The 57055-nt window shown below is 64.0% G+C and carries 52 protein-coding genes and 2 pseudogenes (1 of these 54 cut by a window edge); 29 read left to right on the top strand and 25 right to left on the bottom strand.

All coding sequences use genetic code 11. The annotated features are described in order from the left end of the window. Positions 1-453 (bottom strand): VOC family protein (locus YH64_RS20440; RefSeq protein ID WP_143215462.1); only part of this gene is annotated, 453 nt, incomplete at its 3' end. A 204-nt stretch (positions 454-657) separates the two neighbouring features. Here YH64_RS20440 and YH64_RS20445 point away from each other — a divergent pair. Next, a complete protein-coding gene (locus YH64_RS20445) occupies positions 658-1680 on the top strand; it encodes a MerR family transcriptional regulator (protein WP_046806389.1) in 1023 nt (340 codons plus the stop codon). 24 nt (positions 1681-1704) lie between these two features. Here the strand turns inward: YH64_RS20445 and YH64_RS20450 are convergent, their stop codons facing one another. Further along, entirely contained in the window at positions 1705-2961 is a 1257-nt protein-coding gene (locus YH64_RS20450) for a hypothetical protein (protein ID WP_046806388.1), read from the bottom strand. 343 nt (positions 2962-3304) lie between these two features. On the opposite strand from YH64_RS20450, the gene YH64_RS20455 reads away from it, so the two are divergent. From YH64_RS20455 to YH64_RS20470, 4 genes are all read left to right on the top strand, one after another. Continuing rightward, positions 3305-4450 carry a muconate/chloromuconate family cycloisomerase gene (locus YH64_RS20455; RefSeq protein WP_046806387.1) on the top strand — a complete coding sequence of 382 codons (1146 nt, stop codon included), beginning with the start codon at positions 3305-3307 and terminating at the stop codon, positions 4448-4450. 83 nt (positions 4451-4533) lie between these two features. Further along, a complete protein-coding gene (gene catA / locus YH64_RS20460; RefSeq protein WP_046806386.1) occupies positions 4534-5469 on the top strand; it encodes a catechol 1,2-dioxygenase in 936 nt (311 codons plus the stop codon). Positions 5470-5628: 159 nt separating this feature from the next. Continuing rightward, on the top strand, positions 5629-6927 hold the full coding sequence (locus YH64_RS20465) for an MFS transporter (RefSeq protein ID WP_046806385.1): 1299 nt from the start codon (positions 5629-5631) through the stop codon (positions 6925-6927). A gap of 15 nt (positions 6928-6942) precedes the next feature. Beyond that, positions 6943-7722, top strand: coding sequence for a 1,6-dihydroxycyclohexa-2,4-diene-1-carboxylate dehydrogenase (locus YH64_RS20470; protein WP_046806384.1), 780 nt, complete (start codon positions 6943-6945; stop codon positions 7720-7722). Here YH64_RS20470 and YH64_RS20475 read toward each other — a convergent pair. Beyond that, on the bottom strand, positions 7714-8919 hold the full coding sequence (locus YH64_RS20475) for an MFS transporter (protein ID WP_046806383.1): 1206 nt from the start codon (positions 8917-8919) through the stop codon (positions 7714-7716). The two genes, YH64_RS20470 and YH64_RS20475, sit on opposite strands and share 9 nt — an antisense overlap. A 305-nt stretch (positions 8920-9224) precedes the next feature. Between YH64_RS20475 and ribA the strand changes: the two genes are divergently transcribed. Continuing rightward, positions 9225-9809: a GTP cyclohydrolase II gene (gene ribA / locus YH64_RS30595; RefSeq protein ID WP_046806382.1), complete on the top strand. Its 585-nt coding sequence runs from the start codon at positions 9225-9227 to the stop codon at positions 9807-9809. A gap of 85 nt (positions 9810-9894) precedes the next feature. Continuing rightward, positions 9895-10461 (top strand): dihydrofolate reductase family protein, encoded by a 567-nt coding sequence (locus tag YH64_RS20485; RefSeq protein ID WP_046806381.1) that lies wholly within the window; start codon positions 9895-9897, stop codon positions 10459-10461. On the opposite strand, the gene YH64_RS20490 is transcribed toward YH64_RS20485, so the two are convergent. The 3 genes from YH64_RS20490 to YH64_RS20500 all read right to left on the bottom strand — a co-directional run bounded on the left by YH64_RS20490 (position 10408) and on the right by YH64_RS20500 (position 12919). Next, positions 10408-10932, bottom strand: a complete 525-nt coding sequence (locus YH64_RS20490; protein ID WP_046806380.1) for a hypothetical protein — start codon at positions 10930-10932, stop codon at positions 10408-10410. The two genes, YH64_RS20485 and YH64_RS20490, sit on opposite strands and share 54 nt — an antisense overlap. Positions 10933-10981: 49 nt before the next feature. Then, positions 10982-11755, bottom strand: a complete 774-nt coding sequence (locus YH64_RS20495; protein WP_255444606.1) for an alpha/beta hydrolase — start codon at positions 11753-11755, stop codon at positions 10982-10984. A 306-nt stretch (positions 11756-12061) separates the two neighbouring features. Beyond that, complete coding sequence (locus YH64_RS20500) at positions 12062-12919, bottom strand: YihY/virulence factor BrkB family protein (RefSeq protein ID WP_143215464.1); 858 nt, start codon at positions 12917-12919, stop codon at positions 12062-12064. 51 nt (positions 12920-12970) lie between these two features. Here YH64_RS20500 and YH64_RS20505 point away from each other — a divergent pair, with 51 nt between their 5' ends. Continuing rightward, a complete protein-coding gene (locus tag YH64_RS20505; RefSeq protein WP_255444607.1) occupies positions 12971-13318 on the top strand; it encodes a hypothetical protein in 348 nt (115 codons plus the stop codon). 9 nt (positions 13319-13327) lie between these two features. Here YH64_RS20505 and YH64_RS20510 read toward each other — a convergent pair whose 3' ends face one another. The 7 genes from YH64_RS20510 to YH64_RS20540 all read right to left on the bottom strand — a co-directional run bounded on the left by YH64_RS20510 (position 13328) and on the right by YH64_RS20540 (position 20591). Further along, complete coding sequence (locus tag YH64_RS20510; RefSeq protein WP_046806376.1) at positions 13328-14098, bottom strand: enoyl-CoA hydratase/isomerase family protein; 771 nt, start codon at positions 14096-14098, stop codon at positions 13328-13330. 10 nt (positions 14099-14108) lie between these two features. Then, positions 14109-15257 carry a membrane protein gene (locus YH64_RS20515; RefSeq protein ID WP_046806375.1) on the bottom strand — a complete coding sequence of 383 codons (1149 nt, stop codon included), beginning with the start codon at positions 15255-15257 and terminating at the stop codon, positions 14109-14111. Further along, on the bottom strand, positions 15254-16450 hold the full coding sequence (locus YH64_RS20520; RefSeq protein WP_046806374.1) for a CaiB/BaiF CoA-transferase family protein: 1197 nt from the start codon (positions 16448-16450) through the stop codon (positions 15254-15256). The genes YH64_RS20515 and YH64_RS20520 overlap by 4 nt, the downstream gene beginning before the upstream one ends. A gap of 30 nt (positions 16451-16480) precedes the next feature. Further along, entirely contained in the window at positions 16481-17242 is a 762-nt protein-coding gene (locus tag YH64_RS20525; protein ID WP_046806373.1) for an SDR family NAD(P)-dependent oxidoreductase, read from the bottom strand. After that, on the bottom strand, positions 17239-18417 hold the full coding sequence (locus tag YH64_RS20530; protein ID WP_046806372.1) for an aldose 1-epimerase family protein: 1179 nt from the start codon (positions 18415-18417) through the stop codon (positions 17239-17241). Before YH64_RS20530 ends, YH64_RS20525 begins: the two co-directional genes overlap by 4 nt. A 137-nt stretch (positions 18418-18554) precedes the next feature. Further along, a complete protein-coding gene (locus YH64_RS20535) occupies positions 18555-19469 on the bottom strand; it encodes a sugar phosphate isomerase/epimerase (RefSeq protein ID WP_046806371.1) in 915 nt (304 codons plus the stop codon). A gap of 30 nt (positions 19470-19499) precedes the next feature. Next, positions 19500-20591 (bottom strand): Gfo/Idh/MocA family protein, encoded by a 1092-nt coding sequence (locus YH64_RS20540; protein ID WP_046806370.1) that lies wholly within the window; start codon positions 20589-20591, stop codon positions 19500-19502. A gap of 226 nt (positions 20592-20817) precedes the next feature. Between YH64_RS20540 and YH64_RS20545 the strand changes: the two genes are divergently transcribed. Beyond that, positions 20818-21915 carry a LacI family DNA-binding transcriptional regulator gene (locus tag YH64_RS20545; protein ID WP_046806369.1) on the top strand — a complete coding sequence of 366 codons (1098 nt, stop codon included), beginning with the start codon at positions 20818-20820 and terminating at the stop codon, positions 21913-21915. A 7-nt stretch (positions 21916-21922) separates the two neighbouring features. Here YH64_RS20545 and YH64_RS20550 read toward each other — a convergent pair whose 3' ends face one another. After that, positions 21923-22708: an NADPH-dependent F420 reductase gene (locus YH64_RS20550; RefSeq protein ID WP_255444608.1), complete on the bottom strand. Its 786-nt coding sequence runs from the start codon at positions 22706-22708 to the stop codon at positions 21923-21925. A 66-nt stretch (positions 22709-22774) separates the two neighbouring features. Here YH64_RS20550 and YH64_RS20555 point away from each other — a divergent pair, with 66 nt between their 5' ends. Beyond that, positions 22775-23155: a helix-turn-helix domain-containing protein gene (locus YH64_RS20555; RefSeq protein ID WP_082134582.1), complete on the top strand. Its 381-nt coding sequence runs from the start codon at positions 22775-22777 to the stop codon at positions 23153-23155. Between the two features lie 91 nt (positions 23156-23246). On the opposite strand, the pseudogene YH64_RS20560 reads toward YH64_RS20555, so the two are convergent. Both YH64_RS20560 and YH64_RS20565 read right to left on the bottom strand, forming a co-directional pair. Further along, positions 23247-24119 (bottom strand): annotated as a pseudogene (locus YH64_RS20560) (nickel/cobalt efflux transporter); the annotation flags it as partial. A 10-nt stretch (positions 24120-24129) separates the two neighbouring features. Further along, complete coding sequence (locus YH64_RS20565; RefSeq protein WP_046806367.1) at positions 24130-24408, bottom strand: metal-sensing transcriptional repressor; 279 nt, start codon at positions 24406-24408, stop codon at positions 24130-24132. A 131-nt stretch (positions 24409-24539) separates the two neighbouring features. Between YH64_RS20565 and YH64_RS20570 the strand changes: the two genes are divergently transcribed. The 3 genes from YH64_RS20570 to YH64_RS20580 are packed head-to-tail and all read left to right on the top strand — an operon-like array spanning position 24540 to position 27103. Continuing rightward, positions 24540-25508, top strand: a complete 969-nt coding sequence (locus YH64_RS20570; RefSeq protein ID WP_046806366.1) for a chromate resistance protein ChrB domain-containing protein — start codon at positions 24540-24542, stop codon at positions 25506-25508. Positions 25509-25532: 24 nt separating this feature from the next. Beyond that, positions 25533-26732 carry a chromate transporter gene (locus YH64_RS20575; protein ID WP_046806365.1) on the top strand — a complete coding sequence of 400 codons (1200 nt, stop codon included), beginning with the start codon at positions 25533-25535 and terminating at the stop codon, positions 26730-26732. Positions 26733-26752: 20 nt separating this feature from the next. Further along, positions 26753-27103 carry a rhodanese-like domain-containing protein gene (locus YH64_RS20580; protein WP_046806364.1) on the top strand — a complete coding sequence of 117 codons (351 nt, stop codon included), beginning with the start codon at positions 26753-26755 and terminating at the stop codon, positions 27101-27103. Positions 27104-27134: 31 nt separating this feature from the next. Here the strand turns inward: YH64_RS20580 and YH64_RS20585 are convergent, their stop codons facing one another. After that, positions 27135-28199, bottom strand: coding sequence for an FAD-binding oxidoreductase (locus tag YH64_RS20585; protein WP_046806363.1), 1065 nt, complete (start codon positions 28197-28199; stop codon positions 27135-27137). Positions 28200-28380: 181 nt separating this feature from the next. After that, on the bottom strand, positions 28381-29628 hold the full coding sequence (locus YH64_RS20590) for an MFS transporter (RefSeq protein WP_046806362.1): 1248 nt from the start codon (positions 29626-29628) through the stop codon (positions 28381-28383). Between the two features lie 93 nt (positions 29629-29721). On the opposite strand from YH64_RS20590, the gene YH64_RS20595 reads away from it, so the two are divergent. Further along, on the top strand, positions 29722-30678 hold the full coding sequence (locus tag YH64_RS20595) for an AraC family transcriptional regulator (protein ID WP_046806361.1): 957 nt from the start codon (positions 29722-29724) through the stop codon (positions 30676-30678). 96 nt (positions 30679-30774) lie between these two features. Here the strand turns inward: YH64_RS20595 and YH64_RS20600 are convergent, their stop codons facing one another. Continuing rightward, complete coding sequence (locus YH64_RS20600) at positions 30775-32253, bottom strand: FAD-dependent oxidoreductase (RefSeq protein WP_046806360.1); 1479 nt, start codon at positions 32251-32253, stop codon at positions 30775-30777. Between the two features lie 47 nt (positions 32254-32300). Between YH64_RS20600 and YH64_RS20605 the strand changes: the two genes are divergently transcribed. After that, a complete protein-coding gene (locus YH64_RS20605) occupies positions 32301-32783 on the top strand; it encodes a MarR family winged helix-turn-helix transcriptional regulator (RefSeq protein ID WP_046806359.1) in 483 nt (160 codons plus the stop codon). Positions 32784-32806: 23 nt separating this feature from the next. On the opposite strand, the gene YH64_RS20610 is transcribed toward YH64_RS20605, so the two are convergent. Beyond that, on the bottom strand, positions 32807-33550 hold the full coding sequence (locus YH64_RS20610) for an SDR family NAD(P)-dependent oxidoreductase (protein WP_046806358.1): 744 nt from the start codon (positions 33548-33550) through the stop codon (positions 32807-32809). Between the two features lie 135 nt (positions 33551-33685). Next, positions 33686-34600 carry a LysR family transcriptional regulator gene (locus YH64_RS20615; protein WP_046806400.1) on the bottom strand — a complete coding sequence of 305 codons (915 nt, stop codon included), beginning with the start codon at positions 34598-34600 and terminating at the stop codon, positions 33686-33688. 192 nt (positions 34601-34792) lie between these two features. Between YH64_RS20615 and YH64_RS20620 the strand changes: the two genes are divergently transcribed. From YH64_RS20620 to YH64_RS20650, 7 genes are all read left to right on the top strand, one after another. After that, positions 34793-35794 (top strand): tripartite tricarboxylate transporter substrate binding protein, encoded by a 1002-nt coding sequence (locus tag YH64_RS20620; RefSeq protein WP_052946081.1) that lies wholly within the window; start codon positions 34793-34795, stop codon positions 35792-35794. 66 nt (positions 35795-35860) lie between these two features. Next, positions 35861-38011, top strand: coding sequence for an acetate--CoA ligase family protein (locus YH64_RS20625; RefSeq protein ID WP_143215465.1), 2151 nt, complete (start codon positions 35861-35863; stop codon positions 38009-38011). Positions 38012-38024: 13 nt separating this feature from the next. After that, positions 38025-38909, top strand: coding sequence for a MaoC/PaaZ C-terminal domain-containing protein (locus YH64_RS20630; protein ID WP_046806398.1), 885 nt, complete (start codon positions 38025-38027; stop codon positions 38907-38909). Between the two features lie 54 nt (positions 38910-38963). Next, on the top strand, positions 38964-39713 hold the full coding sequence (gene fabG / locus YH64_RS20635) for a 3-oxoacyl-ACP reductase FabG (RefSeq protein ID WP_046806356.1): 750 nt from the start codon (positions 38964-38966) through the stop codon (positions 39711-39713). After that, on the top strand, positions 39706-40527 hold the full coding sequence (locus YH64_RS20640; RefSeq protein ID WP_240433882.1) for an enoyl-CoA hydratase/isomerase family protein: 822 nt from the start codon (positions 39706-39708) through the stop codon (positions 40525-40527). The genes fabG and YH64_RS20640 overlap by 8 nt, the downstream gene beginning before the upstream one ends. A gap of 87 nt (positions 40528-40614) precedes the next feature. Further along, positions 40615-41811, top strand: a complete 1197-nt coding sequence (locus tag YH64_RS20645; RefSeq protein WP_046806355.1) for an acetyl-CoA C-acetyltransferase — start codon at positions 40615-40617, stop codon at positions 41809-41811. A 4-nt stretch (positions 41812-41815) separates the two neighbouring features. Further along, positions 41816-43042 (top strand): CoA transferase, encoded by a 1227-nt coding sequence (locus YH64_RS20650; protein WP_046806354.1) that lies wholly within the window; start codon positions 41816-41818, stop codon positions 43040-43042. Between the two features lie 38 nt (positions 43043-43080). Here the strand turns inward: YH64_RS20650 and YH64_RS20655 are convergent. Further along, positions 43081-43191: pseudogene (locus tag YH64_RS20655) on the bottom strand (DUF1232 domain-containing protein); the annotation flags it as partial. 151 nt (positions 43192-43342) lie between these two features. On the opposite strand from YH64_RS20655, the gene YH64_RS20660 reads away from it, so the two are divergent. Next, positions 43343-44920, top strand: a complete 1578-nt coding sequence (locus YH64_RS20660; RefSeq protein ID WP_046806353.1) for a PAS domain-containing sensor histidine kinase — start codon at positions 43343-43345, stop codon at positions 44918-44920. On the opposite strand, the gene YH64_RS20665 is transcribed toward YH64_RS20660, so the two are convergent. Beyond that, positions 44906-46129, bottom strand: coding sequence for an MFS transporter (locus tag YH64_RS20665; RefSeq protein ID WP_046806352.1), 1224 nt, complete (start codon positions 46127-46129; stop codon positions 44906-44908). The genes YH64_RS20660 and YH64_RS20665 overlap by 15 nt on opposite strands. 149 nt (positions 46130-46278) lie before the next feature. Between YH64_RS20665 and YH64_RS20670 the strand changes: the two genes are divergently transcribed. Further along, entirely contained in the window at positions 46279-47259 is a 981-nt protein-coding gene (locus tag YH64_RS20670; protein WP_143215466.1) for a GlxA family transcriptional regulator, read from the top strand. On the opposite strand, the gene YH64_RS20675 is transcribed toward YH64_RS20670, so the two are convergent. Both YH64_RS20675 and YH64_RS20680 read right to left on the bottom strand, forming a co-directional pair. After that, positions 47243-49996, bottom strand: a complete 2754-nt coding sequence (locus YH64_RS20675; RefSeq protein ID WP_046806350.1) for an autotransporter outer membrane beta-barrel domain-containing protein — start codon at positions 49994-49996, stop codon at positions 47243-47245. The genes YH64_RS20670 and YH64_RS20675 overlap by 17 nt on opposite strands. 75 nt (positions 49997-50071) lie before the next feature. Next, the gene (locus tag YH64_RS20680) at positions 50072-51310 is read right to left on the bottom strand and encodes a GGDEF domain-containing protein (RefSeq protein WP_046806349.1); all 1239 of its coding nucleotides are present in this window, start codon (positions 51308-51310) and stop codon (positions 50072-50074) included. 226 nt (positions 51311-51536) lie between these two features. On the opposite strand from YH64_RS20680, the gene YH64_RS20685 reads away from it, so the two are divergent. The 5 genes from YH64_RS20685 to YH64_RS20705 all read left to right on the top strand — a co-directional run. Beyond that, positions 51537-52685, top strand: coding sequence for a formylglycine-generating enzyme family protein (locus tag YH64_RS20685; protein ID WP_046806348.1), 1149 nt, complete (start codon positions 51537-51539; stop codon positions 52683-52685). Positions 52686-52814: 129 nt separating this feature from the next. After that, positions 52815-53843 (top strand): HAD family phosphatase, encoded by a 1029-nt coding sequence (locus tag YH64_RS20690; RefSeq protein WP_046806347.1) that lies wholly within the window; start codon positions 52815-52817, stop codon positions 53841-53843. A gap of 271 nt (positions 53844-54114) precedes the next feature. Further along, positions 54115-54885, top strand: coding sequence for a transporter (locus YH64_RS20695; RefSeq protein ID WP_255444612.1), 771 nt, complete (start codon positions 54115-54117; stop codon positions 54883-54885). Positions 54886-55068: 183 nt separating this feature from the next. After that, positions 55069-56427 (top strand): DUF1254 domain-containing protein, encoded by a 1359-nt coding sequence (locus tag YH64_RS20700; RefSeq protein WP_185975407.1) that lies wholly within the window; start codon positions 55069-55071, stop codon positions 56425-56427. A 255-nt stretch (positions 56428-56682) separates the two neighbouring features. Then, a protein-coding gene (locus YH64_RS20705) for a diguanylate cyclase (RefSeq protein WP_255444613.1) crosses the window boundary here: on the top strand, positions 56683-57055 show its 5' portion. Its footprint extends 1220 nt past the window's final position; only the first 373 of its 1593 coding nucleotides appear in the window; the start codon lies at positions 56683-56685; the stop codon falls past the right edge of the window.

Consider the following 57055-nt stretch of genomic DNA (forward strand, 5'->3'; position numbering starts at 1 on the left):
CGCTGCAACAGATAGCGCAACGGTCGCCACGGGCCGGTCGCCTATCCATTCGGAAAAACGCAGCAGATAGCCGTCGGGGTCCTGCACCAGAAATTGCTGGACCCCGATCTCGATCTGCCCGTTTCGATACCAACGTTGCTGCATCGCCCGGTACATCGGCCAGTCCGCCGCCAGCAGCCGTTCGTATAACGGCCCGACGGACTTCACCTTGATCTCAAAATTCACACCCCGCCCCAAAGGCGCTTGCAGCGGGGCGGTGATCCATCCATCGTCTCCCCGGATCTCGTCCAGCATGAACTGCGCGCCGTCCCGATCCAGAAATACAAAACCCTCTTCCTCGCGCTGGTAGACGACCTCGAATCCACACAGGTCGATCCAGAAGCGCCGGCTTTGCCCCATGTCCCGAACCATCAGCTCCGGGACCAAGCGCGCTCGGTACGATTTATCTTCCATCGTCTCTCCTTGTGTCTCTATTCGTTGGGCCGCCATGATATCGCCCGGCGGCGTTGCGCGGTCAGCCCGCGTGTGACGTTTCCGGCACGTTTAGGCGGCCGGCAGCACATACAGCACCCGTGTCGCAACAGGACTTGCGGCGCTGCTTGACCCTCACGTAACGTGATGGCCCAGAGTTTGGCCTGCGCATTCGAAGGAGGGAACATGCAGCTGACCGTAGGAGAACTGGCAAAGCGTAGCGGGCTGACCGTGCGCACGCTTCACCACTATCACGCGATTGGTTTGCTGACGCCTTCAGCGCGCGCCGACAACGGCTATCGCCTGTACGGTCGCGACGAAATTGCCCGTCTGCATCAGATTCAGGCATTGCGTCGCTTCGGATTGGCGTTGGCGGAAATCGGCGCCTACCTGGACCAGCCCGGCGTTCCCTTGGCGGACGTGATCTCTCGGCAGATTGCCATGCTGGACCGTCAGATGCAGCAGGCCGCGCGCTTGCGCGAACGCTTGGCGCAACTGCACGGGCAGTTGACGGATGGCACGGAGCCCGAGCTGGCCGATTGGCTAAAAACTCTGGAAATGATGACTATGTACGATAAATATTTTTCGCCCGAAGAACTGGCGCGCCTGCCCCTCTACACGCATGGGCCGGACGGCGACCCGGACTGGCTTGCGTTGGTTCAGCAAGTGCGCCAGCAGATGGAGCAGGGCGTGGCGCCCGAGGACGCTAAGCCACGCGAGCTTGCCCGGCGCTGGATGGAACTGCTGCTGCGCGATACCAACGGCGATCCGCGCTTGTTGGTGAAGCTCAATCGCATGCACGAGCAGGAACCCGGCATGCAGACGCACGTCGGCATTTCCAAAGCCATGCGCGACTATGTGCTGCGCGCCTTCTCGGAAAGCAAACTGCTGATCTACGAAAAACACCTGACGCCGGACGAAGCCCGGTTCATGCGCGAACATTACGGCGACCGGATTTCGGAATGGCCGTCGCTGATCGCGGAGGTCCGAAACGCCATTGATGCGGGCGTGGCGCCCGATTCGGAAACCGGCCAGGCCCTGGCGCGGCAGTGGCTGGAACTGTTCAGTTCGTACGCGGGCAAGGATCCGGCCACACACGCCAAGTTCCGGCAGGCGTTGATGACCGAGCCCGAGTTGACCGCCGGCACCTGGGCCGACGGGGCGACGCTGACGTTCATGCGGCAGGCGATGGGGGCGCTGGCCAAGTAAGCCAACCCCCCAGCCGTACCGGCGCTAGCCCGGCGGGCGCGGCGTTACCAGCTTGATCTCGTCGATCTGGCTGGCATAGCTGGCGCCTTGCAGCAGCAGCACCGTTTGCGGGTTGCCCTGGCGCCGGTCGATCCATTGCGATTGGGTCCCCGGCGTCTTTTTGCGGAACTGGATGTCGTAATCGGCGGCGGCGTTGTCGTAAGGCAGGCGCACATCGATCCAGCTTTCGCCCAGCAGGCGGTTGACCGTGCGACGGCTATCGCCGATTTTCAGGCCGACGATGCTGCCCGTGAACGGCGCGCGCACGGTGATGGTGTCCACCTTGCCGGCAAAGTCGAACACCAGCTCCATGCCCCGATCCGGAAAGTCCAGCTTGGTTTTGCCGGACTTGCCCGCGGGCACCGGCATGGCCGTGGTGCCAAAGGCCGTTTGCACCTGGCTGATCGAATCGCCCAGCCACACGCCCAGGCCGGTCGTCACCAGCGTGTCGTCGCCCGCGCCTGCCGGTTTGTCGCCAAAGCGTTCGCGATAGGCGGCGGTTTGCACGGCCAGGTTGGCGCGGTCGCGCAGAACGTCGCCGGCCAGCCAGTTGCTCATGAAGTCGCGCATCGGCTCGCCTTGGCAGTCAAAGCGGTCCGACGCGTTGCGCGCCGCCAGTTGCTGCGCTTTTTCGACGTAGGCCTTGTCTTTATCGGTCAGCAGCGCGGGGATCTCGTCCAGCACGAAGCGTTTGCCGGGGTTGTTGCACTTTTCGGCATACAGGTTGTAAAGCGTGGCGTTGGCGTGGATACGCGCCAGCGACGTGGCGATGTCATCGCGCAGCAGCACCTGGCTGACCGTGGCCGAGCGTTGCTCGGTGCGTGCGCGCACGTCCTTGTCCAGCTCGCTTGCCAGGGATTTCGGACGCGGCTCGCTGGGGCCGAACAGCCGGCTTTGCAGGTTGTCAATCGACTGGCCGACGTTGACGTTGTACAGGCCGGCGCTTTGGCCGATCTGGAAAATGCACAGCAGACCCGCCGCCACGCACAGCACCGTGCGCGGCCACCCGCGCGCGGGCTCGCCGTACGAGCCGTCGTTCTTGAGCATCTTTGCCGCCATCACCAAACCGGCAATAGCCAGGATCAGGCCCAGGATATTGAAACGGGTGTCCTGCACCACCATGCCGTTCACCGAAGCCTGCTGGGTCGTACCCATGAATAGCCAGAAAGGCAGCATGCCCAGAAGCAGCGCGAAGAACGGGCGGCGCAGTCGATGCCAAAGGCCGGGGGTGTTCTGACTCATATCGCAGGGTCTCTCTGTCTTGGTTTCGAGGACCCGCATTATTAACTGGATCGGCGTCACCGTTTTTTCCTTTCAAAGGGCAGCGGTGTGGGCGTGCATATCAGAAAGGTATGAGACGCCTGGGTATGGCGCGCGTGCGTTTCGCGTCGGAGTCATTGTTTTTCACTGATGGTAAACCCGTATGGATCCCAGAATTCCGTAGCTGTGAAGCAGCCGGTTCACCCAAGAAATTCCGACATATATACCGCCAGGGTATCAATTTGGACATTCAAAGTATTGGACGATAAAAGTGCGTTGGACCTATAAATCCACATCCCGACCCTTAACCATTCCTGTGCCGAACATGCCCGTAGCAACTATCGAACGCATCGAAACGTCTCTTGTCGACCTCCCGACCATTCGGCCTCACAAGCTGTCCGTGGCCACGATGCACGGGCAGACGCTGATGCTTGTTCGCGTGGTGTGCAGCGATGGCGTCGTGGGTATCGGTGAAGGCACCACCATTGCCGGCATGGCGTACGGGCCGGAAAGCCCCGAGGCCATGAAGCTGGCCATCGACGCCTATTTCGCGCCCGCCATGATCGGCCAGGACGCCACCCGCATTCAGGCGCTGATGGCGCACGTGGGCAAGCTGGTCAAGGTGAACCACTTTGCCAAGAGCGCGCTGGAAACGGCGTTGCTGGATGCGCAAGGCAAGCGCCTGGGTGTGCCCGTCAGCGAACTGCTGGGCGGGCGCCGCCGTGACCGCCTGCCGGTGGCCTGGACGCTGGCCTCGGGCGATACCGCCCGCGACATCGCCGAAGCCGAGCAAATGCTGGATACGCGGCGACATCGGATTTTCAAGTTGAAGATTGGCGGCCGGGACCCGAAGGTCGACATCCAGCACGTGGCCAATATCAAAAGCGCGCTGGGCGACCGGGCGTCGGTGCGGGTGGACGTCAACATGGCGTGGAGCGAGACGCAGGCCGCCTGGGCCATCCCGGCGCTTGCGCAAGTGGGCTGTGAACTGGTCGAGCAGCCCGTTGCCAGCGCCGTGTCGTTGGCACGTTTGATGCGCCGCTTTCCCGTCGCCTTGATGGCCGACGAAGTGCTGCAAGGCCCCGAAAGCGCTTTCGAGATCGCGCGCGGGCACGGCGCGGATGTGTTCGCTATCAAGATCGAACAGAACGGCGGCCTGTTTGCCGCCCAGCGCGTGGCCGCGATTGCCGATGCGGCGGGTATAGAACTGTACGGCGGCACGATGCTGGAAGGCGCCGTCAGCACCATTGCCGCCGCGCATCTGTTCGCCACCTTTGCGCAACTGCAATGGGGCACGGAATTGTTCGGCCCCTTGCTCATCACCGAAGAGATTCTGACGCAGCCGCTGGATTACAGCGACTTCGAACTGACCGTGCCCACGGGCCCCGGCCTGGGCATTGAACTGGACGAAGCCCGCATCAAACGCTTTACGCGTGACGGGCTGATCAAGGTGACGGCCAAACGGCATTGATCGCGGGCGTTGTGCCCCGCGTGCAGCGAAACGCTAGCGATACCCCAGCGATACCCCAGCGATACCCAAACGGAGACAAAATCATGAGCCTCAACATTTTTAACAGCAAGGAAGTGCAGGACCTGCTGACCGCCGCCTCGAACGTGGAAGGCGGCGAGGGCACGCCGCGTTTCAAGCAGATCGTGCACCGCCTGTTAAGCGATCTTTTCAAGGCCATTGACGACCTGGACATCACGCCGGACGAGGTCTGGGCGGGCGTGAACTACCTGAACAAGCTGGGCAGCGACGGCGAAGCCGCGTTGCTGGCGGCCGGCTTGGGCCTGGAAAAGTACCTGGACATCCGCATGGACGAAGAGGACAAGCGGGCGGGCCTGGACGGCGGCACGCCGCGCACCATTGAAGGCCCGTTGTACGTAGCCGGTGCGCCGCTGCGCGACGGTGTGTCGCGCATAGATCTGGACCCGGACGACGCCGCCGGCCCGCTGGTGATTCGCGGCGTGGTTACCGATACCAATGGCGCGCCGCTGGCCAATGCGGTCGTCGAATGCTGGCACGCAAACTCCAACGGCTTTTACTCGCACTTCGACCCCACCGGCGCGCAAACCGATTTCAACCTGCGCGGCGCCGTCAAGACCGGCCCCAATGGCGAATACGAATTCCGCACGCTGATGCCCGTCGGCTACGGCTGTCCGCCGCAGGGCGCCACCCAGCAACTGCTGGACTCGCTGGGCCGCCACGGCAACCGCCCCGCGCACGTGCACTTCTTCGTCAGCGCCGACCAGCACCGCAAGCTGACCACGCAATTCAACATCGAAGGCGACCCGCTCATCTGGGACGACTTTGCCTATGCCACGCGTGAAGGCCTGATTCCGCCGGTGGTTGAAAAAACGGGCGGCGACAAGCTGGGTTTGAAGGCCGATACCTACAAGGAAATCGAATTCAACTTTGCGTTGACCAGCCTGTTGCAAGGCAAGGACAACCAGATCGTGAACCGCCTGCGCGCCAGCGCCCAGGCGTAATCGCCCACGGCCTCGCGCGGCGATGCGCGGGGCCTTTATTTCCGCATTGCAGTGCAGTCTTGACCACATACCAATAACGCATAACGCACCAAGCGAAATCACGAGGGGACTTTCATGTCAGCAACGCTATCCATACCCAGCCTGATCGATAAGAATCGAATGAGCGCCTTCCAATGGCGCGTTTTGATTCTGTGTTTTTTGATTGCCCTGTTCGACGGCTTCGATACGCAGGCCATGGCCTTTACCGGCCCCGCGATTCTGGTGGCCTTCAAGCTTCAGTCGGGCGAACTGGCGCCCATTCTTACTGCCGGCATCGTGGGCATGACCGTGGGCGCCATGCTGTTGGGCCTGGTGGGCGACCGCATCGGCCGACGGCCCGCCGCCTTGATGGGTGTTGCCGTGTTTGGTGTGGCGACGCTGATGACGGCCGGTGCCACCGATACCTGGCAGATCCTGGCGCTGCGCTTCATTGCCGGCCTGGGCATGGGCGGCTGCACGCCTATCGTGTTGGCGTTGGCTGCCGAGTATGCCCCCGCGCGCTTGCGCGGCACCGTCATCACCGGCGTGCTGCTGGGCCTGCCCGCCGGCGCCATGCTGGGCGGCCTGCTGGCCGCGCGCATGCTGCCCGTGATTGGCTGGCAAGGCATCTTCATCGTGGGCGGCGTTGCGCCGTTGTTGTTGCTGCTTGCGTTGTTCGTGCTGCTGCCCGAATCGCTGCAATTCAAGGCCATGCGCGGCGATGCCTCCGGCCAAAGCTATGTGGCCCGCATCCTTGCCAGGATCTCGGGCCAGCCGCTGCCTGCCGGCACGCGCTTTACCGTGCCGGAAGACGCCACGATCCGCGCCAGCGTCAAGGCGTTGTTCGCCGATGGCTATGCGCGCAAGACCATCGCAATCTGGTCCATCTATCTGCTTAATTGGGTGGCGTGGTTCATGCTGCTGTCGTGGTTGCCCACCGTGCTCAAGGCCGCCGGGCTGCCCGCCGACCAGGCGCCCATGGGCACGTTCACCGTGAACCTGGTGTTCATCGTCTGCGCGATCCCCCTGTCTTACCTGATGCCGCGCGTGCCGACGCGTTCGTTGCTCATCGCCATGTTCGCGCTGGGTATCGCGGTGTCGTTGGGCCTGGGCTACGCGGGCACCGACTGGACGATGGTCTTCATTCTGGTGGGGGCAGCCGGCCTGGGTATCGGCGGCCAGCAACTGGCGCTGAACTACCTGGTGATTGGCGCTTATCCCACCGCGCTGCGCGCCACCGCCACGGGCTGGTCCATCGGCGTGGGGCGTGCCGGCGCCATCATCGGCTCGGCCATCGGCGGCAGCTTCCTGGGCTGGTTCGGCCCGTCGGGCTTCTTCCTGGCGCTGGCCGTTCCGCTGGCGGGCGCCTTGCTGGCCGTGCTGCTTGTCGACACGAAAACGTCGCGGCCCGTGCCGGGCGAACTGTCGCGCGCCCACTAAATAGAAAGGCGTTCCATGAACCGTTTTGAAGATCAGATTGCATTGGTGACGGGCGCCGCCCAGGGGGTGGGGCGCGCGACGGCGCGGCGGCTCGCCGCCGAGGGCGCCAGCGTGGTCCTTGTTGACCGTGCCGCCGACCTGGGCGCGGCCGTGGCCCGCGAGATCCGCGAGGCGGGCGGCCGCGCGTCCTTCATCAGCGCCGACCTGGAGACCCATGCCGGTGCGCAGGCGATGGTGGAGTACACGCTGGACACCCACGGCCGCATCGACGTGTCGGTGCACAACGTGGGCGGCACCATCTGGATGAAACCCTTCTGGGAATACACCCCGGACGAGATGCAGCGCGAGGTCAACCGCTCGCTGTGGCCGACGCTATGGTCGTGCCGCGAAGTCATTCCGGTGATGCGCAAGCAAGGTCGCGGCGCCATCGTCAACGTGGGCTCGAACGCCACGCGCGGCATCTACCGCGTGCCGTACTCGGCGTCCAAGGGCGGCGTGCACGCCGCCACCATTTGCATGGCGCTGGAGCTTGCCGAAAGCGGCGTCCGCGTCAATTGCGTGTCGCCCGGCGCGCTGGACAACGGCGTGCGCGCCATCCCGCGCAACACCGAGCCGCCGTCGGAACAAGACCAGGCCTGGCAGCGCGAGATGTATACGGATTGCCTGGCGACCACGCCGATGCACCGCATGGGCAGCATGGAAGAGGTCGCCGCCGCCATCTGCTTCATGGCGGCGCCGGAAGCGTCGTACATCACGGGGCAGGTGATGTACGTGGCGGGCGGGCATTTAGGGTAGGGCAGCGGGTTTGCGCCGCAGCATGACCGGTATGAAGCACGCCAGACCCAATAGCGGGCCAGGCAGCAGATACCAGGCCACGCTTGCGCCCAGCATCGGAAAACCATGCGTCACCAAGGTGATTGAAAATACGGTAATCAAAAACCCGATGCTGTTCTGTATTGCCAGCGCCCCGCCCACCAGTTCCGGCGGGCAGGCGCGCGCGGATATCGCGGAGAACTGCGGCGAGTCAGACACGACCGTCAGGCCCCACAACAGCAGTATCGGAATACAAAGCCCCATGCCGAAGGGCCTGGCAAACGGATAGGCAAGACACATCAAGCCGGATACGCCCAACGATGCCGCCGCCACGATCGGGCTGCCCACGCGTTGGCTTAATCGGCCGCCGATGATGCTGCCCAATGCGCCGATGCCGATAATGGAAAACGACAAGGCCGGCGCCAGTGCAGGGCTTGTATCGGCGGCGACTTCCGTCGTGCTTATCAAGTCGTGCACGAAAAAGGGAACCAAGGTCCAAAACGCGTACAGCTCCCACATGTGCCCGAAGTAGCCCAGCGCCGACGCACGAAACTGCCTGCCCTTGAAAGCGGTGAGCGCCATGCCCCATCCCACCCGCGACGCTTGCGCGCGGGGCAGATACGGCCCGTCCCCCAAGGCCTGAACCAACGCGCCGCCGGCAATGGCCAGCAGACTGGAAGCCAGCACCACCTCGTGCCAGGACAGGGCGCCGCCGCCGGCCCGCACGGCGTGGGGCAGGGCGGTGCCCAGCGTCAGCATGCCCACCAGTAAACCCAATGTGGATCCGGCGGCGGTCTGGGTCCAGCCGATCACCATTTTCATGCCCAGGGGGTAGATTCCCGCCAGGCAGATACCGACGGCAAAGCGTAGCGCCAGCCCTTCCGTGAAATCCGACGCGAACCAGGCGAAGCAGGCGTTCAATATGGCGCCCAGATAACAGGCGCCGGCGAACAGTCTGCTGGCCGGGTAGCGGTCCGCCACGCCGCTGGCGGCCAGGACCAATGTGCCCAGAATGAAACCGATCTGCGTTGCGCCCGTCAGTTGGCCGAACTGGGCAGTGCTAAGCGCCCATTCGGCCGAAAGGCTGTCCGCCGCGCTATTCGGGCTGAACCACAACGATGTACCGCATAGTTCGGCCACGACGATCAACGCGAGAGGGTAGCGAAGCAACACGTTCATGCAAGCTCCAGCTTTGGGCCTGGGGTCGGTTCGTGTCGGGGTTCGGGTCCGGGTTCGGGTCCGGGGTCGACATCCCCGTCGGCGTTACGCTAAGAATCTACGCCGATCCCGCCTTGAACGTGAATAAAAAGCCCCCGATCGCCCCGCCGCCCGGCTTTGCGCGCCAGCTTCCGGGGGATGACGTCGGGTATACAATCGTCGGCAACCCTTTAACACGCGAGTTCCCCGTAGTGAGCGACACATCAAATACCCCCACCGCTGCCTTGCTGGATGGGGCCACAGTGCGGACAGAGGTGTGCTTGCCGATGCGGCTGCTGGACGGGCGGGACGTCGAGGCGCAGGTTTACACCTTTCATGGTCTTGCCGACGGCAAAGAGCACATCGCCCTGAAGTTCGGCAAGCCGGGCGCGGCGCCCCTGGTGCGCCTGCATTCCGAGTGCCTGACCGGCGACGTGTTCGGTTCCCTGCGCTGTGATTGCGGCCCGCAACTGCACGAAGCGCTGCGCCTGCTGAACAACGAAGGCGGTTACCTGCTGTACCTGCGCCAGGAAGGGCGCGGCATCGGCCTGTATTCCAAGCTTGATGCGTATCGCCTGCAAGAGCAGGGGCGCGATACCTACGCCGCCGACCGCGAGCTGGGCCACGGCACGGATGCCCGCGATTACACGGCGGCCGCGCAGATGCTGCGCGCCTTGGGACTCCAGCGTATCGAGCTGCTTAGCAACAATCCCGACAAGTCGTCGCAGCTGGAGCAGCACGGCATCCAGGTGGCAAGCCGGCTGACGGGCGTACACGCCAACCCGCATAACGTCGGCTACCTGCGCGCCAAGGCCACGCAGACGCATCACGTGCTGGCAACGATTCTTCCGAACTTTCCGGTCGGCGCCTAACGTCAGAATCAAAGCATCGACCCCAGGGCTGGCGTAGGCAATGGGGAGCAGAGCGTGACGGTGCCTATTTTGGGAAACCGACATCATGGGAATGCTGACTTTCGCTTTCAACGTCACTCTTGACGGCTGCGTAGACCACCGGGAAGGCATCGTTAACGAGGAAACGCATGCCTTCTTCACCCGGCTGATGGACGAGTGCGGGGCGATGCTGTGGGGCCGCGTCACCTACGAGATGATGGAAGCCTACTGGCCGGCGGTCGCCCGGGGCGACGTGGACGCATCACCGGCCATGCGCGAGTGGGCCGTCAAGCTACAGGCCAAGCCGAAATACGTGGCGTCCTCGACGCGAAAAGACTACCCGTGGACCAACAGCCACCACCTGGCGGACGAGCTGCGCGCCAGCGTACAGAAGCTGAAGAACGCCACGCCGGACGGCGTACTGCTGGGCAGCGGCCGGCTTGCCACCGAGTTGGACCGGCTGAACCTGATCGACGAATACCAATTCCTGGTGCACCCGGTAATCGCCGGGCACGGTCCCACCCTGTTCGAGGGCGGGCTGCCCGGCTCGCGACGGCTTGAGCTGATTTCCGCCAAGCCGCTACGAGGCGGCGCCGTCGCCATGCACTACCGGCGCGTGCCCGGCTTGCTGTAGCCGCCACTTCGGGATCTGATATTCGTAGCCGGCGGCTTCCAGCGTTTGGTACCGGGCGAACCAAGGCGCCATGTACTGCTCGATATCCTGCGGCAGCGTTGCCAGCCATGCGCGTAAATCTTCGGGTTCGCACAGCGCCACCGGCGCGCCGCTGGCAAGCGTGTCTTCCGGGACCAGGCCCTTTCCGGGCACCAGGTAGGCGCGGCGATAGAGGCGGCCCTTGTCCCAGACTTCGGGGGGTACATAGACCGGCCAGCCACCTTCATGCGGCACGGAAACGTAAACGCCGATCGAGACCAACTGCCGATTCTCGAAGGAATCCTTGTAGCGGTTCAGCACCAGCCCCTGTTCCACCTCGCCAACCATGCGCCACAGGCAACGCTTACGCTTTTTGCGCCAACCGGCGAACGCGGGGTGAGGGCGCAAGACGTCCATGAATCCGTCTTCAATCAGTGCAAAATCCAGGGGCATTTTCAGGGTCCGGTCGGGGGGCGAGTTGGGCTGGGCTCTATGTGATGGTTCAGCGCGCCGGCAGTAGATATTTCATCGCCTGCATGAAGCCTCGTGGTGCGACGGTGAGATGATCCTCGTCGTTCAAGACCGCTGATTTCAATGTCAAGCTCGGGTACTTCCTGCTTTGCAGCGCCGCTTCCAACGCCCGGTTGTCGGCAACCATGTCCACGGTCTGGTTATAGCGTCGATCACCCTTGCGCAAGGCCTCATACTCGCCGACATAAAGATAGACCTTCGCATTCAGATCCTGATTTTTCTTGGCATAGCTCGCTTCCAGCTTCAACGCATGTCGCTTGTCGTACCAAAGCGATGGACTGCCAAGGATATAACTGCTGAACAGGCCAGGTTCGGTGAAAAGGATTTGCGTCCCAAGCAGTGCGCCGTAGGAGTGGCCCAGAAATATTGCTTTGGCAGGGTCCGCCCGGTACTGAGCGTTGACAAAGGGCTTTACCTGATCGCGCAGATACTGTTGATAAGCCTGTGCCTGACCGTGGATGGCGTTGGGCGATGCCGTGCTCGGGCCGTTTGGTGTGGGCGTGTAGTCGCGCTGGCGGCTGACACCCCCGTTCTCGCCTTTGCCATAGGACAGGCCGATCAGAATGAACTCCTCGACCTGGGGGCCTTCAACATTCAGGCGGCGCGCCAGCTGGCGGATGATCGGGAACGCGTAGTCGGCGTCGGTCGCATACAGCACGGGGTAGCGCCGCTGCGGTTGCGTGGCATAGGACGGCGGCAATGCGACGAAGACCTGGTAGCCGCGTTTGGAAATGGGATCGGGCACGTCCCATACCTCGCTATCGGGGATCTCGTAGGGGTGCCCGTTTCCAGTTTGCATCCTGGGCGAGGAGGGGGCCTGAGCGTACGTCGGAGCGCTAACAGTGCCAAAGCTGATAATAAGGGCGACCAACAGGGCATTTGGAAAACGTCGATGCATGTGGATTCTTGGTGTATACGCCCAGCCCTCGGCACCCGGGTATGACACGGCCCATGATGAGTGGCAGGTTTGCGCAGCAGTAGGGCCGCATATCCTAGCTGATTCGACCTTCTTGCGCGTGGCGACCCGACCCTACGGCGGGTTTTTGGATCTTTAGCTGCGTTCTCTGCGCGATCCATGCGCTTGGGCATAAACGCGGGTGAATTCCGCGCCCAGCAGAAATACCTGGGCCGCGTAATAAACCCAGATCAGCACGATTACCAGCGACCCCGCCGCCGCATACGACGAGGCGACGGATGCCTTGGCCATGTACAGCCCGATCAGGAACTTTCCGATTTCGAACATCACGGCGGTGACGAACGCCCCTGCCCAGACGTCTCGCCACGCGACCGAGACCTGGGGCATAAACCGGTAGATCATCCCAAAGAGCAGGGTGAGTATGCCCAACGTAATTGCCTCGTTGAGCACTTGCAGAAGCACTCCCCAGCCGGGGATGCCGCTGCCCAGCCAACTGCCCAGTGCCGCCAGCACGGTGCTGACGACAAGTGAGACGAGCAATAGAAATGCCAAGGTCAAAATCAGGCCAAACGAAAGCAGACGCGCGCGGATGACGGCCCAGATGCCCGACTGCTTCTTCGCGTTGACCTTCCAGATGCGATCCAGCGCGCTTTGTAGTTCCGAAAATACTGTCGTCGCCCCGACCACCAGCACCACGACGCTGATGACCGTGGCCGCAATGCCCTGCGCGGGTTCTTGCGCGCCCAATACGACACTTTCCACCGCCTTCCCGCCCTCTGCGCCGACCAAGGCGCTGACCTGCTCCAACAACTGCCCCTGCGCGGCTTCGTGGCCCCAAAAGAAGCCGGCGATTATTCCGATCACGATGATAAGAAGAGGCGCCAGCGAGAAAACCGTGTAGAACGCGATGGCGGCACCCATGCTGGGCGCATAGTCGTCCAGCCAGTTCGTCACCGTTTGCTTAACTAACGCATAGAACCCTTTGATAGCCATTTCCACACTCCCGGCGCATGCGGAAGGTGTAGCAAGTGGCGTGCCGAGCCCATGGCCGGCGCCGAGCAACGTAAAATGTCAGGCTTCCACCTTCTACGTGCTTTCCTCATGAACCTTGAACGACTCCGTCGCGAATTTCCCGACTACGACATCACCACCCTGCCGGCCCTTCCCGAAGGGTATTTCGACGCGTCCAGCTATATCGATGCAGCGCCATCATTTGAGAACACGGAGCGCGGCCTGAAGGTGTTTATCGACTACGCCAACTATGCCGACCGTCCGTCCGGCAGGAGCCAGCGCTTCTGTGTTTCCCGCTACGACGAGGATGAGGGCGACTTCGAGGACGTGGCCCTGTCGACGAACGACTGGGCCGAAGTCTTGCGCTTCCTGACCGCCTGAACGCCCTGGTCAGCGCCGCTCGAACGTCGGCGCGCGCTTTTCTTCGAATGCCCGCCGGCCTTCCTTGGCGTCGGCGGTGGCAAAGCAGATCGCTTGCAGATCGCGCTCGTATTCCACGGCCTTCTCAAGCGGCATCGACAGGGCGGCACGCAGATTGACGCGTGCCGTCTCGGCCGCGATCGGCGCGCGCGAGGCAATGGTGGCGGCAAGCGCTTGCGCGCGCTCGCGCAACTGCTCTTGCGGCACCACCTCGCTTACCAGGCCCCAGGCCAGCGCCTGTTCGGCGCGGATGGGGTCGCCTGTCAGCACCATCAGCGCCGCGTTGCTCGGGCCTACCGCATGGACAAGCTGGGCCGTCATGCCGCCGCCGCCGATCCAGCCCAGCTTGATCTCGGGCGCGCCCAGGCGCGCGTTGTCGGAGGCGATGCGGATATCGCAGGCCAACGCCATCTCCAGGCCGCCGCCGAAGGTATAGCCATTGATCGCCGCCACCGTGGGCTTTTTCAACATGCGCACGCAGTCGCAGTAGTCGAGCCGATTGCGAAAATCCCACGGGGTGGCGTAGCGGTCAAGCTCGGTAATGTCCGAGCCGGCGCAGAAGGCCTTGGGGCCCGCGCCGGTCAGGATCACCGCGCGCACCTGCGAGTCGGTGTTGCATTGCTGCACCGCCGCGATCAGCAGGTCGGCCATCTCGGGCGTCATCGCGTTCAGCTTCTCGGGGCGATTGAGTTCGATGATGGCGACATGGCCATCGATACTGAGGTTAACGAGTGCGCTCACGTCGACATCCTTAGGTTGCGGTGTGCTTGGGGGCGCGGGCCAGGCTGGCCTGGAAACGCTGAGTCAGGCCGCGCGCCAATAAGTGGGAAGGTGCGCGGGCGGCGACGCCGTCACGCAGGAATTGCGAGGCCTCGGCCTGGAAGGCGATGTAGCCATCGTGCCGGGGGCGGATCGAGGCAGCCTCAAGCGTGCGGGCCGTGTTGACATAGAAGTTGCCGCTGGCCGCATTGACGTTCGCATCCGCCCAACTGCCGCGATGGCTGGGCTGCCCTTCGTGCTGCGGGATGAAGCGGCTTTGGGTATCGGCCGCGAGCAACCACAACAGATGCGCGCGCAATTCCGGCCCCACGATGCAGCGCCGTGATATCGCAATGCCGGTGCCGCCGAGGATCGAGCCGGGCCTGCCCGCGTCAGCCTCGGGCGCGTCGCGGAACGTCAGCGGTTTCGCGACCGCCAAGGTGGCGTAGTTCACATAGCCATAGACCAGCGGACAGAGCGCGATGTCATCGCGCGAGCTCATGTGGCCAAGCAGCGCAATCGGGTTGTACGCCAGGGCGTGCGCGGGCGTGAGCCGCGCCAATTCGCTGAGCACGTCGCAAGCCTCGGCAAGCGTCGCCTCGTCGTGCCACGCGCCGTGCGGGCGCAGGTCGGTATCGGGCGCGATGGCGGCCGCAATTGAAAGTAGCGACAACAACGGGTGCGGACCGCCCCAACTGAGCGCGACCGCGCCGCTGCGTTGCGACAGCGTCAGCACCTCGCGCCAGGTGCGCGGCACGGGGCCGTCGAGCCGATCGGCGCGCGTGGCCATGACCTGCGTGGCGGCGTCCAGCGGTAGCGCCCATTGGCGATCGTCCATGCGATAGCTGTCGTACGACAGCCCGATGCTGTCCCGCGCAATCCGCGCCAGCTCGTCGGGCGCGAACACGGTGTCTAGCGCTTGCAGGCAATCGTGCGCCAGGGCCTCGCCCAGATGGGGATGATCCAGCACCACGAGGTCATAGCGGGCGCAGAGTTCGGCGATGGGCGCCGATTCGAAGCCTTCAAGCGACTGCTTGTCCCAGTGCACAAGCGGCGTGTGGGCGGTGGCAACGTGCAGCGCATTAAAGCCGCGCGGGTGGTCCCAGGTCAGGCCGCGGTAGGGCAGGGCGCGCTCGCTCATTCAGAGGCTCCACGCAGCACCGCGCCCGAGGCGGCATGCGCGGCGATCTCGTCGGCGCTGAAGCCGAAATCGCGCAGGACTTCGTCGGTGTGCTGGCCGGTCAGCGGTGCCCCGCGCACCACCTGGCTTGGCGTCTTGGAAAAGCGGATCGGAAAGCCCGGTGTCTTGATCTTGCCTTCAGTCGGATGCTCATATTCGACGAAGGTGCCGTTGTGCGCGATCTGCGGATCGTCGACCAGATCGGCGTATCCATAGACGGGGCTGCACCAGATGCCGGCGGCATCAAGCTTGGCGAACCAGTCGGCCGTCGAGGCCTTGGCAAGCGTGTCGCGCACCAGCGCATAGATCTCGTCGCGCTTTTCCCAGCCGTCGCGCTCGTCGGTGTACTGCCCCAGGCGCGGCTCTTCGGTCACGCGCGCCAGCACGTTCATGTCGGGCATGGCCAGCGCCAGATAGCCGTCGCTGGTCGCGAAGGTGCCATAGGGCGCGCGGATGTACACGTGGGCATGCGGCTCGGCACTGCGCACCTGCGGCTTGTGCCCCACGGTGTAGACCGAGAGCTCCTGCATCTGGATCGTGGTGATCGCATCCAGCATGTTGACTTCGACCTTCTGGCCTTCGCCGGTACGCTCGCGGTGCAGCAGCGCGGCTAGCACGCCTTCGAAGGCGCAGTACGCGGTGACGGCGTCGACCACATACTGGCCTGCCGCGCGTGGCGCTTCGCCCGCACGGCCCGACGACAGCATGGCGCCCGACATCGCCTGCAACAGCAGGTCCTGACCGGGGCGCGTGGCATAGGGGCCGTCTTCGCCGAAGCCCGACATCGATACATAGATCAGGCGCGGGTTCAGCGCCGACAGCGTCTCGTAGTCCACACCCAGACGGCCGGCGACACCCGGACGGTAGTTCTGGATAAACACATCGGCCTGCGCCGCGAGTTTCTGGATGATCTCCTTGCCGCCGGCACTCTTCAGATCGATCGCCAGCGAGCGCTTGTTGCGGTTCAGCGAAAGAAAGGACACGTTGATCTTGTTGCCCGTGATGCCGCCGGCCGGCGCGTGCCGCTGCCATTCGCCGGTGGGCGGCTCGATCTTGATCACGTCGGCGCCCAGGTCGCCCAGGCGCTGCGCCGCGAACGGCCCCGCCATGGCGATGGAGCAGTCCAGAACCTTGTAGCCAGAAAGAATACTCATGCTTCTACCCTCTGCGTGCGCCGATGCGCTTCAATGCATGACCCAGCCGCCGTCAACCGCCAGCGTCTGTCCGGAAATGAAACCCGCCTCGTCCGAGGCAAGGAAAACGATGGCCGCGGCGATGTCGCCCGCGTGCCCACGGCGCTTTACCGACTGGCGTTCCAGCACCATGCGGTTGTAGCCCTCGGGATCGGGATGAATCTTCTCGGCGTCGGTGGGAAACGCGCCCGGCGAAATGGCGTTGACCGTGATGCCCCACTTGCCGAACTCGCGGGCGAAGGCGCGCGTGGCTCCCACCATCGCGCCCTTGGATTGCACGTAGGGCAGCAGGTTTTCCCAGCCGCCGGACAGCGTGATCGACGAGATGTTGATCACGCGGCCCCATTGCTGTTCGCGCATGCCGGGCAGCGCCGCGCGGACGATCTGAATCGCCGCCTCCACGTTCACGCGGTGCACGCGCGCCAGCTCTGCGTCGCTGTATTCCTCGAATGGGCGCGAGGGGTAGATGGCCGCGTTGTTGATGACCACATCAATCGGGCCCTGGGCGGTCAGCTGCTCAAGCTGCGATTGCAGCGCGCGGGCGTCGGCCAGATCGGCCTGCACGATGTGAAGCTGGTCGGAAAACCGCGCGGGCACGGTGCTGCGCAGGCGATCGATATGCCCGGCGTGGTTGTCGAGTGCGATCACGCGGGCGCCGGCGTCCAGCAGCGCAATCGTGGTGTCCACACCGAAGCCGCCCGCCGCGCCCGTGACCAAAACGCGGCGGCCTTGCAATGAGAAGCGCGCGCTCATGTGCGCCCCGCGATGGGCGCAAAGCGCCCCGACAACGGCGGATAATCCGCTTCGGGCTGCACCGCGATCGCGCGGATGCGGGCTTCGCATGCCGCGATATCGGCGGGCGAGCCCAGCACGCTGAACGTGGTGTCGTAGCGGCGCTCTTCCCCATGCTCAAGCCAGATGAGCTCGTTGCGCTCACGCGCCGCGCCCTGGCCCAGCACATGGTTCGTCGAGGGCTCGATGCCCATCGCATACTGGCCCGATTGCAGGTTCTGCCATTGATACTGGCAAGGGAATTGATGCTTGAAGGTGTTGACCTGCATGCCTAGGCCCAGCTTGTCGTTGACCAGGGCCACCGGGACGCTGCCGTCGTCGGCGGCCGCCATCTCGTGCTGCCACACCTGCTCATGAAAGCCCAACTGCGGCGCCGGCATGCGGCGGTAGCCCACGCCCTGCTTGCGGTAGGTTTGCTCGTGCGCGGCCCACACCACATCGCGGATCGGCGCCAGATAGCGCGAGTCGGCGTCCAGCACCGGATAGCCCAGGTTGATGTGATAGCAGAGCATGTGCGGCGTGCGGTAGAAGCCGCGATTCACCACGCGATCCGACAGTTTGATGTCGTTGGTGCCTACCTCGATCTCGATGCGGCGGTGCAGCTCCAGGTGCTCGCCGAACACGGTGCCCTGGCTGACGATTCCCTCTGCCCACAGCACGCAGCGATCGCCGTCCCAGCGTTCGCCGTAGCCGGTCAGGCGCGCCGGAATGGTGCCCACGCGGCCGTGGATGGACTGCTTGGCGGTCTTGCGCGGGCCGTACACGTAGTTGTCGGCCGGCGCGTCGTACATGAACAGAATGTGGTCCAGCCCGCAGGTGATCATGAGGCCCGAGAACGAGCGCATCCAGCCCAGTCCGCCTTCGCCTTCGTAGTCATGCAGGCCGGGATGGCGATAGCCCGACGGCGACTGCCATCCCATGGCAAAGCCGCGGTAGTCGCAATCGGCGATGTCCATCGCGCGATCCACCAGCACCGTGAAACGCAGGCCCGTACCGCTGCGGAACTCCAGCATGCGGATACCGCGCTCCAGACCGTCGTCCAGCGTCATCAGGCGTACGCCGGCAAACTGCGCAAGCTGCCCGGTGCGCGCCTCCACGTCGCGGCGCGTCATCCAGGTTCCGTAAATGTCAGGCATGAGTTCTCCCTGGCAAAGGCGCGGGTGCGCGCTTGCCGGTGTCGGTGTTCAGAATCGTGTTCGCAGTCGTGTTCGCGGGCGCGCCGGGGGCCTTATGGAAAGGTGCCTCGCGGCGCGCCTGTGTTGCGGCAGGCGGCCTACAGGCCGTTCGCGCGCAGCCGCTCGTCCAGGAAGGTCTTGGCGCGCGGCACGTCGTCTTCGGTCAGGTGTTCGATGATGATGGGAATGTTGGGGTGCTTCTTGGCCAGGCGTTGCAGGTAAAGGTCGTAGTTGAGCGCGCCCAGGCCCGGCGCCGGCAGCTCGATCTCGCCCACGCCACGGAAGGTGTGGCTCTCGGCCGCGCCCTCGTCACCAATGTCGCTGTGCTTTTCCGACTTGTCATCGCCCGAACGCTTCACGTCCTTGGCATGCGCGATGCAGATCTTGTCGGAAAGCGCGTCGAACACCTGATTCAGCGTGCGGTCCATCTGGTCGATGTTGTGCGCTTCGAAGTAGTTCGTCGGGTCCATCAAGAGGCCCAGGCCGGGGTGATCCACCTCGGCGAACATGCGCAGCGTTTCCTCGACGGATCCCACCACGTTGTTCACGTAGGTTTCAAGCAGGAACACCGCGCCATGGTCATAGGCATGTTGGGATAGCTCGGCGATCACCGTGCGGCACTGGTCCCAGCCTTCCTCGGTCTTGTTCTTGGGGTGATGCACCCAGTCGCTGTCGGTGGCAAACGTGCCGGTTTCCGAGATCACGTAAGGCGAACCGAGCTGGCGCGCGTGCGTGAGGATCTCTTTGAGATAGCCGTTGCGGCGTTGGCGCTCGGCGGGATCCGGATGAACGATATTGGTATAGGCCGAGATGCAGGACACCGGCAGGTTGTAGTGGCGGAAGGTGTCGCGGATCTGCGTGCATTTCTGCGCGGTCAACTGCCCCGGGCCGAGTTCCATGTCCTTGAAATGCAGGTCCAGCTGCACGGTGTTGAAGCCGTGCGAGCGGATCACCTTGGCGGTGCGCTCCAGCTCATAGGGAAAGTAGCCCGAGAAGATTCCGGTCTGGATCATGATGCTTGTCTCCGTCTGTTTTTTGTCTGGTTATTCAACAGCCGGCAGCCGTACTGTGCGGCCTTCGGCGATGGACGTATACGCGGCCTCGACCAGCGCCATGGTGCGTACGTTGTCGGTCACGCTCAACGCAGGCTCGGTGCCGCTGGCCAGCGCGTACTGCAACTGCTCCATCACGCCAATGAAGGCATGCGGAAACCACATCGTGTCCCACGTGGGGGTTACCCAGCGCCCGTCGGTATGGCCCTGGGCCGCGCGCGAGGCGTAGCTCAGGGTCGACGGCTCGCCGGTGGGCCAGCCGATGGTGCCGCGCGCGACGCCCTCGGTGCCTTCCACGCGCCAGCGAATGTGTTGGTCGTCCGGGTATCCCTCGGCGCGCGGGCCCGACCACACATCTTCAAGCGACAGCGCCAGCAGGCCGTTGCCAAAGCGCAGCGTGGTGCTTACCAGCCCATCCTGATGCGCGAACTGGGTGCGCGGATCGGGGCGGGTGATGCTGGTGATCTCGGTGGGCTCGCCAAACAGATAACGCAAGGCATCAAGGTGATGCACGCTCATGTTCGAGAGCGTCAGCCGGTCATAGCCGCGCAAAAAGTCCTGCCAGTGCGGGATCGCGTGCATGTCGATCTGCGCGAACACCGGCGTGCCCAGCACGCCCTGGTCCAGCAGCTGCTTGAGCGTGCGCATCGATTGGTCGTAGCGCATGTTCTGGTTGACCGACAGGATCTTGCCGGCGGCCCGCGCCTCGTCGCGCAAGGCGCGGGCTTCATCCAGCGAGAGGGCAAGCGGCTTCTGCGCCAGCACGCCGCGCACGTGCGGGGCGCGCAAGGCGGCGCGGATCAGCTCGGGCTGCATATCGGGCGGATACGCGATGTCCACGATTTCGATCCGCGGATCGGCGATCAGGGCCAGGGGGTTCTCATGCACTAGCGGGATGCCGTAGCGTTCGGCGACCTTGGCCGCTTTGCTGCGAGTACGTGACGCAATTGCCGCCACCGTGAAGCCGGCCTGCTGATAGGCCGCCAGATGGCATTCGGCCATGATCATGCCGGCGCCGATGCAGCCGATGCGAAAGCGCCGTTCCCGAATGGGCGGGTCGGGCACCAGGGTAGGGTGCGACATGTGCTCCTCCTGCCGGCTTGGTATGCACTGTCGACTGCCTGGCATCCTGCCGTGCGGTGTTTGATGTTATTGAGCCGCGATAATCACATCAAAACAATCAGGGGTAAAGGTGGCTGGCGCCCATAGGGCAGCAACGTTACCTTTTTGATCCAGAATGATTGCAAATGATGGGTTATGATCGCCTCGCTGCCATCGTCCTGATGGTGTCTTGAGAGCCCGGTCCCGCATGCGCCCCACCATTTCCCTCATTGCCCGTGAAGCCGGCATGTCCACCGCCACCGTGGACCGCGTGCTGAACGACCGCGACGGCGTGCGCGGCAAGACACGCGACCGCGTGCTGGCAATCGCCAATCGCCTCGGCTACTTCGTCCAGGGCGCCGATGCCGCAAGCCAGGACGTGCGGGTCGATTTCGTGTTGCCCGCCGGCACCAACAGCTTCATGACCGCGTTGGGTCAGCACCTGCTTGAAGAAGCCGCCACCCGCCCCGATGTGCGCGCACGCCTGCATCTGATCGAGGGATTCGACGCCAATAAGCTCGCGCAAAAGCTCTACGAGCTGCGCGGCCAGACCCAGGCCGTTGGCCTGGTCGGGCTGGACCATCCACAGGTGCGCGACGCCATCATGGCGCTGCGCGACAGCGGCGTGCATGTGAGCACCCTGGTGTCGGACATTCCGATCTCGGCGCGCCTGGGTTACGTGGGCATCGACAACCGCGCCGCGGGCCGCCTGGCCGCGCTGTTGCTCGGCCGGTTTCTGCCACAGCACACCGAGCGCAAGGTCGCGGTGTTCGTGGGGTCACTGGCGTATCGCGGCCATGAAGAGCGCGAGATGGGCTTTCGCTCGCTGCTGAGCGAAGAGTTTCCGCACCTGCGCATTGCGCACATTCTTGAGATCGGCGACGACCGCGACCGCGCCTTTGCCGTCACGCAGGAACTGCTGCGCAACGAGCCGCCGCACGCGATTTACAACATCGGCGCCGGCAATCAAGGCATCGCGCGGGCGCTGAAAGAGGCGCGGCCGGCTGAGGCGCGGCCGGCAGAGGCGCGGCCGGCCGAGGCGCGGCTTACCGAGGCATGGCCCAACGAGGCTCGCTCAAACCAGGCAGCCTCGGCGCATCGCATCGTCTTCGTGGGTCACGACCTCACCGAAGCCACGCGCCGACTGTTGCTCGATCGCACCATGGACGCCGTGATCGACCAGAACCCGCGCGTCGAGGCACGCGAAATCGTCAAGCTGCTGGTGGCGGCCGTGAAGGGCGCGCCCGAACCCAGCTACCTGCCGCGGCTTCAGGTCATCTTCCGGGAAAATATTCCGGAGCCGTGATAGTCGGTCAGCGGTGGCCATGCTGCGGCGCATTGATCCTGCGGTTCATCGCCACAACTTCTTCGTGTGTCGGGCTCGGCCCCAGCTTGGCAAAAGCCTCCGCCATCTGGCCGCGTTTTCGCTCGGCATCGCCCTTTACCGCCGATGCCAGGGCTGCGCGCGTTTCGTCGGCGTCCCAGTCGCAGCAATAGGCGGGCGTGCAGGGCTGCTGTCGCCAGGACTCGCTCAAAGAGCCGGCGTCGACTGGATCAAAACCGACTTGGTCAACCAGGTTCATCGCGACCTGCTTACATCCCTCGTCGTCACCCGCAACCGCGATGGCCAAGCGGCCTTGGGCGCCCGTAGGCGTTCCCAGATACGCCAGGGTGTAAGCCAACGCATTGTTGAATGCCTTGGTCACCGGGCGGCCAATCTGCTGAGACACCCATACGCTCTCAGGCATTCCGTCGTCGATTTCTGCGATGCGCGCGTCTCGCATGCCGGGGTAGTAGTTGCTGGTATCGATGATAGGCACAACGGTCGCGACCGAATTGAACAAGCCGGCCGGAAGCTGCTGCATCGCCGGCAGGGGAATGGCGAGGATGATGGCGTCCACATTGTTCACTGCGTCCCAGACGTCTGCTGCCGTCGCGCCCATCTGCTTTGCAAGCGTGGATATGCCTTCTCTGCCCTTGGAATTGGCTACGCGCACTTGATGCCCGGCCGCCGTCAGTTTGCGAGCGAGGGTGCCGCCGATGTTTCCTGTCCCGATGATCCCGATATTCATGTGAACTCCTGCGTATGAAGGGCCCACTGTAGAATTTCGCTTTCGAAATTGGAAGTACCCACTAAAACCTCAGTAACCCACCAAGGAGGCCTTATGACCGGGGATCGGGAATGGAACTGTGAAGACCCCAATCGTCGACGCGAGTGGGCGGCGGCGACTACTGAAACCTTGCGAGTCCTTGAGGGGAAGTGGAAGATCATCATTCTGTGCCAGCTGTTTGCCGCTAAAAAAGCGATCCGTTTTTCAGAGCTGGAACGGCTTATCGATGGCGTGAACCAGAAGATGTTGATTCAGCAACTGAAGCAGCTTGAAGCGGACGGAATCGTGCATAGAACGGTTTTTCCTCAGGTCCCTCCGAAAGTGGAATATCAGCTGACAGAGGCGGGATACGCGCTCGGGCCCTCGATGCAGGCGCTTATCGAATGGGCAGAAAGGCGCCATGAGTTTGTCGCGTCACATGTTCCTGGGCAATGACGTCACCGCTCGCTTGCACAAGGCTCGGGCGTGGGCCAGGGTGGGCCTCGATAATCCTCAGCGCTTCTGCATACCGGTCCTTGGCTGGATGCAGGCCAACCCATCCATTCATCCCCACATAGACGCCCACGGCAATGATCAGCAAGCTGGAGAGATACGGCGCTTGCTGGGCAACCGCGTTAAGCCAAGGCACACGTTTGTTGACGTGGCGGACGCTTAGCGCCGCCACGGCGCCGACCGTCACCAGCGTGATGGCCAGCCCGATCGAGAAGCACAGCACCAGCACGGCGCCCAGCGTGAACTCCTTGAGTTGAAGGCACAACAACAGCACGGTGATCGCCGCGGGGCAGGGGATCAGGCCACCGGTCAGGCCGAACAAGGCGATCTGCCAGTTGGTCACGTTGCGGTTCGTGAAACGCCGCCGGATGTCATTGGCGTGCGCAAGCTGGTGAGCATCCTGGTATCCCTCGGCCCCTACGTCCAGTCCTCGCGGCGCTTCTTGGCGGTGGTGCTGCTGATGCTCATGGTGATGGTGGTGTCCATGTCCATGTTCATGTCCATGTCCATGTTCATGGTCATGTCCATGGTCATGGTGATGATGGCCATGGCCCGCACCATGCTGCTCGCGCCAGGTCCGCCAGAACATCCACGCCGCGATCAGCACGATGATCACCCCGGACGCCAGCTGGAAATACGGCTCCAACTCCTCCGCCGCGACGCCACGCCACAGATACATGCCGCCCAGGCCGATCCCCCACACGATCGCCGTGTGCGAAATAGTCGCGGTGATGCCGAGCAACACCGCCTGCGCCACCGAACCCCGGATCGCGACGATGAACGCCGCCATCATCGTCTTGGAATGGCCGGGCTCCAGCCCGTGCAGGGCGCCCAGCAGGATGGCGCTGGGAATGAACAGCCAGGCGTGCGATGCACCCTGGGCGATCAGATCGGAAAACGACAGCATGGATCCGTCCTTAGAGGTACTTGGTGATTTCTTTGAATTCGTCGATCGCGCGCTGCCGGTCCGCGTCCAGCTCGCCCACCGCGGCCTGCAGGCAGTGGTCGATGTGGTCCTGAATCAGGACTTTCTTGGCCTGGGAAATGGCACGCTCAACCGCGTGTAGCTGCTGGGCAAGCTCAAGGCAGGGACGGTGTTCTTCCATCATTGCCAGAATGCTGCGCAAATGGCCTTCCGCCCGCTTGAGACGTTTGGCGACGGCGTCGTGATGATGGTGGGGATCAGGTTTTTCCATGCGGAAATCATATCCCCCCCGGGAGGATATCCAGGCTGAAAACCATGCCGCCAATCAGGGCAAGCGAAAAAAGCGTTGTAGCGATCTCTACATGATTGCAGAGATCGCAACCTCTTCTTATTCTGCTTCCCATGGACACCTCGCTCGCATCCTCGTGGCTTCTGCTTATCGTCAGCCTGCCCACCGGCGGTGCCACCGCGCGCATGCGCATCTGGCGCAAGCTGAAGGCCCTGGGCTGCACCGCCTTGCGCGACGGCGCCTATCTGCTGCCGGCTCATGCCGAGCAATCCGCACAATTGGCCGATCTGGCCACCGAAACAACTGAAGAAGGCGGCCAGGCCTGGTTGCTGCGGGTCCAGCCCCGCGACAACGACGAGTCCGCCTCGTTCCAGCAGCTGTTCGACCGCTCGGCCGACTACGAAGCCTGGCTGGCGGAACTGGCCCAGGCGCGCCAGACGCTGGCCGGTTTGAATGGGCCGGAACTGAACCGACTGTTGCGCCGTCACGAACGCAGCTACCTGGCGTTGCAGCGGATCGATTTCTTCCCGGGCGAAGCCTCGCTGCGCGCTCAAGCCCAGCAGCGCGATTTCGCCAATGCCATCGAATCCCTTCTGTCGCCCGGCGAACCTCATGTCGCCCAGGAGGGAAGCATCGCGCGCCGCGATCCCATGCATTACCGGGGCCGGCTCTGGGCGACCCGGCGCCATGTCTGGGTAGACCGGGTCGCTAGTGCCTGGCTGATCCAGCGCTTCATCGACCCGTCCGCGCGCTTCCTTTGGATCGAGAACCCGGTCGACTGCCCGCCTGATGCCCTGGGATTTGACTTCGACGGTGCCACTTTCACACACGTGGGCAACAGGGTGTCGTTCGAGGTGCTGCTTGCCAGCTTCGGACTGGAAGACAACCGGGGCCTTGCACGCCTGGGCGCCTTGGTGCATGGGCTTGACGTCGGCGGCGCCGCCGCGCCGGAAGCCGCCGGTTTCGAGGCCATGCTGGCCGGCGCGCGCAAGCGCCTGCCCGACGACGATGCCCTGTTAGCCGAGGTCGGCGCCGTGCTGGATTCTCTGTACGCCCATTTCTCCGGTGGGCGTCAGACATGACCCTTCCTTGCCAAGAGCGCGACCGTGAATCCCGCTGAAGAATCCGCCCGCGACCACGCCGCGACGTTTGTCTCGCCGCCTGGCTATACCCTTTGGCAATTAGCCTGGTATTTCGTCCGGCTGGGGGCCGTCGGTTTCGGCGGGCCTGTTGCCTTGGCCGGCTACATGCACCGCGATCTAGTCGAGGGCAGGGGCTGGATCACGGACGGCGACTACAAGGAAGGTTTAGCGCTGGCCCAGCTGGCGCCAGGCCCTCTGGCCGCGCAGCTTGCTATCTACCTCGGCTACGTGCACTACCGCATTCTTGGCGCCACGCTGGTGGGCATCGCCTTCGTCCTGCCATCGTTCTTCATGGTTGTTGCGCTGGGCTGGGCATACGTGCGTTTCGGCGGCCTGGCCTGGATGCAAGCGGTGTTCTACGGCGTGAGCGCCGCCGTGATCGGCATCATTGCCATCAGCGGCTACAAGCTCACTACCAAGAGCGTGGGCCGCGACAAGCTGTTGTGGGCCATCTATCTGGTGCTGGCTGTCGTAACCGTTATCACCGAGTCTGAAATAGCCTGGCTGTTTCTGGCGGCCGGCCTGCTCGTCTGGTTCTGGCGCGCGCCGCCCCGGTGGCTGAAGTCCGGCCATCTGCCGGCAGCGGCCGCGATGTTTGCGCCAGCGGGCACGGCGCTAACTACGCTGGATTGGCCGCTGCTCTGGCAGATCGGACTGTTCTTCGCCAAGGCGGGCGCTTTCGTTTTTGGTTCCGGCCTGGCCATCGTGCCGTTTCTCTATGGCGGCGTGGTCACCGACTTTCACTGGCTCAATGACAAGCAGTTCGTGGATGCCGTAGCGGTGGCCATGATCACACCGGGACCCGTCGTTATCACGGTGGGTTTCATCGGCTACCTGGTGGCCGGTTTTCCCGGCGCCTGTGTGGCGGCGCTGGCCACCTTTCTGCCTTGTTATCTGTTCACCATCGTCCCAGCACCCTATTTTAAAAAGTACGGAAAACTGCCCGGTGTCCTCGCATTCGTTGACGGCGTGACGGCCGCGGCAATCGGCGCTATCGCGGGCGCAGTCATCGTTATCGCCCGACGCACAATCGTCGATATGCCGACACTGATGTTGGCGATGGCCGCGGTGCTGCTGTTGTTACGGTTTAAAAAACTGCCCGAACCGATGATCGTGACGGGCGCGGCGCTGATCGGCCTGGCGATTTACCCGCTGATGCATTAAGCCCGCTCAAGGAGTCCATCATGCAAAGCATATCCATTCCCGAACTTGCGGTTTGGCGCAGCGCCGGGTTTCCCCATACGTTGATAGACGTGCGACGCAAGCTCAGGCGCATGGAGGATGGGGTGTCAATCCCTGAAGGCCAATGGCTTGACCCCGCTTTGTGGCTGGACTGGAAAGACACGATAGCAAGCACGCAGGCCGTGGTCGTCTATTGCGCCGAAGGCCACGAACTTAGCCAAGGGCTGGCGGCCACCCTTCAGGCGATGGGCATCGACGCCAGATATTTAATTGGCGGGATACAGGCTTGGCGTGCTGCCGGGCAGTGCGTGGAATCAATCGAATTTCGCGACCGGCACGCCGGTAGTGCGTAACTATTTCGCGTCGATGTCGATCAATTCCGAATCAAGAACGCAGAACCGCGTCGGCGCAACGGCGAGCAAGCAGGGGCGCAAGGATTACGCCGGGATGTGCAACCAATGCAAATAGGCCCTCGATTCTTCCCACCTGGCCGCAAAGCGGTTTGCTGTCGGTCGTCATAGGACGCATCGCAGCGGTTATGGAAAGCAGGGAAGGCGCCGCCGCGGTCCCAAACAGTCGGGAAATCGCGTTTCCGGTTTGCGCGGCTAGTGCGGGAAGGCCCGTTTCACCGCATTCTGGATAGTCAGCGGCAGAAACTAGGCCGCCTCCCAAGGATGGGCGCAGCTCCATTTCTTCCGCGCAAACCAGGTGACGAAGGCCGGCAACTTCAGTACCGAATCGAAGCAACACTGCCGGCGACTCATAGATCGGAAGGTCCACGCCGACCGTCAGAGCAAGGGCGCGCGAGCCATAGCCATTGGCAAGCACGACAATGTCGGCCGGAAATTCCTTTCCGTCCACGACGATTCCCGTGATCCGATTTCCCGCGGCATTGACGGCTTGAACCGTTCCCCGGCGGACGCAAGCCCCGGCGGCCTGCGCTCCTGCCCGCAGCTGGCGTGCCAATGCGCCCGCTTCCAGTGCGAAGTCGCTTGGTGCCCAGGCGGCGAGCGATGGCGGATTCGAAATCGTCGGTTCCTTCTCGGCAATTTGGGACCGAGTGAGCCGCTCGATTCGGGTGCCGGCGGCCCGATGCTCTGCAATCATGGCTGCCGTTTCGTCCTCCGTGGACCGCCAGAGAAGCGCGCCGCGCGCTGCGATCGGCAGCGGGCTGAGCTCGCGCTCGATATACGCGAACTCCTCCAGCGCCTTCAATCTTTCAGCGAACGCTGCTTGGTTGTCAGAAGGCGTGCTGGCGCTGGCACCGACCCAGCCGAAAGAACAGGCGGTTGCACTGATGAGGCAATCGGGCGCACGTTCGATCAACGTGACGGATGCGCCCGCTTTGGACAGATGCCAAGCTGCCGACGCGCCCATGATGCCGCCGCCCACCACGATGACCTTGCCTTTACGTACCGCGACTGGGTTGTGCTTGAGAAAAACGGGCATGTGTTTGGTTGGACATTGTTGTGTTGGCGGTGGGCAACTGGACTTTCCATTCGATCGGTCGGACGCATCATAACGTCGACAAGTGTCGAGTCGCCAAGATGATCCGAACCGAGACGAAGGCAGCTACACAAGCTACACAAGCTGCCTTGGGCAACGAGGGATGCTCTTTATGGCGGCAGGGTCACAGATGAATGGCGGGTGTTGCGGCTGCTCTGATCGAAGGCGCGGGTACTTTTACCCGCATCCAGATGAACAAGCCGGCAAGCAGCATGACACAGCCTCCCGCAACAAAGACGCCCTCAATGCCTGTCAGGCTGAACATGGCACCGCCGGCCGCGGCGCCCATGGCGATGGAGGACTGCACCGACGCCACCACCATTCCGCCGGCACTTTCAGCCTGATCCGGCACGGCGCGCGCGACCCAGTTTGACCATGCAACCGGCACGCCACCGAACGCGAGGCCCCATGCCGCAACCAACGTTGCCTGACCCGGTAGGGACGCGGGGAAAAGCGCCATCGCCAAGGCACTGCCACCGACCAGGGCCGGCATGAGGGCCAAGGTCACAGATAGGCTGCGCTGCATCAACCAGCCTGCGAGCATGGTGCCTGCGAAATTCGCCACGCCGAAGCCAAGCAGCATCAGCGCCAGCCCGTTCGTTCCCACGCCGGCAGTGCTTTCCAGAAACGGCCGAATATAGGTGAAGAGAGCGAAATGGCCCGTATGCGCCAGAATGCAGCCAAACATGCCAAGCGCGATGCCGGGCCGCAAGAGAACGTCCAAGATCGTTCGGAGCCGCGCGGGCCGGCGCGGCGCCATCCTCGGTAACGTGAACCATTGGAATGCCAGGGTCAATACACCCACTGCCGCGGCGGCGACAAAGGCGCTGCGCCATCCAAACTGGCCACCAAGATAGCTACCCAACGGCACGGCGACCACTGTGCCCACGGCAATGCCGCTGAAGATGATCGATAACGCGCGTGGCAAGAGCGCCGTCGGCACCAGTCGCATGGCGACAGCTGCCGCCATGCTCCAGAACCCGCCCAGGGCGATTCCAAGTAGAACGCGCATCAAAAGCAGCACCCACATCTGCGACGACGCTGCAACCAGCAGGTTGGACACAATCATTAAAGCGGAAAAGCCCAGCAGCACCGTACGGCGATCCAGGCCGCGGGTAAGACCGGGCACCAGCAAGCCTGCAAATAACGCCACCACCGCAGTCACCGTCACAGCCTGTCCCGCCATGGCTTCTGATACGTGCAGAGCTTCTGCCATGGGCGTCAGTAGGCTTGCCGGCAGATACTCCGCGGTCAACAGGCCGAATACACCCATCGCCAGCGAGAACACTGCGGTCCATGCCGCTGACACCGGCTCAATGTCCACCGGGCTGGCTGAACCTTCGGGGTTTGAAACATCAACAACACTACGCATTGCACGCATCCTAAAAAATCAGTGAGTGCAGTCTAGGACGTGTGCTTGGGATGATCTATGATGCGGCGTACTAAGTTTTTGATAGAAAATCCGATGTTGACCTCGCAGGATTACGCGCTTCCTCCGCACTTGATTAGTGAGCTGCTTGCCGGAATGCGTCTGCGCGGGGTGCAGTACCGGCGGGTGCAGACCGGGCCTAGTTTTGGACTGAGCATTGACGCGAAGGCCGGCCACGGTTTCTTCTACTACTTGGCGGTGGGCTCGGCCGTGCTACGTACCGCTGAGGGCGGCTTGCACGAATTGAGTGCCGGCAATGCGGTGTTTCTGCCCCATGGGCAAGCTCATCAATGGCTTTCCGCCGACGACGCGGACTTGCAGGATATCGATACGCTTGAAGCCGCCTTGATCGGCAATTCCGTCACCGACGTGGATGCGTGTCCAAGCACCAGCAGCGTACCCAGCGCAATTTTCTTTTACGGTTGCATGGAATTCGACCTTGGCGGCATGCGGGCCTTGGGGCAGCTGATGCCGGATGTCATGTGCGTGAACGCCGACAGCGACCGCTTTCCTGGCATGGTTCCGATTCTGTCCGCGATGAAAGGCGAGATCTGTTCCAGACGCGTGGGGTTCGCGGACATTCTGGCGCGACTGGCCGAAGTGGTCGCCGCGATGATTGTCCGGGGATGGATCGAGTGCGGTTGCGACAATGCCTCCGGCCTGGCCGCAGCGCTGCGGGATCCACGGCTTGCGCGCGCCATCCTCGCCTTGCACCGCCAACCCGCCCGAGATTGGAAATTGGCTGAGTTGGCGGGCGAGTGCAATATTTCTCGCTCTGTTTTTGCCGAGCGATTTCATGCAACGGTGGGAACGCCACCGCTGCGCTACGCCATCGAGTTGAAGATGCGTCTTGCCAGGCAATGGCTGACGCACGACAGGCTGCCGATCGACACGGTAGCCGAGCGCTTGGGCTATACGTCGCAAGCAGCATTCAGCCGTGCGTTCAAGCGTGTTACCGGTCTGCCCCCAGGCGCCAGCCGAGACGCGCGCTGAACTTCCATCAACGTCCACATCGAGGCGGTCGCGCGGCGTTGTGCTTGGCGCGGCCCGGCAGCCTGTCCACCTTGCCGGCACGACGCCAGCGTCTTTTCACAGAATCTTGCAGTACCGATCCAGGTGCGCTTGCAGCACGGCGGCGCTATCCCGGGCAAAGACGCCCGCCAGATACCCGTCGGGCCTGATCAGCGCGGCGGCCCCCTTGGCCAACCCGTAGAAGCTGGCGAACTGGTCCAGAGGGTCTTCGATCTCCAGGCCGGCGCCAATGCAGTGGATGCGCAAGCCTGCGCGCGGCGCAAAGGTTGATGCGCCGTTGACCAGCAAGGTCCAGTGCGTGCCCTTAAGCAGGTTGAACAACCGCGTTGGGCTGCCGCCCGCGCCGCGCACAACGGCATCGGGCGCGCGACTGCCCGGCTCAAGTCGGCTGTCAGCTTGCAACGGAAGCGATAGCGGCGACGTCGGGTACCCGATGTCCAGTTGCTGGACTTCACGGGTCCGCCTGTTGTCCCCGGTCTTGAAACCCGCAAGCAGTCGGGTGGACAGGCCGAGCACGTTCGCGGCCACGGGCCGGCGTTCGGCTTCGTAGGTCTCCAGCAGCGCCTCGGGCGCGCCAGCGAGTACGGCGGCCAGTTTCCAGCCCAGGTTGTAGGCGTCTTGCACGCTGGTGTTCAAGCCTTGCCCGCCGGTGGGCGGATGGACATGCGCCGCATCGCCGACGAGGAACACGGGGCCATCCCGGTAATGATCTGCCAGCCTGGCATTCATGTTGTAGGTCGAAGACCAGGCAACGCAGTGGACCGTGATGTCCGTGCGCGCGGTGTGCAGGGCAACGCGTTTTGTCAGCGCGGCAGCGGACAGGTCGACGTCGCCCTCAAGAGGGACCGGCGCCTGGATCTGGAACAGGTCGGTGCCTGCAAGCGGGCAGATGGCCAGGGGACCCGCGCCATGACCGTTGAACTGGTGCCACCTATCACGCGACAAGCCTTCCAGCACGACATCGGCCACGATGGCGCGCACCCCTAACGTCTTGCCCGGAAAGCCGATGCCCAGCGTGCGGCGCACCAGACTGCGCCCGCCGTCGGCGCCCACCAGATAGCGAGCGTGGACCCTCTGCTTCCCGTCCGGGGTGGCCAGCACGGCTTCAATCCCGTCGGCGTTGATCTCCATCCCGATCAGCTCGACACCAAACTCCGGCGCACGGCCCAGTTCCAACAGCCGCTCTCGCATGATCGCTTCGGTCTTGAACTGCGGAACCATCAACGGAAGCGGATAGGGCTCGGCGGGCGTAGGTTCGGCAACCGTCGTGACTTCCTGATCCTCATGACTGCCGTCGGCCGAGTATTTGCGAATCGTGGGGTAGATGCCACCGGCGGCCATGGCCCGGTCAAGGATCCCCAGGTCTTCAAATACTTCTTGGGTGCGCGGTTGAATCCCTTTGCCGCGCGAGCCCGCAAAGGGGGAAGGGAGTTTTTCGATAAGGGCAAAGCGCACGCCGCGCCGCGCCAGTTCTATTGCCAGGGTCAGGCCGGCAGCGCCGGCACCGCAGATCAGGACGTCAACGGGGTTACGCATGTCGCTCTCCAAGTATGTGTAATATGCACACATTAAAAGGGGAGTCTATGGTCACCAAAAAGAAAGTGCAAGATACACATATCTCCGCGCAGCTGAAGGATCTTCATCGGTCCTTGATCACGATCGTGAGCGTGATGAACCGCCCCAGGAACGACGAACGCCTGATCGCGGAAGCCGGCGTGCAGCTGGACCAGGCGCTGTTTCGCCTATTGGTGGTGATTGAACGGGTGGGGCCGATCGGCGTGGTCGATCTGGCGGATCGCCTTGGCAGGGACTACACCACCATTAGCCGCCAGGTCGCCAAGCTGGAACGCATGGGGATGGTGATGCGGCACGAGAATCCGGACGACCGCCGAATGCGCGAAACGGTGGTGTCATCCGAGGGCAAGGCCGTGACCGACAAGCTTGATCAGGCGCGCGAGCGCCTGGCAAAAGGCATCTTTCAGGACTGGGCCGCCGAAGACATCACGGACTTGGTACGCCTGATGCGCAAGTTCGCAGAGGCGCTGGAACGGGGTACAGAGGGTTGATTGTCAACTCGGCGTTGCCCGGATCACGTCAGATTCAACCCACCATCCGACAGCAGAATTTCCCCAGTCAGATAGTTCGACTCAACCAGCATCGACACCGCCTGCGCAATATCCTCCGGCTTCGCGGCGCGCCGCATCGGTGCGCGTTCGCGCCATAACTGCTGGGCTGCGGTCCAGTCGGCGGCCAGGGGCGTATCGACCAAGCCCGGCGCGACGGCGTTCACGCGTATATCCGGGGCGAGCGAGACCGCCAGCAAGCGCGTGACGTGGTTTAGCGCCGCTTTCGTTGCGGCGTAGGGGATAGACGCGCCTTTGGGACGAACGCCTGCATGCGAGCTGACGTTGACCACGCAGGCCGGTGTGCCGGTTGCGGCGGACGCGTGCAGTGCGGCCTCGGCCAGCGCGATGATACGGAACGGCGCGATGACATTGACCTCGTGCAACTCGCGCCAGATGTCGGGGGTGGCTGCTGCCATATCCGCATGCGGCACCACGCGGCTGATGCCCGCGTTGTTCACGACGACATCCAGGCGGCCCCAATGCGCCACGGCTTCGTGCACCAGGCGGACCCGGTCTGCGTCTTGGGCAAGGTCGGCTTGCACATAAGCCGCCAGACCCAGTTCGCGCGCCATGGAGATGCCCACGTCCACCGAGCTGCGCGAGTGCAGAACGACTGCGTAGCCGTCTTTGGACAGCCGGCGCGCAATGGCGGCGCCGATGCCTGACGTTGAGCCGGTGACAAGAGCAACACGCTGTGTTGGGGGCATAGAAAGGTCCCATGAAATGGAAGGCGGGAGTTTACCTGCCGTGGGCATGCCGCCGGCGCACCCGGTGGGGCGGCGGGGCCTTCGAACGCTGGGAAGCGCCGACCGCAACGGGATGGGTCGGGAACGCATCGCGGCTTAGCGTTGCAAACTCGCTCCATGGTCCGCGATGCTTTGCTGAATGCTGGCGACAAACCTTGCGATGACGGGATTGGTGTCGCGCTCGCGATAAACCAGCGCGATGCCGATGTTGGACGATTCGGGCAAGTCGTTCAGGGGCCGGAATTCGACGTCGGCCGGCATGAACTCCGCGTTGATCGAGGGCACCAGCGCGATGCCCAAGCCGCTGCGCACCAGTCCCACCACGGTTTGCACCTGGACGGCTTCTTGCGTCACTCGCGGCGACACGCCGGCTTCGCGCAGCAAATGCATAACGGCGGCGTTCAGGCCGCCGACGCGCGACGGCGTATAGCCGATGAAATCCTGATCGCGCAACTCTTGTAGCGACAGCGACTGCTTGCGCGCCAGCGGATGATCGGCGGGCATGGCCACGCAGAACACGTCGCGCGAAATGGGTTCGAAGACCATGTTGCTGGGATGCGTGGTCGGTTCGCGCACAAAGGCGACGTCCACGGTTTCCGCGTCGATCATCGACAGCAGGCCCAGGTTGGTCGATTCGCTGAGGTCCAGCTTGATGTGGGGATAGCGCCGGCTGAAATGCTGGATCAGGCGCGGCAGCAGGCTGAAGGTCAGGGACCCGATAAAGCCGATGCGCAAGCCGCCGCTTTCACCGTTGGCCGCCTGGCGCGCAGCGGTGATGACATCGGCCGCGCTATCCAGGCATTTGGTCGCCGCCGCCAGCGCCGCATGCCCGGCCGGTGTCAGCTTGACGCCGCGCGACCCGCGCTCGAGCAGAGCCACGCCGATTTCGTCTTCCAGCTTGCGGATGGCGACGGACAGCGGCGGCTGCGCCATGAACAGGCGTTCAGCGGCGCGGCTGAAGCTTTGCGTCTGGGCAACCGCCACGAATTGTTTGAGTTGACGCAGTTCCATCGTGATCGACCTTGTGAGGCGGGGCAGGGCGGGGGCGACGCGGACCAAGCCGCCGGCCAGGTATACACAGAATGAATAGAAGTGTACATGCAAAGTATTTGATCAAGTATGGGTGGCATCTCTAGGATGGGCACCTAAAACAGCACTTGCGCAGTCCATGACGGCGCGGTCATAACACCTGGAGACAACCCTATGAAACTCGCCCGCCGCGTGTCGGCCGCCATTGCATTTGGCTTTGCCGCGCTATCCGCCACCGCCTTGCCGCTTGCCCCCGCACATGCCGCCGCACAGGCCGCGGACTACCCCGACAAGCCCATCAAGATCATCGTTCCCTATCCGCCCGGCGGCACCAACGACATCGTCGTGCGCTTGGTCGGCAAGAAGCTGGGCGAACAACTGGGGCAACCGGTCATCGTCGAAAACAAGGCAGGCGCGTCGGGCAACATCGGCGCCGAAAGCGTGGCCAGGGCGCCGGCCGACGGCTACACGCTGCTGCTGGTTACGACCGGGCACGCCATTCATCCGTCGCTATACAAGAACCTGCGCTACGACATCACGAAAGACCTGATGGGCGTGAGCCGCTTGTCCAGCGGCCCCATGCTGGTGATGGTCAACCCCAAGCTGGGCATCAACAATATCCAGGACCTGATCGCCCGCGCGAAAGCCGAGCCAGGCGCAATGTTCTTTTCCAGCGCGGGCAATGGTTCGTCCACCCACCTGACGACCGAACTACTGGCCAGCAAGGCCGGCATCAAGCTGACCCATGTGCCGTTCAACGGCAGCGCGCCAGCCATGTCGGACGTGATGGCCGGCAATACGCAAGTCGTACTGGACTTGATGTTCTCGGCATTGCCGCAGGTGCAGTCCGGCCGCCTGAAGGCCATTGCGATCACGGGAACGGCGCGGTCGCCCCTGTTGCCCGACGTGCCCACGGTGGCGGAATCCGGCGTGGCCGGGTTCGACGCGGAGGTCTGGAATGGCCTGATGGCGCCCGCGAACACCCCGCAGCCGATCGTCGACCGCTTGAACGCGGAACTGAAGAAGGTGCTGGCCGACCCCGACATCAAGACCCGCCTGGACGCGCAGGGCTTCCCCGCCAGCTGGTCCACGCCGGCTGACTTCGACAAGCAGATCGCATCCGAGATCAAGCGCTGGGCGCCGGTTGTCCAAGCGTCGGGCGCCACCGTCCAGTAAGCCATGCCGGGCGGTCGCCATCATTGCGGCCGCCTGACCCGCCATTCAATCCGGAGTCGTTCCTTCATGTCTGACCGTCACGCCCTGGCGTCTTTGATCCATCCACGATCCATCGCCATCATTGGTGCTTCCGACGACGCGCTGCGTATCGGCGGCCGCCCCATTGCCTACATGCGCCAGCAGGGCTACCAGGGCCGGCTGATGCCCGTGAACCCCAAGCGTTCCACGATTCAAGGCGTCCCCGCCTATGCCAGCGTGGCCGACCTGCCGGAAACGCCCGACCTGGCCATCGTGGCCGTGGCCGCCAAGCTGGCGCCCGATGTGGTCGAGGAACTGGGCAAGCGCGGCACGCGTGTCGCCATCGTGTTTTCGGCCGGTTTTGCCGAGGCCGACGCGCAGGGCGCGGCGCTGCAAGACCGCATGATCGCCGCCGCGCGCCGCTACGGGCTGCGCTTGCTTGGGCCCAACTCTTTGGGGGTGTTGAATCCTCGCATCGGGTTCTACGGCAGCTTTACGTCGGTGGTGGAAAGCGGTTTTCCCAAAGCAGGCCGCGTCGGAATCGCCAGCCAGTCCGGGGCCTATGGCAGCCACATCCTGGGCCTTGCGCGCGACTACGGCATCGGCGTGTCCGCTTGCGTCATGAGCGGCAATGAAAGCGACATCAGCCTGGGCGACATGGTGCAGGCATTTGTCGATGATCCCGACACCGACGTCATCGCCGTGTACTCCGAGGGCATCCGCGACGGGCAGCGCTTGCTGGCCGCATTGGAAGCCGCGCGGCTGGCCCGCAAGCCCGTGGTCATGATGAAGGTGGGCACCAGTGAAGTGGGCAGCGCGGCCGCCCAATCGCATACCGCGTCCATCGCCGGCAACGACGCCGTGACGGACGCCGTGTTGGCTGAACACGGCGTGGTGCGCGCCCGGTCCACCGAACACATGCTGGACGTGGCGCGGCTGGCTACGCGCCGCATTTACCCCGTGCATAATTCCCTGGGCGTCATCACGGTAAGTGGCGGGGCCGGCGTGATCGTGTCGGACGCGGCCGAGCTGTGTGGTTTGCCCATGCCACAAATGCCTGCCGCCGCGCAACGGCATTTGAAGGAATTGATTCCGTTCTGCGCGCCGCGCAATCCTGTGGATTGCACTGCACAGTTCATGAATGACCTGTCCATTGCGGGCCGCTTCGCGGATGCCGTGGTCCAAGAGGGCGGCTATCAATCCATTCTTGGATTCTTCACCTACACCGTTGGGGCGGCATCGATTGCCGACGGCCTGCGCGCGCAGCTGAACGCAGTGCGTGAGCGGCATCCGGACCGCTTGTTCGTGCTGTGCATTCTGGCCTCGCGCGAACGGGTGCAACAGTACGAAGACGACGGGTTCTCGGTCTACGAAGACCCCGCCCGCGCCGTGGCTGCCATTGAAGCCATGGGACGATTCGGCGCCGCGTTTGCGCGGCCGGCTGGGCAGAAGACGCCATCCGCGCCCGTGTCGATCCCGCTGCCCGACGCCACGCCCAGCGAAGCCACGGCCAAGCAAATCCTGGCGCAGGCCGGCATCGCCGTGGCCGAAGAGCGCGTGTGCGCCGATGCCCGAGCGGCGGTCGCGGCGGCGGAACAAATCGGCTACCCCGTCGTCATGAAGATCCTGTCGCCAGACATTCTGCACAAGTCGGAAATCGGCGGCGTGCTGTTGGACGTTGCAAACGCGCAAGCGGTGCAAGCGGGCCATGCCCGGTTGCTGGAGCGTGCGGCAACGGCGGCACCCGATGCACGCATTGAAGGCGTGCTGGTCGCGCGCCAATTGTCGGGTGGCGTCGAGTGCATCCTGGGCACCCAGCGCGATCCGGTTTTTGGCCCGGTGGCCATGTTCGGACTGGGCGGCATCTTCGTCGAGATCATGAAGGACGTCGTCCTGCGTCGCTGCCCGTTCGACATCGACACCGCTGAACAGATGATCCTGTCCATCAAAGGGGCGCCGCTGCTGCAAGGCGCGCGCGGCAAGCCGCCTGCTGATGTGAAGGCACTGGCCATCATGCTGTCGCGCTTGTCGCACTTCGCACACGAGGCCGGGCCGCGCCTGCAATCGATAGACCTCAATCCGGTGATCGCCTTGCCCGCGGGGCAGGGGGCCTATGCCGTGGACGCGGTAATCGAACTGGCCGCCGACGGGGATGCGCGCGCGGATGTTGCCCGTGGCCCCGGCCCGGGCACGCTCTGATCAGGTGGCCATCATGCCGATCAATCCCGACCTCCTGTTGAACCGGCCGTTCGAACCGCGTTCGCATCGCTACCGTGAATGCGACACCGTGCTGTATGCGCTGGGTTGCGGCCTGGGCGCCGATCCGCTGGATGCCGGCCAGCTGCGCTATGTGTACGAACACGCGCCGGGCGGGCTTTGCGCCTTGCCGACGCTGGCCAACATCCTGGGCTACTTCGGATTCTGGGCAGACCAGCCCGACACCGGAATTACCTGGCGCAAGCTGGTGCACGCCGAACAGCACATCGAACTCCAACGCCCCTTGCGCGCCAGCGGCCACATCGTCGGCGAAAACCGCATCGTGGGCCTGCACGACAAGGGCGCCGAAAAAGGAGCGCTGATGCTGCAAGACCGGCGCATCGTCGACGCCGCCAGCGGCGAGCTGCTGGCCACGGTGACGCAGACCACGATGCTGCGCGGCGACGGCGGGTTCGGCGCCACGCAGGGGGCAACGCATGGCCGCGCACCGCTGCCCGCGCATGTATTGCCCGACCGGGCTGCGGATGCGGTTTGCGACCTGGCCACCCTGCCGCAGGCCGCGCTGCTGTATCGCCTGAACGGTGACGCCAACCCTTTGCACGCGGACCCGGCCACGGCACGCGCGGCGGGGTTTGAGCGGCCCATCCTGCATGGGCTGGCCACGATGGGCGTGGCCATGCACGCCGTGCTGCGCGCGCTGCTGGGCTATGACGCCGGTGCCGTGCGCGGCATGCGGGTGCGCTTTACCGCGCCGGTGTTGCCGGGCGACACCTTGCGCACCGAGATGTGGCGCGACGGTGGCGTCGTCTCGCTGCGCACTACCGCCATGGAACGCCGCGTCGTCGTGCTGGGTTCCGGCCGCATCGACTTGTCCGACTGAATCCGCGCGCACGCGACGCCGCGCGCGCCTTACCTTGCATAAAGAGAGACCGTTATGGATCTGCAGATCAACGACAAAGTGGCCATCGTCACGGGTTCCGCCCGGGGCCTGGGCGCGGCCACCGCCCGCAAGCTGGCCGCTGAAGGCGCGCGTGTGGTGATCACCGACGTCCTGGCCGAGCAGGCCGAAGCCACCGCCGCCGCGCTGCGCGCCGACGGCTTGCAGGCGCATTGCATCGTGGCCGACATCACCAAGGCGGCTGACGTGCAGCGCCTGGTCGACGAGACCATCGCCACCTTTGGCGGCGTCCACATCCTGGTGAACAACGCGGGCTTTCCGCGCGACAAATACCTCGTCAAGATGAGCGAGCAGGATTGGGACCTGGTCATGGAAGTCATGCTGAAAGGTGCCTTTTTGGCGTGCAAGACGGTCATGCCGCACTTTATTGACCAAGGCTGGGGCCGCATCGTCAATATCAGTTCGCGCGCGCATTTCGGTAACCCGACGCAGGCGAATTACTCGGCCGCCAAGGCAGGCCTGATCGGCATGGCCAAGGCGCTGGCCATCGAAGAAGGGCGCTATGGAATCACGGTGAATTGCGTGGCGCCGGGCTTCATGGAAACCGAGATGGTGCAGGCGCTGCCCACCTACGACACCATCAAGGAGCGCGCGGTGCAGATGCAGCCGATCAAACGCGTGGGCAAGCCCGAGGACATTGCCAACGCCGTGGCATTCCTGGTGTCGGAGCCCGCCAGCTTCATCACGGGCGAGGTGCTGCACGTCACGGGTGGCCGCTATGGCTGATTACATGCCCATCCGCTGCGACATCCGCGACGACGGCGTCGCGGTGCTGACGCTGGACAACCCGCCGCTGAACGTGGTGTTCCGAGGCTTGACGGTGGCGCTGGGCCAGGCGCTGGACGCGTTGGCCGTGGAGCCCCGCGTGCGCGCCGTGGTGCTCACCGGCGCGGGCAGGGCGTTTTGCGCGGGATCGGACATTGCCGAATTCCAACCCCTGATGCAGCCCGGACGCATCGGCCCCGAAAAGCTGGAGCTTCAGCACCGGGTGTTCGCGCGGCTGGCTGACTTTCCCAAGCCCACGGTGGCCGCGGTGCATGGCGTGGCGTTCGGCGGCGGCCTGGAAATTGCCGTGTGCTGCGATTTCATCGTGGCGGACCCGGCGGCGCGTTTTGCGCTGCCTGAAATCAAGCTGGGCGTGTTTCCGGGCAGTGGTGGGCCGGTACGGGTCACCCGCCGTATCGGTGTGACGCGCGCCAAGGAAATGATGCTGCTGGGCGAGCCCATTGATGCCGCGACGGCGCTGGCGTGGGGCCTGGTCAACCGGGTTTCGCAGGCGGGCCAGGCGCAGGCCCAGGCCCTGGCCTTGGCGGGCGCCTTGGGCGCACGGCCGCCGCTGGCAATGTCTTTGTGCAAGACCGCCATCGGCTACAGCTGGGACGACACGGAAGCCGGCGCGATTGCGCGCGCGCTGCCGTTATCCGAGCGCGCATTTACCTCGGCGGAAGCCCGCGAGGGTGTGCGCGCCTTTCTGGCCAAGGAAACGCCCCGGTTCCCGGACGCGCTGCATGATGCGCGGCAGGGACATGAACATGGCTGACGCCCACGCTTCGCCCGACTTGCGCGCGGCAATCGCACCGCGCAGACATTGCTTCGATCCGATTCGATCTCATCTCCAGGAGGCCGCATGAAACGCGCCGCTATCGTATCCCCCCTACGCACGCCCATCGGCGCATTCGGAGGCGCGTTGCGCCCCGTACCCGTGGAAGAGCTGGGCGCCACCGTTGCCCGAGCCATCATCGAACGCACCGGGCTGGACCCGGCCCGCATTGAAGATGTGGTGTTCGCGCATTCATACGCCAACGGCGAAGTGCCCTGCACGGGCCGCTGGGTCGCCTTGCAAGCGGGCTTTCCCGTCGAGGTTGCGGGCATGCAGCTGGACCGACGTTGCGGCAGCGGCCTGCAAGCCATCGCCACCGCCGCGATGATGGTGCAAACCGGTGTGGCCGACGTGGTCATGGCCGGCGGCGTGGAAAGCATGAGCAACGTCGAGTACTACACCACCGATATGCGTTGGGGCAAGCGCGCGGGCACAGTCCGCTTTCACGATCGGCTGGAACGCGGCCGCGAACGCTCGCAGCCTGTGTCGCGCTTCGGCACGATCAGCGGCATGATAGAAACCGCCGAGAACCTGGCGCGCGACTACGCCATCACGCGCGAAGAGGCCGACGCCTTTGCGCTGCGCAGCCACCAGCGCGCCTTGGCCGCCTGGGAATCCGGCAAGTTCGAAAACGAAGTGGTGCCGGTGCGCGTGCCACAACGCAAGGGCGAGCCCATCGTGGTGTCGCGCGATGAAGGCATCCGCGGCGACTTGACGCTGGAACAGCTGGCACGCCTTAAGCCCATCCTGAAAGACGGCATCGTGACGGCCGGCAACGCCTGCCAGCAGAACGACGCGGCGGCGGCCTGCCTGATCGTGGCCGAAGACAAGCTTGAAGCGCTGGGACTTGAACCCATCGGCTATTTGCACAGCTGGGCGGCCGCCGGTTGCGAGCCCTCGCACATGGGTATCGGGCCCGTGCCTGCCGTGCAGAAACTGTTTGCCCGCAACGGCCTGGGCTTTGACGACATGGCCCTGGTGGAACTGAACGAAGCCTTTGCCTGCCAGGCGCTGGCCTGCGCCAAGGGCTGGGGCTGGAATGACCCCGGCCGCTTCAATGTGAACGGCTCCGGCATTTCGCTGGGCCACCCCGTGGGCGCGACCGGCGTGCGCATCATGACGTCGTTGTTGCACGAACTGTCGCGCCGTGGCGAACGCTATGGGCTCGAAACCATGTGCATAGGCGGCGGCCAGGGCATGGCGGCCGTGTTCGAGAGGGCCTGACCCGATGACCTATTCCTTCCTTGGCGGGGTCCGCGTCATCGAAAGCTCGGCCTTCATCGCCGCGCCGCTGGCCGGCCTGACCCTGGCGCAATTCGGCGCCGACGTCATACGCGTGGACATGATCGGCGGCGGCATCGACTACGGCCGCATGCCGCGCATGCCGCAGGCCGACGGCAATGGCCGCAGCCTGTACTGGACCGCGCTGAACAAAGGCAAGCGATCCATCGCCATCAATCTGCGCAAGCCCGAAGGCCGTGAACTGATCCAGGCATTGGCCACCGCGCCCGGCCCGCAAGCCGGCGTATTGCTGACGAACGTGGCCGCGCCCTGGCTGGCTCATGACGTGCTTGCGGCCCGGCGCGCCGACCTGATCAGCTGCACCATCCAGGGCAATGCCGATGGCAGCACCGCCGTGGACTACACCGTCAATTGCGCCACCGGCTACCCTGCGGTCACGGGCGGCGGGTCCATCGACCGGCCGGTCAACCACGTGCTGCCCGCCTGGGACATCGCCTGCGCCTACCAGGCCGCATTCGCCATTACGGCTGCGCTGAACCGTCGCACGGCCACGGGCAGCGGCGCCGAGATCAAGCTGGCGCTGTCAGACGTCGCGTTCTCGATGTTGTCGCACCTGGGCGTGCTGGCCGAGGCAGAACTGCTGAAACAGGAACGCCCGTCCATCGGCAATCACCTGTACGGCGCCTTCGGACGTGATTTTTCGACGGCGGATGGCGTGCGCATCATGGTGGCGGCCATCTCGGCCGGTCAGTGGAATGCGCTGGTTCAATGCTGCGATATCGCCGACGCGATCAGCGCAGCCGAAAGCCGCCTGGGTCTGGATTTTCGCGATGAGGCGCAGCGCTTCGAAGGCCGCGACGCAATCGCCGGCCTGGTAGAGCCTTGGTTTGCGGTACGCACCGCAGCGCAGGCCGAGGCCGCGTTGACACAGCACAAGGTGTGCTGGGGCCGCTACAGCACCGTGGGCGAGTTGCTGGAGCGCGACCCGCGCATCGGCGCGGCCAATCCCGTCTTTGAGCGCATGTCCACGGAGGGCATCGGAGAATACTGGAGCGCCGGCGCCGCCGCCCGCGTGGCAGGTCTTGACCGCACCCCGACCCCGCCCGCTCCGTGCCTGGGAGCGCATACCGATGTGGTGCTGCACGAACTGCTGGGCCTGGACAGTGGCGCCATCGGCCGCCTGCACGATGCGGGCATCGTCGCCACGGCGTAGCGCGATACGCGCGGCTCCGGCCGCTGGGAACCGCGCGCGTCGGCCGGCAAGAGCTTGATGCTCAAGCCAATGAGGGCGGGCAGTAATAAAAGATCATCGACAGACCCAGGCACCGGGCTGAAGTCGGGTATCAGGTCGACAGGGCTAAGTCATAAGGCGGCTTTGAATTGCTTTGAAATGGGCGTCGGGGTTGTCCCCGTTTTCGATCGGGCGGTCAGCGCGTACGATCACGAAACTACAGCGCCAAGACGGCAGCCCCGCGCGGGAATGCCGTCAAATTTACGACCATTTTGAATCAGCATGAAACAGTCACCCGCAGACTTTCCGGAACAAGACCGGTATCGGCTTCTGGTAGATGCCGTGATGGACTACGCGATATATCTCCTTGACGCAGAGGGGCGGGTCAGCAGTTGGAACCCTGGCGCCGAGCGATTCAAGGGATACAAAGAAGGCGAAATACTCGGTCAGCACTTCTCGGTGTTTTATACCGAGCAAGACCGCGCCGCGGGGGTGCCAGAACGTGCGTTGGAGACGGCCAGAAAGGAAGGGCGCTTCGAGGCGGAAGGCTGGCGGATGCGAAAAGACGGGACGCGCTTCTGGTGTAGCGTCGTCATCGATCCGGTCCATGATGACAAGGGGCGGCACGTGGGCTTCGCGAAGATCACGCGCGACGTGACGGAGCAGAAGAGGCACCGCGAAGAACTCCAGGCCGCGCGCGATGCCATGCATCACGTGCATCGCATGGAAGCAATTGGACGCCTGACCGGCGGCGTTGCCCATGACTTCAATAATTTTTTGACGGCGATACGGTTCTCGGCCGAATTCCTGAAAAGATCACGCGATATGCCGGCGTCTTTGATGCGTTATGTCGGCATCATTTCCGACACGACGGAGAAGGCGGCGCAACTTACGCGCCAGCTCTTGGCATATGGAAAAAAGCAGCCCCTTAAACCGCACGTGTTCGACGTGCGCGACAGCCTGTCGTCGCTTCGACAGCTGGTTGAAGCCTCGGTAGGGTCGTCCATCGCCTTGTCCTACGAGGTGGGCCCGGGGAACACGACCGTCTATGCAGACCCGGCACAGTTTGAATCGGCGCTGTTGAATCTGGTCATCAACGCGCGCGACGCGATGCCCGCGGGCGGTCGCCTGACCATTTCCGCGCGCCAGGCAGATCGTACGCCGACGCCGGGCCGCGGTCCCAATGCGCACGCGCCGCAGGTTGCGGTGGCGGTCAAGGACACCGGCATCGGGATCGATGACGAGGTCGCCAAACATATATTCGAACCGTTTTTCTCGACTAAAGGCCGGCACGAAAATTCGGGTCTTGGCCTGAGCCAGGTGCAAGGGTTTGTCCAGCAGTCCGGCGGCGATGTCGACGTCCACAGCCAGGTGGGTCAGGGGACCACGTTTACGCTCTATCTGCCGGCCTTCGAGGCAACGACAAAAACCCACGATGAGAGCGATCAGCAGTGTCGCGATCCCCAGGTTCGGAATCGCGTCTTGCTGGTCGAAGACAATCGCATGGTGGGCGATGTGGTGCACACGATGTTGAAGGACATGGGCCAGGACGCGACCTGGGTCCTTGATGCGGAAGCCGCGCTGTCGCACCTGACCGCGCAAAGCGGTTCCTGTGACATCGCGATTCTGGACGTGGTTCTTCCTGGCATGAACGGTGTTGAGCTGGGGCGCCGTATCCGGGCGCAATGGCCCGATATACGGATCGTGCTTGCCAGCGGATACAGCGAGGCCATCAGTGGGCAAGCAGTCGCCCCGTTTCCGGTCATGCAAAAGCCGTACTCAATGGAAATGCTGACACGCGTTCTGCATGGGAAAGACGTGGAAACTGTCGGGCGCGCGATCAGTTCACCCGCATCTTGAGGCTTGGGGCATCGCCTGGCCACGCGCCCACCACCACGTCATCACGCCCGCCGCCAGAACCACCGGCAGCATGGCCGCGTTAAGCGCTTCCCAGCCGAAGGCGTCCAGCGCCGGACCGGCCGCCAACGTCGCCAACGCGGTCGCGGCATAGCGCAGCATCTCGGCGGCCCCTTGCGCGCGGGCGCGTTCCGACGGGCGGTAGGATTGCGCCAGCAGCGTGGTGCCGCCGACGAACATGAGGTTCCATCCCACCCCCAGGCAGAACAGCGCTGCATAGAACGCGGGCAGCGCCGGAGACGCCATTGCGATCAAGGAACACGCGACGTTCAGCAGCATGCCCGCGCCCAGCACCCGGGGCAGGCCGAAGCGTTGGATAAGCGTGCCGGCAAAGAAGGCGGGCGCGTACATGCCGACCAGGTGCCATTGCATGATGTTGGCGCCGTCGCCGATGCTGTGGCTGCATGCCACGGCGGCCAGCGGTGCGGCGGTCATGATGAACATCATCGAAACGGACCCGACCACGTTGTTGGCCAGCGCGGCGATGAACACGGGCTGGCGCGCCACGTCGCGCAGCGGGCGTGCCGGCAGGCCGGCCTGCGTCTGGCCGGCAGCGGCGGGCGCTTCGGCGTCCCGATAGCCGCCCCACAGCAGCGCGGCGGACAGCAGCGCCAACAGGGTCACCATCAGGTAGGCGCCGGCGAAGGTGACCGGCGCGAACAGGTCGCGGCTCCAGGCGGCCAGTGCGGGGCCGGCAATGGCGGCGATGACGCCACCGGCCATCACCACCGAGATTGCGCGGCTCTTGGCGGCCGGCTCAACCGCGTCCGCCGCCGCCAGGCGGTAGTACTGGGCAAACGCCTGGAACACGCCGACCAGCGCGGTACCGGCGCAAAAGACCCAGAAGTCGGCATGAAATACCGCCCACACCGATAGCGCGCCGCCCGCCGCACCGGCCAGGGCGCCCAATGCAAACCCGTTGCGCCGGCCGATGCGCTGCATCAGCAGCGACGCAAACCAGGTGACCAAAGCCCCGGCTACCGTGATCAGCGCAAAGGGCAGGGTCGACAACGCTTTGTTGGGAGCCAGCATGTGGCCGGTCAGCGCGGTCAGCGTCAAGTCAATGGAAATGGCCGCGACGAACAGGCCCTGGCACACGGCCAGAATGCGGGCGTTGCGACGACCAATCGTGAGCGAGGGGGATGGGGGCATGGTGGGAGCGACGGGATTGAAGGGCAATGATGAGGAGGCTGGGTGCCGAGCAGAGTGCGGCGGATCGGACGGAGCGGTTGCGGTTTGACAGGCGTCACTTTATCGGCGCACACTTTGGCGCAAATGACATAATTCCCGCAAAAAACGCCATGCCTCACGACGTCGTCTTTCTGTTGGTGCCCGACTTTCAATTGCTGGATATGTCCGGCCCCGCCGCCGTGTTCCAGACGGCCGGCAAGCAGGCCGGGACCGCCGCGGGCCCCGCCTATGCAGTCCACGTCGTGTCCGAGCGCGGCGGACCCGTGCGCAGTTCTTGTGGCGTGCAGGTCATGACGCAATCGTGGCGCGACGCGCCTGCCGGCACGCTGCTGGTGCCGGGCGGTGAGGGCGCGCGCGCGGCGGCCGTGACCCCGGGCTTGCACAGGTATCTGCACGAACAGCGGCAGGCCGGCAGGCGCCTGGCCAGCGTCTGCACGGGGGCGTTTGTGCTGGCGGCCGCGGGCCTGCTCGACGGGCTGCGCGCCACCACCCACTGGCGCTACGCCGCCGCGCTGGCGCGTGACTATCCCGGCGTGCGAGTCGACGCCGACCGCATCTACGTGCGCGACGGCGACACCTGGACCTCGGCGGGCATCACTGCCGGCATAGACCTTGCATTGGCGATGGTCGAAGCTGATCTGGGTGCCGACGTGGCGGCCGCCACCGCTCGCGAGATGGTGGTCTATCACCGCCGTTCGGGCGGACAGTCGCAGTTCTCGGCGCTGCAGGACCTGGCGCCCGACAGCGAACGCATGCGCGCGGTGCTGGAGCACATCCGCAACAATCTGGGCGCGGCGCTAAGCGTGGAGCGTCTGGCCGAGGTGGCTTGCGTCAGCCCGCGCCAGTTCCTGCGCAGCTTCAAGGCAGAGACGGGCGAGACGCCCGCCAAGGCGGTCGAGCGCATCCGGGCCGAGGCGGCGCGCGCGCATCTTGAGGCGGGGGCCGACAGCATCGATAGCGTGGCGCGGCGGGCGGGTTTTTCCGACACCGAACGCATGCGGCGCACGTTCCTGCGCGTCTACGGCCAACCGCCGCAGGCGCTTCGGCGCATGGCCAGGCAGGGCGTCGAAACGGCTAAAACGTCATTCTGAAACCCGCGGTCGCGGTGACGATGTAGCTGCCCGAGAAGTCCGCGTCGGCGTCAACCTGGCCGTAGATCGCATAGCGATCGCCCCAACCGTAGTTTGCGCCGGCGCCCAGGCCGCCCCAGGTCCGCGCCATGCGGTTGGACGCGGGCACGCCCGCCACGCGCACACGGGTGCCATCCAGCAGTTCGTGTTTGACGTTGACGACGCCATAGACGCTGGATTCCCGGTTCACGCCACCCGTTTGCCAATTGCTTTTGTAGTCCAGCGCCACACCGAGGCGGGCCAGCAGGCTGTCGCCTTTGTCGCTTTCAACGTGCGCGCCGAATTTGTCATTGAAGCTGTCGAAACGGGTCGATGCGTACGTCAGCTGCGCCTGCGGAATCAGGGCCAGGCGCTCGTTTAGCTGGAATGCCTTGCCCGCTTCCACACCCAGCCCGTAGCTGTTGGCCTTGTTGCCGCCCTTCAGTTTGCCGGCCAGCCGCGAATTCAGGTCGCTGTCGAACCAGGTGGCCTGAGCCTGGGCGTCGACATAGAAGCCGTCCTTGCCGTACCAGGTCAAGGTTGGCGTCAGCCCATAGGCGGTGGTGTCGATGGTGCCGTTGCCATACGCCGACGACATGTGCGTGTCGGCCTTGCCGTAGTTGAACGCAATGCCGCCCACCAAGCGCGCGCCCTGTTCCTGCCCGGCCAGAACACGGTCGACCCCGAATTGCGCCTTCCAGCTATCGATGTCCTGGCGTGCGCCGGTGGTTGACGTGGAAGGCTTGAGCCTGCTGGTCGTACTTTCCACACGGCTCCAGACGCCATTGCGGCCCACGTCCGCCGAGTCGTAAAGACGATTGCCGACGCGTTGGCGCAGGGTAGGCAGCCGGCTCAAGTTAAGCAGGGTACTCGCGTAGGCTTCATAGACGGGTACGCCGGGCTGATAAAGCAGAGGCGTCGCAGTGCCCGGCGATCCGCCGCCGAGCGGTGGCGTACCGGGAGCGGTGGCGGGGGTGCCAGGGCCGGTGGGGGATGTGCCGGGATCGGTCAGGGACGATCGCAGATACCAGCCGCCGTCGGCCGAGTCCTGTTGAAGCACGTAGCCATAGGCGCCGGCCACCAGAGCAGGGCGCCCCTGGATGACGTAGTCGCCATTAGCCAGGTTGAACTGCCCCGCCGAAATTCCGTTGACCTGCACGACCTGGATGCCCCGTTGGGTCAGCGCGCCGGTGCCTCCCATGTTCGTGACAGTGACCGGTGTTGCGCCCGCCGTGTCGCCGGTCACGACCAACTTATCGGTGGGTGAACTATCGCCGCCGAGTTGGGTGCGTACTTCCAGGTTGCCGCCTTGCGCCGTGTAGTTACCGGCAATCGTCAGGACGCCGAAGCCGCTGCGCGGTCCCGGAGCGATAGTGCCCTGGTTGGCCGTCGCGCCCACGCGTCCCGTGCCGGTCAGCCGTGCCGCCGGCAGAACGTTCACCGGGCCGCCCAGCACGCCATCGACTTGCAGCGTGCCGGCCCGGACATCGGTGGTGCCCGTGAAGGCGCTGCTATCGCCGGACAGCGTAAGCCTGCCCGCTCCCAGCTTGTTCAGGCTGGATGTTCCCGAAAACGCGGTCATCACGCCGACCTCGTAGCCGTTGGTATCGAACGAGGCGCCTTCGCTTCCGATTGCCTGCGTCAGAAAACCATTCAGGAAGTTGGCCTTGTCGCGCTTGGCGCGCAGGACGCCGCCATCCAGGTTGAACGTGGCGTCGCCCGCACCCTTGATGACCGACCCGGTCTCAAGCACGCCGCGGCCGCTGGCATCGCCGATGAGGTTCAGCGTACCGGTTGCGGTGTTGGCGACGGTCAGCCACGTGTCGCTGTTGGCGACTGCCAGCCCGCCCTTGGCGATGGTCATTGTTCCCGTGCCTGCCGAACCGATTTCGATACGGTCGCTTGCGCTCAGCGTCGAGACATCGGCTGTTGTGCTTGAGACGGTCACGGTGCCAGCGGCGCCTGCTCTCGTGCCGATGTAAACCGTTGCGGCGGCGCCGGGCGGAGACGATCCCACGGTGCGCACGGCGGCGCCCTCCAGCACGTTCAGTTCGCCAACGCCGTCCAAGCCCACGTAGATATTGTTGACAGGGTCCCAGACGGATCCCTTGCCGGACACCGTCACGCTGCCTTCGCTGCCGGCGTTCCAACCGATCGTCCCTTGGCCGCTATGCACGGTGCCGCCGTCGTCGATGCGCAACGTGCCCTTGCCGTCCTCGCCGATGACGAACGGGCGGGTTGCTGACAGATTCCAGGTAGAGTTCCGGCCCGAAACGAGCACGGTGCCGATGCTGCCGCTCTCCCAGCCAATGGTGCCGGCAGCGCCTTGCGCCGTGCCGCCGTTCAGAATATTCAATGTGCCGGTGCTGCCGGTCCGGGTGCCGATATAGACATCGTCCAGGCTGGTCCAGGCGGATGCGATGCCGCTGCCGTTGCTGCCTGTCACGGTCACGGTGCCCACGCCGCCATTAAAGTTGCCGACGAAGGCCGCATTGTTTTGAACGGTGCCGCCATCGCGGATAGTCAAGTCCCCGGCAAGGGAATCGCCAACAGATAGATCGCCACCCACAGCCCAATCCGGCGTCTGGACCGCGCCGGGTACCACGTCACCGGTACCGATCACCGACTGCGCGTACGTGGGGCTTCCGAAGTTAGCCGCGCATGCAAACAGGATGATCCATTTTGACCGCCCCGCGACATTGCAATTCTTGTCGACCAAGATAACTTCTCCCCAAGGTGGATGGCAAAGACACACTGGCAATACGGCACGCGGGCCGTATTTCTTAATAGGTGATTACCCACGGCGGGCGCTGCGAGACTCATGTTCTCGCGCGGGACTTTTCCTGCGAACCCTGTTGCCGAACGGGGATCGGGCATAGACGGTCGCGCCGGGTGCATCACTTGAAACCGTGCAGTTTCGTCCTCGTCGCTTGGCCGCGTAGAGCAAGTCGTCCGCGCGCTTCAATGCGCTGGAAAACGGTTCTTCCGCTTGCAACAGGGTCACTCCCATGCTGGCCGTAAAGCGCGAGTCAGGTGCGTGCGGCGCCCAGCGCTGCGCGACGAAATCCGCGCGGATTCGCTCGGCGATTGCCGTCGCGCTTTCCAGATTTTCGGCCGGCAGCATCAACAGGAATTCTTCGCCTCCCAAGCGAGCCGCGCATGTGCGGGCGTTGTCCGCGCGGCGCAGCAGGGCGCCAAAGCGCGCCAGTACCATGTCGCCAAATGGATGGCCGAACACATCGTTGATGCGTTTGAAATTATCGATGTCGGCCATGATCAGCGCGGTCGGCGTTGCGCCGTCCGGGCAGCGGCGGCCGGAATCGGGGGCAAGAAAGTTGCCGAGTCCCTGTCGGTTCAGCAGCCCGGTCAACGCGTCGGTGTGTGCCTGGCGGCGATATTTGTCTATGGCATCGCGACTGGTTGCGATAAACACCGCGAAGGTCAGGACGATGCTTCCAAGTAGCCCGGTGTATTGGATCAACGTCCCCCAGACGGACGTTCTCCATTCCCCCGCTGCCAAAAGCGGCGTTGTGGCGGCCAGGTACAAGATGCACTGTCCCGTTAACACCAGCGCGATAAACAGAAACGCTGCGACCAGGACCTTGTCCGATGTGCTTGCAACCTGCCGGGCAAAAGACAGCGCGGTCCGCCAGATCACAAGCGCGCAGCAGGCCTGGACAAAAAACGTCTCCAGCTTCGCACTGGCAAACAACACCACCGACACCAGCACCATTGCCGTCGAAGCGGCCAGGACTGCAATATCAAAGTAGCAAGGGGTTTGCGTGCGATGGCGGGCTTGCAGTGCGCGGCAGGCCAATATGACGCCTCCCAGAATGAAAGCGTCCTCGACGACTTGTTTATAAGGAGAAAGCGCATTGGCCTGCACCAGCATGACGGCGTAACCGGTACCCAGGCAGGCAAGCGCATAACCCCATCGCAGGGTGTTCAAGCCTACCAAGCGCGCGGCGCACAGTCCGATGGCGCACAACAGGATCGCCGCGGGCACGGACCATTCGAGCAGAGTTGCAGGCATAGAAGGGTGAAGAAATGCGAGCCGGTTGAACCGCGTACGTGTTTGAAAAGATTACAGTGTGTCGCATTGTGTCGCCAGCGCTCAACCGTCAAGCATTGTCAATGCATGGCAGGGCGTGAAGCGGAGGGGAAAAGGGACGGTGAAATTCTCGACATCCGGCAAAAGTTAATGGAATATTGAACAATTCCGCGCCAGTGTTTCGTATCCATAGCAGTACGGAGGACACGTGAAGCCGCAACTGAAAGTCGGATTGACGATAGCCGGCGTCCTCCTGGGCGCCAGTGCGCTGGGCGCCTATATCGCGGGCGTAGACTTCACACCGAAGCCGGCGGCCGTGGTTGCCACGCTGGGCGACGGCAAGCAGGGGCCGGCCGGCATGGCCTGGATTCCGCCTGCCCAATTTCTCATGGGCAACAACCACAAGCTGTCGCAACCGAACGAACTGCCCCCGCATAGCGTTCGGGTAAGCGGCTTCTGGATGGACACGCATGACGTCACCAATGCGGAATTTCGCCGATTCGTCCAGGCCACCGGCTACGTGACGACGGCCGAGCAAAAGCCCAAATGGGAAGACCTGAAAGTCCAGTTGCCCCCGGGCACGCCGCGACCCGACGACAGTCAGCTTGTGCCCGGCGCCATGGTTTTTGTAGGAACCGAAGCCGAAGTGTCGTTGCGCGACTACAGCCGCTGGTGGCGCTTCGTGCCCGGCGCCAGCTGGCGCCAACCGCAAGGCCCGGGCAGCAACATCGACGGCAAGGACGACCACCCGGTGGTCCAGGTGTCGTACGAGGATGCGCTGGCGTATGCCAAGTGGGCCGGCAAGCGCCTGCCCACCGAGGCGGAATGGGAGTTCGCCGCGCGCGGCGGCCTGGAGCAGGCCACCTATGCCTGGGGCAATGAACTGAGTCCCAACGGCAAACCCATGGCCAACATCTGGGACACGCAGCAACAGCAGCCATTCCCGGTCGTCAAGGATGAAAAGATCCAGGTTGGCACGACGCCGGTGGGCTCGTTCCCGCCGAACGCATACGGCCTTTATGACATGGCGGGGAACGTCTGGCAGTGGACGGCCGACTGGTATCGCGCCGACGCATTCCGCATCCAGGCGCAATACCGGCAGCCGCCGCAAGATCCCGCCGGACCCGCCGACAGCTTCGACCCCGACGACGGCAATGTGCCGGCCTCCGCGCCCAAGCGCGTGACGCGCGGCGGCTCTTTTCTGTGCAGCGATACCTACTGCATCAGCTACCGCGCCAGCGCGCGCCGCGGCAACGACCCCATGAACGGGATGTCGCACCTGGGCTTTCGGACGGTGATGACCGTCGATCAGTGGAAGCAGGCGCAACAGCAACCCGGACGCGTCGCCAGCCGTTGAACCCTTGCCGGGGCACTTCTGAAGGGTGAGGCCGGTTTTGGCCGAAGCCCTGGCATGGCGTGCCCGAAGCATTGAACCCGCCCAGGCAGGGCGAATAGCCACTGCGCAAGATGCGCGAGGACGCGAACGATGAGGCAATCAACTGAAAAACGGCGGGGCTGGGCGACATGGCTGGCGGTGGCGACCCTCGCCCTGTTGACGGCATGTGCATCGCCTCAGAAAGCGTCGCCACCGCAAGCCGATCTGCCTTCATGGAACGACGGGGCGTCGCGCACCGCTATCGTCGACTTCGTGCAGGCCGTGACGCAACCGGGCAGCCCGGACTTTGTCGCGGCCGAGGAACGCATCGCGGTGTTCGACAACGATGGCACGCTGTGGTCCGAGCAGCCGCTGTATTTCGAGGTGCTGTTCGCGCTGGATCGCGTCAAGGAAATGGCGCCCGCGCACCCCGAGTGGGCGAAGCGCCAGCCGTTCAAGGCGGCGATTGACGGCGACAAAGCCGCCTTGGCCAAAGCGGGGCAGGCGGGGCTGTTGAAGATCGTGGGGGCGACGCACACCAGCATGTCGGTGGATGACTTCACGAAAAGCGTAACGCAGTGGACGGCAACGGCGCGGCATCCGCGCTTTGACCAGCCCTATACCTCGATGACGTTCCTGCCGATGCGCGAACTGCTGGCATATCTGCGCGCAAACGGCTTCAAGACTTACATCGTGTCGGGCGGCGAAACCGAGTTCATGCGTCCTTGGGCGCAGGCCGCCTACGGCGTGCCGCCAGAGCAAGTCATCGGCAGCGGCTTTTCCACCACCTTCGAGATGCGCGGCGATAAGCCCGTGCTGTGGCGTCAAGGCAAGCTTGAGTTCAACGACGACGGCCCGGGCAAGCCGGTAGCCATCCAACGCTACATCGGCCGCCGCCCGCTACTGGCCTTCGGTAACTCCGATGGCGACCTGCAGATGTTGCAGTGGACCACCGCCGGCGCGGGCAAACGCTTTGCCGGCATCGTCCACCATACCGACGCGCAACGCGAATGGGCCTACGACAGGGACTCCAGCATCGGGCGCCTGGACCGCGCGCTGGACGAAGCCCAGCGCAGCGGATGGACGGTGGTTGACATGAAGACGGAGTGGAAGCGGATATACGAATTCGAAAAGCCTTGAGCCTGTGCGTGGCTCGTGCGGCTGCGAGGAATTTGCCGCCAGGACCTCCCCGATCCTGTCAGCCGAGCGACAACGCATCGGCCAAATTCCGTTTACGTCGCCGCCCGATCCCTTTAGAGTTGAAGACGCTTTGCACGAATTAATTCCATAGAACCTATGCCTGAATCGGGCCGGACCTCGGGGAGTTTTCATGTTTTGTTGGACAGTTATTCATGCCCGACGGCAGCGCGCGCACGTTTCGTTTAAGCGTCGGGCAATACTTGCGGCGGCGTTGACGTTGGGCACGGGCACGGGCACGGCACTTGCCGCTGATAGCCAGGAGCTTGCCAAGCAGCTTAGCAATCCCGTCGCCGCGTTGATCAGCGTTCCGTTCCAATACAACTACGATCGCGGCATGGGGCCTGGCGGTAACGGCCACCGCAATACCGTGAATATTCAGCCGGTGGTTCCGATCACGCTGAACGAAGATTGGAACCTGATTTCGCGAACGATTCTGCCGGTGGTTTGGCAGAGCGACGTGGCCGGCGATGGGTCCAGCCAGAGCGGCCTGGGCGATACCGTTCAGAGCTTCTTCCTGTCTCCCTCCAAGCCGACGGCCTCGGGCACCATCTGGGGGGTGGGACCCGCGTTATTGTTGCCCACGGCCACCGACAAACTACTGGGCAGCAAGAAATGGGGCGCCGGGCCAACCGGCGTGGTGTTGCAGCAGGACGGCCCGTGGACCTATGGCGGGCTGGGCAATCACATCTGGTCGTATGCGGGGCAGTCTTCCCGCCCCGGCGTGTCGTCCACGTTCCTACAGCCGTTCCTGGCATACACCACGCCGGACGCCATCACGTACGCGCTCAACACCGAGTCGACCTATGACTGGAAGAAGTCCGAATGGGCGGTGCCGATCAACCTCCAGGTATCCAAAGTGACCAAAGTGGGCGATCAGCCCATCAGCTTTCAGGTCGGTTTGCGTTATTGGGCAGAGTCCGCCGACAACGGGCCCAGAGGGTGGGGCGGACGCTTCACGGTCACGCTGCTTTTCCCCAAATAAATTCGACCCCGTGCTTGCGACCGGCGCGTTCGGACCGCGGGCAAGGGCGCAACGCGGGGCTGCCCCACGGCTCTCGCGCTACCGATCGCCAATCCAGGCTTCCCAAGGAGAAACCGCATGAATGGAAGAATCGCAAACCTCCTATGCATCGCAGCCATAACAAGTTCCGCGGCACTGGCGCCGATGCTTTCCACGGCCGCCACGCGCGACTTTCCCGATCAACTGTTGACGACGACGGGCACACCCGAAGTCATCGCGCGGGGTCAGGAAGCGGACGGCTATGCCCTGGCCGTGTCGGCGTATACCTGGGGCTACCCGCTGGTCCGCATGGAACGCGTCATGCGCGAGTACATCGACGTGCCCTCACCGAAGCCGCCCACCAGCTACCGCGCGCCGCTTAACAAGATGGGCTGGGCGACGATGTTGGCCAATCCCGACGCCAAGGATATGCCTACGGCCAACAACGACACTTACTACATGAGCACGGTTTTAAAGCTGACCGAGCCTTATGTGTTGACCGTGCCGGATACCCATGATCGCTACTACGTTGTTGACCTGTTCAGCACGTGGCAGGAACTGGAGCACTACGTGGGCCGCCGCGTGACCGGCACCAAAGCCGGCAAGTTCCTGATTGCTCCGCCCGGCTGGAAAGGCAAGGTCCCTGCGGGGATGAAGCGGCTTGATGTCAGCACCGACAAAGTCTGGCTATGGGGACGACTGCAAGTCAAACAGGGAGAAGACCCCGCGCCGGTGCTGGCTTTGCAGAAGCAGTTCTCGGTGAAACCCTTGAGCGGCAAGGCCAGCGATATCACGTCGTTGCCGCCGATGCCCGATATCGCCGACGATGAATTTGGTTTCTTCAAGCACCTTGCCTTTGCCCTGCAATCAACCAGCGTGAAGCCGGCAGACGAAGCGCTGTTCGCGCAATACGAGCGCATCGGTCTGACCAAGAAAGGGTTTGATCCCAGCAAGCTCAGCGACGCCACCCGCAAGGGGATGGCACGCGGGTTGAAGGATGGCCCAGCCGTCGCGGCGGCGTCCTTGGACAGTACCTCCAGCGTGCGCAATGGTTGGAACTGGGTGACCGGGCTTGATAGTTTTGGCTACGACTATCCCTTGAGAGCCCTCGTCGCGGGCCCGTACCTGGGCGGCCAGGGCGAGCGCGAAGCCATGTACCCGCTTCGATACACCGACAGCGAGGGCAAGCCGCTAAGCGGCGCCAACCGCTATGTGGTCAAACTGGATTCGGCACCGCCGGTAGACGCCTTCTGGTCGCTGACGATGTACAACGCCGACGACAAGATGCTGGTTCCCAACGAACTGAACCGCTACAAGGTCGGTTCCGACACGCAAGGGCTGAAGGTGGCGCCGGACGGTTCCATCACGATCCCGATCCAGGCTGACAAGCCCCAGGGCGACAACGCCGCCAACTGGCTGCCGGCGCCCAAAGGCGGCTTTTACGTCATTCTTCGCTTGTATCAGCCCAAACAGGAAGTGCTGGATAACAAGTGGCAGATGCCCCAGTTGAACAAGGTGCCGTGAAGTCCCAACAACGGCTTTCGGCGTTTGAATAGGGCCGCAGGCAGGGCCAAAAATGCCAAACGCAAATTTGGTGGAGATCGTGACAAAATGTCAGGCATGTGGAGCCGGGCGTACCGGTGTATCCCATCCTGACCAGGCCCTGAAATGCCAGTTATCGGCGATCCGTATGCACCCCGACCCCCTGGCGATGGCGCGAGCCGAACCCACTGCGAACCCGGCCGTTCACTGGACCGGCTGGCGCGCCTGACTCGACGCTTGTTCAGGGTCGATATGGTCGTGCTGGCCTGTACCGATGCCAATGCCGATGCCAATGCCGATGTCTCCAGGCAAGCGGTGGATGGCACGCCTCCCGCTGGTTCCCAACCCTGGTCGGTCGAATGTCCAGTGCACGCCGCCGGCGGGCGCCTGCTGGGTGTGTTGCGGCTGGTGCACGGACAGGCGCGTGACTTTACCGACGAAGACCGGCGGGCCTTGATGGACTTGGCCGGTCTGGCGGCCACGGCGATTGAACAGTGCGACGCGTTGTTTGGCCAGCGCGCCGACGAAGACACTTGGCGCGAAGAAGCCCGCAAGCTGTCGCTGGCCATCGCGGGCAGCGGCACGGGCGTCTGGGACCGCAACGTCGTCA

The sequence above is a fragment of the Achromobacter sp. LC458 genome, from assembly GCF_001005835.2.
GTDB classification, from domain to species: Bacteria; Pseudomonadota; Gammaproteobacteria; order Burkholderiales; family Burkholderiaceae_B; genus Achromobacter; species Achromobacter spanius_B.

Excerpts from the sequence above, each read along its gene's own strand:
- fabG (WP_046806356.1), top strand. The coding sequence starts at position 38,964 with ATGGATCTGCAGATCAACGACAAAGTGGCCATCGTCACGGGTTCCGCC.
- YH64_RS20515 (WP_046806375.1), bottom strand. The coding sequence starts at position 15,257 with ATGAGCGAGCGCGCCCTGCCCTACCGCGGCCTGACCTGGGACCACCCG.
- YH64_RS20625 (WP_143215465.1), top strand. The coding sequence starts at position 35,861 with ATGTCTGACCGTCACGCCCTGGCGTCTTTGATCCATCCACGATCCATC.
- YH64_RS20620 (WP_052946081.1), top strand. The coding sequence starts at position 34,793 with ATGAAACTCGCCCGCCGCGTGTCGGCCGCCATTGCATTTGGCTTTGCC.
- YH64_RS20525 (WP_046806373.1), bottom strand. The coding sequence starts at position 17,242 with ATGAGCGCGCGCTTCTCATTGCAAGGCCGCCGCGTTTTGGTCACGGGC.
- YH64_RS20665 (WP_046806352.1), bottom strand. The coding sequence starts at position 46,129 with ATGCCCCCATCCCCCTCGCTCACGATTGGTCGTCGCAACGCCCGCATT.
- YH64_RS20445 (WP_046806389.1), top strand. The coding sequence starts at position 658 with ATGCAGCTGACCGTAGGAGAACTGGCAAAGCGTAGCGGGCTGACCGTG.
- YH64_RS20595 (WP_046806361.1), top strand. The coding sequence starts at position 29,722 with ATGTTGACCTCGCAGGATTACGCGCTTCCTCCGCACTTGATTAGTGAG.
- YH64_RS20565 (WP_046806367.1), bottom strand. The coding sequence starts at position 24,408 with ATGGAAAAACCTGATCCCCACCATCATCACGACGCCGTCGCCAAACGT.
- YH64_RS20455 (WP_046806387.1), top strand. The coding sequence starts at position 3,305 with ATGCCCGTAGCAACTATCGAACGCATCGAAACGTCTCTTGTCGACCTC.
- YH64_RS20610 (WP_046806358.1), bottom strand. The coding sequence starts at position 33,550 with ATGCCCCCAACACAGCGTGTTGCTCTTGTCACCGGCTCAACGTCAGGC.
- YH64_RS20570 (WP_046806366.1), top strand. The coding sequence starts at position 24,540 with ATGGACACCTCGCTCGCATCCTCGTGGCTTCTGCTTATCGTCAGCCTG.
- YH64_RS20450 (WP_046806388.1), bottom strand. The coding sequence starts at position 2,961 with ATGAGTCAGAACACCCCCGGCCTTTGGCATCGACTGCGCCGCCCGTTC.
- YH64_RS20605 (WP_046806359.1), top strand. The coding sequence starts at position 32,301 with ATGGTCACCAAAAAGAAAGTGCAAGATACACATATCTCCGCGCAGCTG.
- YH64_RS20660 (WP_046806353.1), top strand. The coding sequence starts at position 43,343 with ATGAAACAGTCACCCGCAGACTTTCCGGAACAAGACCGGTATCGGCTT.
- YH64_RS20630 (WP_046806398.1), top strand. The coding sequence starts at position 38,025 with ATGCCGATCAATCCCGACCTCCTGTTGAACCGGCCGTTCGAACCGCGT.
- YH64_RS20505 (WP_255444607.1), top strand. The coding sequence starts at position 12,971 with ATGGCCGGCGCCGAGCAACGTAAAATGTCAGGCTTCCACCTTCTACGT.
- YH64_RS20615 (WP_046806400.1), bottom strand. The coding sequence starts at position 34,600 with ATGGAACTGCGTCAACTCAAACAATTCGTGGCGGTTGCCCAGACGCAA.
- YH64_RS20470 (WP_046806384.1), top strand. The coding sequence starts at position 6,943 with ATGAACCGTTTTGAAGATCAGATTGCATTGGTGACGGGCGCCGCCCAG.
- YH64_RS20465 (WP_046806385.1), top strand. The coding sequence starts at position 5,629 with ATGAGCGCCTTCCAATGGCGCGTTTTGATTCTGTGTTTTTTGATTGCC.
- ribA (WP_046806382.1), top strand. The coding sequence starts at position 9,225 with ATGCGGCTGCTGGACGGGCGGGACGTCGAGGCGCAGGTTTACACCTTT.
- YH64_RS20475 (WP_046806383.1), bottom strand. The coding sequence starts at position 8,919 with ATGAACGTGTTGCTTCGCTACCCTCTCGCGTTGATCGTCGTGGCCGAA.
- YH64_RS20645 (WP_046806355.1), top strand. The coding sequence starts at position 40,615 with ATGAAACGCGCCGCTATCGTATCCCCCCTACGCACGCCCATCGGCGCA.
- YH64_RS20535 (WP_046806371.1), bottom strand. The coding sequence starts at position 19,469 with ATGATCCAGACCGGAATCTTCTCGGGCTACTTTCCCTATGAGCTGGAG.
- YH64_RS20690 (WP_046806347.1), top strand. The coding sequence starts at position 52,815 with ATGAGGCAATCAACTGAAAAACGGCGGGGCTGGGCGACATGGCTGGCG.
- YH64_RS20500 (WP_143215464.1), bottom strand. The coding sequence starts at position 12,919 with ATGGCTATCAAAGGGTTCTATGCGTTAGTTAAGCAAACGGTGACGAAC.
- YH64_RS20545 (WP_046806369.1), top strand. The coding sequence starts at position 20,818 with ATGCGCCCCACCATTTCCCTCATTGCCCGTGAAGCCGGCATGTCCACC.
- YH64_RS20490 (WP_046806380.1), bottom strand. The coding sequence starts at position 10,932 with ATGCCCCTGGATTTTGCACTGATTGAAGACGGATTCATGGACGTCTTG.
- YH64_RS20485 (WP_046806381.1), top strand. The coding sequence starts at position 9,895 with ATGGGAATGCTGACTTTCGCTTTCAACGTCACTCTTGACGGCTGCGTA.
- YH64_RS20590 (WP_046806362.1), bottom strand. The coding sequence starts at position 29,628 with ATGCGTAGTGTTGTTGATGTTTCAAACCCCGAAGGTTCAGCCAGCCCG.
- YH64_RS20555 (WP_082134582.1), top strand. The coding sequence starts at position 22,775 with ATGACCGGGGATCGGGAATGGAACTGTGAAGACCCCAATCGTCGACGC.
- YH64_RS20540 (WP_046806370.1), bottom strand. The coding sequence starts at position 20,591 with ATGTCGCACCCTACCCTGGTGCCCGACCCGCCCATTCGGGAACGGCGC.
- YH64_RS20600 (WP_046806360.1), bottom strand. The coding sequence starts at position 32,253 with ATGCGTAACCCCGTTGACGTCCTGATCTGCGGTGCCGGCGCTGCCGGC.
- YH64_RS20650 (WP_046806354.1), top strand. The coding sequence starts at position 41,816 with ATGACCTATTCCTTCCTTGGCGGGGTCCGCGTCATCGAAAGCTCGGCC.
- YH64_RS20585 (WP_046806363.1), bottom strand. The coding sequence starts at position 28,199 with ATGCCCGTTTTTCTCAAGCACAACCCAGTCGCGGTACGTAAAGGCAAG.
- YH64_RS20580 (WP_046806364.1), top strand. The coding sequence starts at position 26,753 with ATGCAAAGCATATCCATTCCCGAACTTGCGGTTTGGCGCAGCGCCGGG.
- catA (WP_046806386.1), top strand. The coding sequence starts at position 4,534 with ATGAGCCTCAACATTTTTAACAGCAAGGAAGTGCAGGACCTGCTGACC.
- YH64_RS20520 (WP_046806374.1), bottom strand. The coding sequence starts at position 16,450 with ATGAGTATTCTTTCTGGCTACAAGGTTCTGGACTGCTCCATCGCCATG.
- YH64_RS20640 (WP_240433882.1), top strand. The coding sequence starts at position 39,706 with ATGGCTGATTACATGCCCATCCGCTGCGACATCCGCGACGACGGCGTC.
- YH64_RS20530 (WP_046806372.1), bottom strand. The coding sequence starts at position 18,417 with ATGCCTGACATTTACGGAACCTGGATGACGCGCCGCGACGTGGAGGCG.
- YH64_RS20670 (WP_143215466.1), top strand. The coding sequence starts at position 46,279 with ATGCCTCACGACGTCGTCTTTCTGTTGGTGCCCGACTTTCAATTGCTG.
- YH64_RS20700 (WP_185975407.1), top strand. The coding sequence starts at position 55,069 with ATGCTTTCCACGGCCGCCACGCGCGACTTTCCCGATCAACTGTTGACG.
- YH64_RS20680 (WP_046806349.1), bottom strand. The coding sequence starts at position 51,310 with ATGCCTGCAACTCTGCTCGAATGGTCCGTGCCCGCGGCGATCCTGTTG.